This is a genomic window from Streptococcus rifensis, assembly GCF_053203525.1.
Genome location: NZ_JBRUCW010000018.1, coordinates 1 through 45,832, shown reverse-complemented (window position 1 = coordinate 45,832; position 45,832 = coordinate 1). Strand labels below are relative to the sequence as shown.

The window sequence follows — 45,832 nt, the reverse complement described above, 5'->3', positions numbered from 1 at the left end:
CAGCCTTAATGGTCTGGTATTTTCTTGTTTCTGTCATGGTTAAGTCTATCCTTTGCATGATACTAGAATAACAGATGGGACATTTTTACCTTCGATCTAACTAGGACATTATCACTTTCGAATGATAGAAAAATCAATATTTTCTGAAAATTACTTGACAAGCCTAATTATTGTGATAAAATAAACAAAAAAAGATTACCGATTGACGTTTTTCAGAAAGAATACACGGAGCTGTTCTGACTGTTAAATCGACGGAACTCTGGAGAGACCATCATGAGGATGGCGCCGAAGGGGCAAGGGACACTACCGAAACTCTCAGGCAAAAGGACAGAGCAAAAGCAATTGCTTTTTCCTACGATTTTCAGCCAGCCATCTCGGCTGGCTGTTTAGTTGTCATCGGAAAGGAGCCTTTATGTTAAAACTTTTAGAGACTGTCGATGCTTGGATATGGGGACCACCTCTTTTGTTCCTTTTAATGGGGACTGGGCTCTATCTGACCATCCGTCTTGGTTTTTTACAATTACGAAAATTGCCCAAAGCGATTCGCCTGATTTTTAAAGCCGATAATGTCGGACATGGGGATGTGTCGAGTTTTGCGGCTCTTTGTACGGCTTTGGCAGCTACTGTTGGTACAGGGAACATCGTCGGGGTAGCAACAGCGGTTAAAGCTGGTGGACCAGGGGCTCTTTTTTGGATGTGGGTGGCCGGTCTCTTAGGGATGGCAACTAAGTATGCAGAAGGGGTCTTGGCCATAAAATACCGTCAGGTCAATTCCGACGGCAGTATTTCAGGTGGACCCATGTATTACATCACCAGAGGGCTGGGTGAGAAGTGGCGTCCTCTAGCCATTTTCTTCTCCTTAGCTGGCTTATCCGTAGCGTTTTTTGGCATGGGAACCTTTACTCAGGTGAATGCCATCACCGGTGCCCTTCAGGGGAGTTTTAATTGGTCGCCAACGATTATGGCCCCTTTGTTGGCTATCTTAGTTGCTATCATAACCTTTGGTGGGATTCAGTCGATCTCTAAGGTATCGACTAAAGTGATTCCTTTTATGGCAGTATTTTACCTTCTAGCTAGCCTCTGGATTGTTGTCCTCAATTGGCAAAAAGTGCCAGAAGTGTTAACGATGATTTTTGAAGGAGCCTTTACCCCAATGGCTGCTTTAGGTGGCTTTGCAGGATCAACGCTCCGGACAGCTATGCAAAATGGGGTGGCCCGAGGCGTTTTTTCAAATGAATCGGGTATGGGATCTGCTCCTATCGCAGCAGCAGCAGCTAAAACCAAGTGGCCAGCTGAACAAGGCCTTATTTCAATGACAGGGACTTTTATTGACACGATTGTTATTTGTAGCTTGACAGGTATTGTTCTATTGATAACAGGCGTCTGGTCAGGAGACGCTGCAGGAGCAGCTATGACTCAGGCAGCCTTTAATACCACTATGCCAGGTATCGGTCCCTTGATTTTGACCTTGAGTTTGACGCTGTTTGCTTTTACGACAATTTTAGGTTGGAGTTACTACGGAGAACGGTGTTTTGAGTTTATTTTTGGTCGAAAAAATATCGTGGTTTTCCGTATCCTATTCGTTATGATGGTCGGTTTAGGAGGCTTTTTAGAATTAGATTTGGTCTGGGTGTTAGCGGATATCTGTAATGCTTTAATGGTCTTTCCGAATTTAATCGCTATTTTAGGATTATCACCCGTTATTATTGTGGAAACCAAACACTACTTAGACCATTTGGAGTAGGAGCTTGTGAGAGTTTTTGATATAATGGTAACCATCAGGAAGGGAGCATTATGTCAACAGTGATTCAAAATTACTTTACCCAATTTGATGGGGAAACCTTGATAACAGCAGTTATCAGTAAAATCATTTCTTTGGTTTTGCTAATCATAGGATTTTTTATTCTTAAAATACTGATCCAATTTATCGTTCAAAGGGTTATCTCGCCATCTTTAAAATTAACTCACGACAATAACCGGCAACATACTTTGACGCGCTTAATTGAAAACACCCTTAACTATGTCCTTTACTTTTTTTTGATTTATGCCATTTTAAGTATTTTGGGTTTGCCTGTGTCTTCTCTTTTAGCGGGTGCTGGTATAGCAGGCGTGGCCATAGGATTAGGAGCTCAAGGGTTTCTTTCGGACTTGGTCAATGGTTTCTTTATCCTTTTGGAACGCCAATTTGATGTCGGAGACTCCGTTATTTTAACAAATGGAGCCATCAAATTATCCGGTCATGTCTACAGTGTCGGCATTCGGACAACACAAATTAGGGATTTCGATGGGACCCTTCATTTTATCCCCAATCGCAATATCCTTGTCGTTAGCAATCTGTCGAGAGGGGATATGCGGGTTCAGGTGGACCTGCCTTTAGCAGTCACGGTTAACCTTGAAAAAGTATACCAGATCATCGAAGAGGTCAATAAGGAGTTGGTGGCTGAGATGCCAGTGATTAAACAAGCTCCAACAATCTTTGGACCCCAGGTTGCAGTAAATGGACAGACAGTCCTAAGAATTCATCTTTTTGTTGAAAATGGGAAACAATCTGCCACACACCAAGCGGTATACCGGCGCTACCAAGAAGCCCTCAGGGATGAAGGGATTGAATTTATCCAACAACCTTATACCTGGAAATAAAGGATGTTGAAAGAGATGGGGCTGCAATTTCTCCCGAACACCTCTGCAAATCCTATAAAGAGGCTACTGATTCGATATCTCTGCATTTAATGCTTTAAGGCGACTTGGGGTAAAAGATTAGGTCGAGTAAGAGGGTGTGCCCAATGTCAAGGCTTCGTGAATGAAAGGAAATTTATCATAGGTATTTTCTAATAAATCATAAAAAAGTTTGGGACAGGACATCTGTCTCAAACTTTTTTAGTATTAACTTTAGGGTATTGCTGCTGTTTTCATGGCTCGAGGTAATGGATAAGTCCATCTTTTTAAGAGTTAAATCAACACGCAATGAATTACCACGGGTAGATATAAGTGACACGTCCTTGGGCGGTGGTAGGATCAAACCAGCCACGGTAGTTGGCAATTTGTTTTTGCCCCATATAATTGGATTCTAGAACTTGAATACTAGTGTCGGATGCGACAGAAGTGACATAGGCAACATGGCCGAAATCTCCACCATCCCAAACAGCAATAGCGCCGACTGCAGGCGTCACACCAACGGAATAGCCATTAAGGGCAATCGCATTTTCATCCCAATCTTTGGCATTCCCCCACCAATTATTAACCCAAGGCGCTAATTCTTTAACAGCCCAAGTGCATTGACCAATAGGAAAGGAATTCCCATGATCGGTTGGAGTATTGAGGACTACACCTTCAACATCCTGTGTACCATAGGGATCTGAGGTACTAGAGGTAGTATAAGATTGCGTTTGAGGCAGAGCAACTGAGCTTGCTTGAACCTGCAAGACATCGCCCGGATTGATGATATCGTAAATTGATTTTCCGTTGTTGGCAGCTAGTTGGAAAGGATCCATACCATACAAGCCAGCAATACTGTAAAAAGATTCACCAAATTGAACAGTATGGGGACTTGATGCAGGCGTCACTGGAGCTGGGTCATTGACCTGTAGAACATCACCTGGATTGATAACATCGTAGATTGATTTTCCATTATTGCTTGCCAATTGAGTGGTATCCATACCATAAGCGGTTGCAATGCTGTAGAAAGATTCTCCAGCTTGAACAGTATGGCTGGCTGCTTCAGCAGAAGCCGTTCCGAGGGTGTTGACAGCAGTGGCAGCAACAATGGCTAATCCTGCTTGGCTAAGGTGTTTTTTGGTTCTTTGAGTCATGATTATCTAACCATCTCCTTTGTTATTTGTATGAACTGTTTAATAGCTTCATAATACCGTAACACCTATTATAAAAGAAAAAAAGAGCAAAAATATTTCGTTTTGCTCTTTTTTTAATGAAAAATATAACACTTCTTAACAATTAGGTATAAAAAAAGTCTCCCGTATTATCAGAAGACTTTCACTTGTAACAAAAATTAAACAATTCCTTGTGCGATCATGGCATCGGCTACTTTTTCAAAGGCCGCGATGTTAGCTCCAGCTAAATAATCAATTCCTAAATCGTACGTTTCAGCCGTATCTTTTGCCGTAGCAAAAATGTTGGTCATGATATCTTTAAGGCGAGCATCGACTTCTTCAGTCGTCCAAGACAAGCGTTGGCTGTTTTGGCTCATTTCGAGCGCAGAGACAGCAACACCACCAGCATTAGCTGCTTTGGCAGGACCATAGAGGACACCATTCTCACGGTAGGCAGTAATAGCAGCAAGGTCAGAAGGCATGTTAGCTCCTTCAGCGACGGCGTATACCCCATTAGCGACTAAGCGTTTGGCTTTATCCCCATCAATCTCATTTTGAGTGGCACATGGGAGAGCGATATCGGCAGGACCCTCATAGTTCCAAACAGAACCTTCAAAGTATTTAGCGCTGGCTTTTTCAGCGGCATATTCGGTCAAGCGAGCACGACGTTTTTCTTTAATGTCGACTAAAAGATCGAAATCGATACCTGTTTCATCGATAATGTAACCATCAGAATCTGATACAGAGATCACTTTTGCCCCGAGCTCAGTTGCTTTTTGAACGGCGAACTGGGCAACATTGCCAGAACCAGAAATCAAGACAGTTTGATCCTTAAAGGATTTGCCATTGGCTTTTAGCATCTCATCAGTGAAGTATACCAAACCATAACCTGTTGCTTCTGGACGAATCAAGGAGCCGCCAAAAGCAAGTGGTTTTCCAGTTAGGACACCTGCATCAAATTGGTTGAGACGTTTGTATTGACCAAACATATAACCAATTTCACGGCCACCAACGCCGATATCACCAGCTGGTACATCAAGCGAAGGACCGATGTGTTTTTGCAATTCCGTCATAAAGCTTTGGACAAAGCTCATCACTTCACGGTCTGTTTTGCCTTTGGGATCAAAGTCTGATCCCCCTTTACCACCACCGATAGGTAGGCCAGTCAAGACGTTCTTGTAAATTTGCTCAAACCCGAGGAATTTTAAAATAGACTGGTTAACCGTCGGGTGGAAGCGAAGGCCGCCTTTATAGGGACCAACAGCTGAATTGAACTGTACACGGTAGCCACGGTTGACCTGCACCTTACCGTCTTTGTCAGTCCAAGGAACACGGAAAGAAATCACGCGTTCAGGTTCAACAATGCGTTCCAAAATATTTTCTTCGATATATTCTGGATGTTTTTCAAAAACAGGCTCTAGAGTATCAAAAAGTTCTTGCACAGCTTGGAGAAATTCAGTTTCGTGGGGGTTACGCGCTTTAACAGTCTCAAAGGCTTGGTCAATGTATGTTTTTGCTGCTGTCATTTGTAGTCTCCTTAATTCATTTGATGGTAAATTATATCACATCAAAACTTTATCTGTCAATCAGAAAGTTGGAATTTTCAGAAAATTACCTAATATTTTTTCAGATGAAAGTTCTAAAATGAAGTTGCCGATTGAGAAGTAAAGCTATACCTGGTTCCTATCAACTAAAGTTGAAATCTTATGGTATACTAAAAAGAAAAACAACTCTTGGAGGGACTATGGTTTCAACAGCATCTCGTATCGGGAATTTTCAGTTTAAAAATGTTCTCATGAACGCAGCAGGTGTCTATTGCATGACACGAGAAGAACTTGAAGCAGTCCGTCACTCTGCAGCAGGGACCTTTGTCACTAAGACAGCAACATTGGAATCTAGAGCAGGTAATCCAGAGCCTCGTTACCATGAGGTTCCTCTAGGATCAATCAATTCCATGGGCTTGCCCAACCAAGGTTTGGACTACTATCTGGACTACCTTTTAGAGTTGCAAGCCTCATCTCCAGAAGAAACGTTTTTCTTATCTTTAGTAGGACTATCACCAGATGAGACGCATACTATTCTAAAAAAAGTAGAGGCATCTGCTTATCGAGGCCTTGTTGAGCTTAATCTTTCTTGTCCTAACGTTCCAGGCAAGCCACAAATTGCCTATGATTTTGAAACAACAGAAAACCTACTTACAGAAGTATTCACTTATTTTACAAAACCTCTGGGTGTGAAGCTTCCCCCTTATTTTGATATTGTGCATTTTGACCAGGCAGCAGCAGTCTTCAATAAATTCCCCTTGACCTTTGTCAACTGCGTTAACTCCATTGGAAATGGGCTCTATATTGAAGATGAGACAGTAGCCATCAAACCCAAGCAAGGATTTGGTGGTTTAGGTGGTCAGTATATTAAACCAACTGCCCTTGCCAATGTCCATGCTTTCTATCAAAGACTAAAACCAGAGATCCAGATTATCGGAACAGGGGGTGTTCTGACAGGTCGTGATGCCTTTGAACACATCCTTTGCGGTGCCAGCATGGTCCAGATTGGAACCCAGTTGCAAAAAGAAGGTGTGGGAATCTTTGAGCGCGTGACAGCAGAACTCAAGGCAATCATGGCTGAAAAAGGTTACGACTCAATTGAAGACTTCCGCGGGAAATTGCATTATATGGACTAAGAAAAGCCGTTTTGACGACTTTTTTAGCTTTTGTTGAATAAAATTTAAAAAGTAAAGAGCAAAACCTTGACTTTTGTAAGCGTTTGCGATATAATTAAACCATAAAGAAGATAACCTTATTCAAGTACACGATAAGATTATCTGGCCTAGGCAATTTTATATCACTTATGGAGAGACTTGGTGAGGAGAGGATGACGATTCTCGAATGACAGAGGCTCTTCACATCGCACAAAATATTTATTGGAGGTATGTATATGCTTAAGATGAATATGAGTCGGTACAAGAACGGTGACAACTGAGATTTACATTTAGTGATAGGGTGTTTACCTTATGCTTAATGGAAAGTAACTCTATTGTTTATCGCTACGTTTTAAAGCATAATCTAGATTTATAAGTTAAATGCGCAGGCATTTTACCAAAAGGAACAGACGACAGAGTCTGTCACGGAGGTAACAATATTAATCAAGATAAGAATTATAGCCAATAGCGAGTAGCATCTACACATAGCGTGAGATTCTGATAAGAATAGCGAAAGACAATTGTGAGATTTGTAGATAAGCTACCATGAAAGAATGTTTAATCTAGAAAAACCTTAGATGTTTGATATCAACAAGGTTAAAGTATAGTTTAGTCTATCGTTCATCGATTCGGCTTAAATACAACTGAATATGCAGTAGAGGTCAAGGCAGATGCCTTGGCCTCTTGGGTTATTCCGATGGTAATGTCTATAGGGAAATGAGCTGAGCTAGCCCTCTAGCAACTCCAGCTTCAGTGTTAGCCACTGTTTGATAGCGAGCAAGGGCCTTAATTTCTGGTTCGGCATTTGCCATGGCAAAACTATGGCCGACCGTTTCAAGCATGCTGACGTCATTAAAATTGTCTCCAAATGCGATGCTGTTGTTTAAATTAATGCCAACTCTTGAAGCATAACGCGCTAAGGCCAGGCCTTTTTGAGCTTCTTTATGAGTAATTTCTATGTTAGAACGACCTGAAGAAGAGACGGTAAGAGATTGCAAGTGTTCATTAATATAAGTGATGATTGGGGCAAAAACTTCAGGGCCAGCAGAATCCATGAGGCTAATTTTAAGAGCATGCTGATTAGGATCATTAAGAATATCGTCAAATGAGCTAACCTCTATCGCCATTAATTTGGCATCGATATCTAAAATTTCTTTTTCAAGTTCAGCACTTGAAAGGTGAGGTTTTTCGTTTAAAAGATCTGTCTTAAAAACTTTTAGGCGCGCTTGACGCTCACTAATGTAGACTGCTTCTTCAGTGATTAGTTCAGCACACAATCCAAGCTCAGTCGCTTTTTGGAGCAGGATCAGAGCATTGTCTTTGGAAATCTCAGATCGTTCTAAAATTTGGTCATTAACATCATAAACAATGGCACCGTTTAATAATATCTTAGGACAAATGATATTGTAGGGCTCAAGTGCAACTTGGGCCATTTGTAAATTTCGGCCTGTACAGACCAGGAAGGGGATATCCTGTTTGGCTAATGCTTTAATAGCTGCAATGTTGTCAGGGGGGATGGAAACATGGTCGGATAAAAGCGTACCATCCATATCAGATGCAACAAGTTCAATCATTTAAATAGTCCTTTTTAGCAGGTTAGGTTTTCAATGAAGAAAACGGAGTTTTATGTCGGGTGGGTCTACTTGAGCCACCATTGTTGAAGTTTCATTTATTTAAGGAGAAGACAGCTGACCTCCAATGGCTTCGACCTGGGCAAGACCTCCCAAATCATAGACTGCGGTGTAACCGGCATCTCGAAGGATCTTAGTAGCTGCTGCAGACCGAATGCCAAGCTGACAATGCACATAGATTTTCTGATCTTTAGGGAGGTCAGGCAAGTTGCCAGCCTCTAACTCAGTAATGGGAAAATTGGTAGTCAGGCCAAAATTTTGCTTGGTAAATTCTTCATTTGAGCGAACGTCATAAAAAACCGCACCATTTTCAACATCTTGAATGACCTGGTTAAAGGTGATATGATTTTCTCTGGCATCTGGACCTGCTTTGGACCAATCAATAGTGTCAGTGGTCATAGCAGTTTCAGTCTCCCTAGCCGTTTTGGTTTCTTTCTGACAGGCACTCATTAGAAAGACTGACATCATTAAACAGATGATAGAAGTGATTTTTTTCATGGATGATTTACTCCTTTGACAAAGATCATTTTTGAATTTATCTAACTAACTAATAGTCTAACAAATTATCGGGAAAAAGGCACCGTTTGCCATTTTAAAAAATTTTTTTAAAAACGCTTGCATTATTTTTGAAATGTGTTAGAATAAGTTCATGGATTGTTACTGGTCATGCAGGCAAAACCTAAGTAAATGTGAAATAATACCCACTTTTTGAGCATTCTCAGAAGGTCTATTGTTTGATATTTATTTAGGTTTTTCTTTTGTTTCTCGGACAGGTACCAGAAGAGAACAATGATCAGCCATTAAAAAAATTTAAGGGGAGTATCTCATGGCTAAATATACTGAATTAGCACAAGATATTATTGCTCACGTTGGGGGCAAAGAAAACATTTCTGACTTGAAACACTGTGTGACACGTTTACGTTTCACCTTGAAGGACGAAGGCAAAGCTGACACAGACTACCTAAAGCAACGCGACGGTGTGGTGACCGTTGTTAAAGCGGGTGGTCAATACCAAGTGGTTATTGGTAACCATGTACCAGATGTTTATGCTGAAGTGGTTAAAGAAGCAGGACTTGCGGGTGGCGGTAGCCTTGACATCGATGAAGGTGATGCACCACAAGGTAACCTTTTTGACCGCTTTGTAGCCTTGGTTTCTGGTATCTTCCAACCTTTCCTCGGGCCATTGGCAGCTGCCGGTATTGTTAAGGGTATCGTTGCAATTCTTGGGGCGACACTTGGTTGGAACTCCGCAAATAGTGCTATCTATGCTATTTTAAATGCTGCTGGAGATGGCTTCTTCCAGTTCCTGCCATTGATGATTGCTTTGACATCTGCCCGTAAATTCAAGATGAATGAATTTACAGCGTTGGCGATCGCAGCTGCTCTAGTATACCCTGGTTTGCCAGAAATTGTAACAGCCTTAAAAGAAGGTGGTTTGGCCAATGTATTTGGTATTCCATTTGCACTTCCTGCATCAGGTAGCTACCTTCAAACTGTAATGCCTGTAATTCTTGCTATTTGGATTGGATCTCTTATTGAAAAGAATATCCGTAAGGTCACCCCGGATGTTGTAAAACTTTTTGTAGTACCTTTTGTAACAATCTTAGTGACAGTTCCATTGACATTCTTGGTTGTTGGACCGATAGCAAACTTTATTTCAGATATGTTGTCACTCGCATTTACAGCGGTCATGAACTTTAGTCCACTTCTTTATGGATTGCTTCTTGGTGGTTTGTGGCAAGTTATGGTTATGTTCGGTCTTCACTGGGCACTTGTTCCACTGGCTATTCTTCAATTCTCTCAAAACGGATGGTCAAACATCTTAGTAGCAGCTGCATTGCCAAACTTTACACAAACGGGTGTCCTTGCTGCAATCATGCTTAAGACTAAAGAACAAAAGGTTAAAACGATTTCTGCGCCAGCCTTGATTTCATCAATCTTCGGTGTAACAGAGCCAGCTATCTATGGTGTAACGCTTCCCATGAAAACCCCATTCTATATCTCATGTGTGGTTTCTGCTTTAATTGGTGCAGGGTTGTCATTCTTTGATATTAAGAACCATGCAATGGGGGCACTTGGTGTCTTTATGTACCCTGGTTATGTAAGTCCAGAAAAAGGATTAACTCCGATGTGGATTATGATTGGATTTACGGTAGTAGCTATCGTGGCATCGTTTGCTATCCAAATGCTTGTTCCAGTTCCAACTCTTTATGGAGAAGCTCCAGCGGAGGCTCCTGTAAAAAAGCCTAGTGCTGAAGCAGTTGCTCCAGTAGCAGCTGTGGAAGCTTCTACAACAACTGAAGTATCACCGATCTTGGCAAGCCCATTGACTGGTGATGTGGTAGCTCTTGCTGATGTGAAAGACCCTGTCTTCTCATCGGGTGCTATGGGTCAAGGTGTTGCGGTTGAGCCAAGTGTCGGCGAAGTGCTTGCACCAGCTAATGCAACAGTCAGTCTTCTTTTCCCAACCAACCATGCGATTGGTCTTCAATTAGATAACGGTGCGGAACTTTTGATCCACATCGGTATGGATACTGTTGAATTGGATGGAAAAGGCTTCACAGCCCATGTGAAACAAGGTGATCGTGTCACACTTGGTCAGCCACTTGTATCATTTGATATCGAAGCGATCAAGGCGGCAGGTTTCCCTGTAACCACACCAATTATTGTAACTAACACAGCAGACTTTGCTAGCGTGACTGCGACAACGGCAGGGGCAGTTCAAGCTGGACATGACTTGCTAGAAATAGTGAAATAACAACTTTATAAAGGTATGCCGGAAACGGCTTACCTTTTTTCTTGCTATAAAATGTAAGCGATTACTAATAACTGGAGGTTTGTATGAAAAAGACGTTGAAATACCTATTAGCTGCGACAGCCATTTTAGGGCTAGTGGCTTGTAGTCAGGCCAGTAAAAAAGAGACCAGTAAAGCGACCATAAAAGATGCTAAAATCGAAGTATCAGGCTACGAATGGGGCCCCTCTGTTTCCGCTCTGGTAGTCGAGCTTGATCAAGAGGTATCCGATATGACTGCAGATGACATTTCGGTTAAAACCTTGGGAGTAGACCGCAAGGTAACATCAGCGTATCTGTCAGATGAAAAGGGGCAAAAGGTTGATGGCTCTAGTAAATACGTTGCTTTGGACTTAGAGGTGACCTATGCATTTGCGTCTCCAGATAATGCGTCGCCCTTCAACTTTAATTTAGGCACTATGATGAACGAATGGGTTACAGAATACCCTGTCGAGATATCAGGACTCACGGTTGCTGGAAAGGTCCTTGATTACAGTACCGACGCTATTAACAAGCGGATCATGAACGACACTGATGCCTTTAATGTGCGTGGGCAACACCAAGGGCATTACAATAATCCGCTGACAGGAAACTCAGAAGAAGTGACTCTCCAGTATGCTGCCTATGAGCCAGAGCATTTGAAAGAAACGGCAGCTAAGAGCCCATTGGTCATTTGGCTCCATGGCCAGGGAGAAGGCGGTACAGACATTGACATCACCCTCTTAGGCAATGAAGTGACTGCTCTAACCAGAGATGATATCCAGAGCTACTACAGTGCGACAGGTGATGAGGCGGAAAAAGGTGCCTATGTGCTGGCCGTTCAAACACCGACCTACTGGATGGATGAGGGAGATGGTACTAATGGCGCTGGGGCTGGAAAATCCCGTTACACAGAAGCCCTGATGGCAGCGATTGAGGCCTATGTGGCTAGCAATCCAGATGTGGACACTAATCGTATCTATCTGGGCGGTTGCTCAAACGGTGGTTACATGACCATGAACATGGCGATTGAGTACCCAGACTATTTTGCAGCGGCTTACCCATTAGCAGAAGCCTACTCCTTTTATGATTACCAGCGAAACCCAGACGGAACCTACGCTAAGGAAGAAGCGAGTGACGGGACAACAGCTAGCTTTATTCCAAATGGGCAAATCTTTGTCACAGAAGAGAAATTAGCGACGTTGAAAAACTTGCCAATTTGGTTTGTCATGTCAGCAGACGATGAAGTCGTCCTACCAGATCGCTATGTCTTACCAACTTATCAGGCGCTTTTGAAAGCTGGCGCAGACAACGCTTGGTTATCTTACTATGAAACCGTTCAAGGCAAAGATATCCCTGAAAACCAATACATGGGCCACTGGTCTTGGATTTACTTCTTCAATGACCAAGTGACTGGTGTTCAGGACCCGGAAGCTGTAAAAGCTGTTTCAGATATGGCTTCAGCATACCAACCAAGCAATGCGAGATACGGTGGCAACAGTCAAGCGTCCCATAGCAACATCTTCGAATGGATGAATGCGCAAAGCAAATAGGAGATTAAGATGAAAAAATTTTTAAGCAAATGGACAGCCGTTCTAGGGATAGCTACTTTAGCTCTAGCAGGTTGTGCGACGACAGATCAGACGACAGATCATGGCAATGCCTTTAACCAAGAGGTGGAACAGACGGTTAAGAGTGGGCCTGTGAAAGGGCAAAAAGATGAAGAAAACAAAGTCATCGAGTGGCTTGGTGTTCCCTATGCTCAGGTGACGGACCGCTGGACGGCTCCAGAGCCTGTTGAGGCTTGGAAGGAGACTTTTGATGCTACAAAAGCGGGTGAGCCAGCTCTTCAACTCTCAAATGGGGAACAAATCGGGGTCGAAGATGCACTTAACTTAGATATCGTTCGCCCAGATACTGATGCCAAAGACCTGCCAGTTATTGTCTTTGTTCACGGAGGCAACAACCAAACAGGAACAGCCCAGGAAATCAAAGGGAATACCTTTGTCAATGATGTCAATGCGGTCTATGTATCCCTCAACTATCGCTTGGGTGCGCTTGGGTTTAACCCACTGCCAGCCCTTAAGACAGGTACGGATGAGAAAAACTCAGGTAACTATACCTTACTTGACTTGGCAGCTGGTCTGGATTGGGTTAAGGAAAACATTGAAACCTTCGGTGGTGATGCTGACAATGTAACCCTGGCTGGTTTCTCAGCAGGTGGTCGTGATGTGATGGCAACCTTAATTTCGCCTCTGTTTAAGGATAAATATGACAAGGCGATTTCCTTCAGTGGTGGGATTACTCTAGCAGATGAAGCGGAGAGCCAAGAAATCTTCGCTAAAGCGTTTGCGCCATTAGTGGTTGAAGATAAGGTCAAGGATACTGAGGAAGACGCAGTGGCTTGGTTGCTTACAGATGCTAAAGAAGTGGCTGACTATCTCCATGGCTTAGAGGCTGGCCGATTGGCTCCATTGATGGGCAATGCTAGCATCCGCATGTCTGTCTTCCCGCACCTCTATAAAGATGGGCATGTCTTGCCAAAAGATGGTTTTGACGGGGCAACCTTTAACGATGTGCCATTGATGTTAGTGACAGGCACCAGTGAATTCTCTCTTTTTGCTGCCTTTGACAAGTACTTCATGGAAGACTTTACTAGCGGTAACCTTGCCAAAGATGAGGACAAGATGGCTGAGTTTCTCTATGCTCGCAACTATGGTGGTGACTTCTATCGTCTCTCTAACGGTGTTGAAAGTGCCCGTATCTTAGACGGTAACTACCAATCAGAAATCTATGTTGGTGAGATTGCTTATGGAGCAAATGCTGAAGTGACACCAAGTCTTGCTAATGGGTTATCAGCCTACCATGGTGTCTTTGAACCTTTCCTCCAAACACCGTCTAACTACACAAGCTTAATCGGTGAGGAGTTTTATAACGATGGGCAAGCTGCTCTAGCAACTGCCTTTAAAGGGCATCTCAAAGACTTTATTGCTACCGGAAAACCCGGCAAAGACTGGGCTGTCTGGACAGCAGCTAATCAAGAAGTTCTCCTATTAGATGCGGATAAGTCTGTGGCTAAGCTTGAAATGACGACTGATAGCGAGACTGCTGAAGACGTTATTGCGAAAATGGAAGCTGATGGTAGTCTTTCTGCTGAGCAGAAGAAAATCTTAAACGAACAAGTGTTGAATGGCCGCTGGTTCAGTGGACCGCTTGATCAGTCTGATTTCCAATACTAAGGAACGCGTCAACTTTTTAAAGCAATAAAAGAAAAAATAAAGGAATGGGAAAACTCTATTTGTCCCATTCCTTTTGTTTTCGTTGAGGAAGTTTATTTAAGGAAGACTGGTAAGGTAAAACTTTAGGCCCTATTAGTGAAAAAGGGAAAAGAACTACCAGAAGCACTTGATCAGTTAGCTGAGTATGATTAATTTGGCAAATTTTGTAAGCCTTTTATTCCAAAGTGACCTTTTTTGTAAAATTTGTTACAATAAGGTTACTAAACTAAGGAGACAGCCTATGTCACGTCAGAAAAAATCTCAAAAGTCTTTAGTTAATTCTAAAACCTTCTCGATGTTAGTAGCCCTTCTGGCCTTTTTATTAGTGGGATTCACTTTTTTATTTCACCAATGGCAACAAGACGAGGTCGTTTTTAGAGGGGCTTTGACTGTCTCAAGCGATACAACAGAAGAGGATGAGATGCGTGAGAAAACGACAGCCCGGGTCATGGCTCATGGGGATTTGCTGTACCATGATATCATCTATATGTCTGCCCTTCAGGATGACGGAACTTACGATTTCAATCTGAATTTTGAATATGTAAAACCTTGGTTTGATCAAGCGGATCTGGTTATTGGAGATTTTGAAGGAACGATTGCCCCAGAGCTCCCTTTAGCTGGATATCCCCTTTTTAATGCGCCTAAAGAGGTCGTTGACGCAATTAAGAATGCGGGTTATGATGTCATGGATTTGGCGCACAATCATATTTTAGACTCTTATCTTTCTGGCTTGCTGTCAACAGCCAAGGCTTTTGAAGATGCTGGAATCGACACGGTGGGTGTCTATCCAGAAGGCAATCGTTCAACTGCTCCGCCATTAATCAAAGAAGTCAATGGCATCAAAATTGCGATTCTGGCCTATGCCTATGGATTTAATGGCATGGAGGCTAATCTATCCGTTGAAGAACAGGCAAATTATTTGTCCAACTTGGATGAGGTTCAGATGCAAAAAGAAATAGAAGCTGCCGAACAAGCAGCAGATGTGACGATTATTATGCCTCAGATGGGTATTGAGTATAGCCTAGAACCGACCCAAGAGCAGATTACTCTTTACCACAAAATGATTGATTGGGGTGCTGATGTGGTCTTTGGCGGGCATCCACACGTAGCAGAACCTTCTGAAACAGTTGAGAAAGACGGCCAACAAAAACTCATTATTTATTCAATGGGAAATTTTATCTCCAATCAACGTATGGAAACCATGGAAGGTGTTGCCAACTACCAGTGGACAGAACGTGGGGTATTGATGGACGTGGTCTTTGAAAAAACCGGAGATACTACAGTCATTAAAACGGCTAAGGCGCATCCAACATGGGTGCAACGCACGCCTAATGGGCGTTACTCCCCAGAAGGGTATACTTTATATAACTACCAGACGCTGATATTGGAAGATTTTATTGCAGGCGGAAAACACCGTGACTTGCTAGATAGTGAAACACAAGCACGCATTGATACAGCCTACACTGAAATGAATGATTTCATGGGGCTTTATTGGGAATAGCGACTGAAAGTGGTCAAATGAGCCATATACCAAGAATGGAGTCTCTTGTTCTCTCCTGATGGCGCATAAGATAATCCATATAAAAATCAAGAACTGTACTAAAATAGGCTGGACGCTAAGTCCAGCCTATTTCGTTCTCTTTAGTATCAGCATGATTAATGGTGAAAGATTTCTTTTAAAAACCAAATTCATCAATATGAATGCGTTCAGGATCCACTTTTTCTTTAGCTAGCATTTCTTGAGCAGCTGCTAACATAGGAGGTGGCCCACAAACAAAGAATTCTGCTGTTTGGAAGAGATCGGCTCCGATTTTAGCGAGATAGTCACTAGTGATAAAGCCTTGATCGTAACCTTCAACAGTTTCATTAGAAAAAATAAGGTGATAGGAGAAATTTGGGTTTTTAGCTTTGATTTCTTCTAACTCCTGTAAGAGGAAGATATCTTTCTCAATAGCAAGTCCCCAGACAAAGTGGATTTCTCTTTGTGTATTATGAGCGAGCTCATGTCGGGCAATACTTAAGTTTGGTGTTACACCGATGCCACCAGATAAGAGAACAAATGGTTTAGAGTCCACTGGTTCTGAGTCTAGCTGCTCAGGAAAGTAATTGCCATGCGGTCCTTCTAAAGTAACGGCATTACCGACGGTTACTTTATCAAGCTGTCCTGTCCAGTCACCATCTTCTTTAATCATGAATTCCATGTTTTGATCCGTATTGGCACTGGTCGTTGAAAATGGATGACCTTCCCGAGTTAATGCGTTATCAAGCATTCGGACAAAGAGATAATCACCAGGACGATAGTGTTTTGTCTTTCCATTTTTAGGAGTTAAAACGAGACGCCACACATCATGACGAAGGCGTTCTATCACCGAAACGGTATACTTATCACTGCTCGCAATTGACCATTTCCAGTAGGCGTAGTATCCCAAAAAAAGGACAGTGTATGCGGTTATCAGCCACTGGAAAATTCCACCAAAGCCCAATAGGAAGATATGCAGGTAAATCGCAATGATTGCCACAATAGCGAGGCGGTGAATCCAGAGACTGACTTCTCGGTTTTGCTTGTTTTTAAAAGCGCGGAGTTTAGCATTGTGATTGACAAACACGCCTGACAGTGAGAAGATTCCCGTAAACATAACCAAAATGAGTGAAAAAACAGCGATAAAACCAGTGGTTGAAAGATTAGATTGGTCAATGATGTTAAACATATTGGCAAATCCATTCCATTGTAGGATAACGTGAAGTAAGCCAGTGACACAAAGGACAACAGCCATTAGTGCGTGAATTTCATACATTTTTGGCAATCCAATATGTTTTTCGATAAATCGAGGACGCGATGCCATAAACGTAACTGTAAGCATCATGGAATAAGCTAAAAGGCCGGATGAAAATGAGATCAACGGTTTAGCAGGCAGGCCACTTCGAACGGTTAACATACTGGCGAACAGTGTAGCAAATATAACGAGTGACATGAGGGGAAAGAACGCATTTTTCCAAAATGATTTTTTTACCATAAGGTACCTCCCTTTTGTGAACTTATGATTAAAAAACTAATAACGTTAAATATTTAAACTAATTATATCATAATAACGCTTTAAAATCTATGGAAAAATTCTAAGAATTCAAAAAAACTGAGTAAAGAACTCAGTTTTAAAAATAGTGTTATGGCAGTTGATGCTCTGTTTCCTATTGAGAATAGGCTTCCTTATGGTAATGAGGTACTAATAGAAATAGGTTCAGCTACATCACTCGGTAAAATGAGTTGAGCTTCACGGGCTTTTTTAAAATAATCAACCTGATTGAGATTAATCACTACGGTATCACACAACATGTCCATAAGGTGTTGGCGATGCCGTGTAAAGACTAGCGTGACTGCTACGATTGGCAGAAAGTGGAGAATAGTCCGTCCTGCCAATTCGCGAACCAATAGGGTTTGCAAATCTGACTGGCCTGTTTTAAAATTGACAACTTTTAAGTTGAGCAGGTATTTACCAACAGTCTGGCCCTTGAAATAAAGCATGGTTCCTGAAAAATAAGCTAAAACAATGATGAGTTTAATCAGTGAGTACCACCATTGTCCTCTGGCATCGGCCGGTGCGACAACATAGTGTACAGACAAATTGAGTAAGATTTTAGTAATGGCGTTAACCAACAGGCTGTCAATGAGAAAGGCAGCTAGCCGAATCCAAAAACCGCCGAAAATTTGTTTCGGCCACTTTTTAAGAGGAAGTTGTTCCATATTAGAACCCTCCTTGCATGCGGTATTCTAGTGTCATGTCATCAAGTGAGTCGATTTTTTCGATGACTTTATCTAATTGGTCAGCAGGTGTTTCTTGGGAGGTGAGGCCTAATTGTCCTAGGAAACTTGGAAAGAGATTGCCGAAACCTAAATCTGGTGTGGTATAGGTAAAGGCTTGAGCATTGTCTAAATTGAAGTCATCACGAAGGGCTTGTAAAGCCTCCTTTTCATAACCGAATTCATCAATTAAGCCAACTTCTTTAGCTTGGGCTCCACTGTAAATGCGGCCATCAGCCAATTTTCGAACCTGCTCTTCAGACATATCTCGACCATCAACCACAACATCTACGAAGCGTTGGAAGGACTCATCCACATAAGTTTGAAGGACTTGACGCTCTTCTGCGGTCATTTCACGAGAGTCAGACATGATGTCTTTCATTTCCCCTGACTTAATAATCTGTGATTTGATTCCTAACTTAGCAAGTAATTCTGAAATTTCATACCCTCCCATTCGTACACCGATGGAGCCTGTTACGGTCTCAGCAGAGGCAAATACTTTTTCGCCTAACATGGCAAGATAGTAGCCGCCACTGGCTGCCGTATGGCCCATGGAAGCATAAACTGGAATATCCACTTCAGCCTGAACTTCCTTCATTCTATCATAAACTTCTCGAGTGGCGTAAACGTCCCCACCTGGAGAGTCAATGCTAAAAAGAACCGCTTTGATAGAAGTATCTTCCTTGATTTTATCAATAGACGCTAATATATGCTCGTGTACATATTGTCCATTGTCAACACCAATCGTTCCTTTAACAGGAATGACTAAGATACGGTTGAGAGCATCACCTTCTTCGACAATTTCTTCTGTTAATGTGTTGGCAAATCCAAATAGTTGGTTGAGGCTAGTATTAGAGTTGCTTTCATCCACTTCAGCCTTTTTAGGGGAAGAGCTAAAGAGGGAGGTCAATAAAACAACTGCTGCAAGTCCAATAACAATACCTTTTTTCTTATCCATTCGTATCTCCTTTTTGAAAATGAAGTTGGCCTTATTATACCGTTTTCAGTGAAAAAATCAAGCTGTTTCAGAAAATTACCTTAGAAATAGGTTCATGCAATATTTAGATTTTCTGTTAAAAAGAGCCCCTCGTTCTTGAAGTTTAAGGAAATCAACTAATTTTACAAACAAAGGACACAGGGACTAAGTGATACTCAAATAAAATCAAAATCTGATGATGCATGCTAATTTTCCAAGTGTTTGAGTTGTAACCAATTCTCCAAACCATTAACAAAGAGATGATAACAGTTTAGCTTATCATCGCTGACAACAAACAAGCAAACCTATCTTTCAGCATTCATATTTTGATGTTAAATGAGTATGAAATCTTAATTTTCTCAGAAAAAACGAACTTGGAACAAACGATATCAAGTTCGCTTTTTAAAATTTTAGAATAAACGATTACTGTCTTCAATACTCTTAATATTTTTTGATTTGTTTTGATTTTCGATATTGGCTTGGGGTCTGGTGATAGTATTTGCGAAATTGACGGTTAAAGTTGGAAAGGTTATTAAAGCCAACCTCCTCTGCGATGCGTAAAACAGGTTTTACCGAATGTTTTAGTTCCTGTGTAGCGGCATGTAAGCGGAGCTGGATGATGAAATCCATGGCAGAAGTTCCTGTTTGGCTTTTAAAAAAGGTCATAAAATGGGTTTCGCTGTAGTTAGTCTCCTGAGCCAACTCAGCAATGGTCAAGGGACGTTGGTAATTATGATGGATAAATTCCAGAATAGCCCTAATTTTTTCGTTTTTGCGATAGGCATCATCCGTCATTTTTTGACGAACGTAATCATATTGATAGACCGCAAAGATAAAATGAGTTAACAGAGACTTGAGTTCCAATTCGTAAAAGGCTGGTTTTTGCCTTTCTGTTTCTATGATTCGTTCCAAAGTGTCTCGTAGATCCTGATAACCAAGGTCACTTGGTTGGATGCGCATGATGAATTTAGATTGTGCATTTTGCAGGGGTTGCAGCATCTGAATGCTAGCCTGATCCATCTGCGCTGCTCCTAAAAAGTCTAGATGGACAATGACATTTTCTGTGACATGGTCTTGACCAGGGATGGGGTGGATGGAGTGCAGACCATTTGGCCTGATGAGGATAATATCATCTTTTTCGCTGACAAATCGGTCGTAGTCGATATGAAAATTAGCCGAACCCTCACGTACGAGGATCAATTCCATTTCAGGGTGCCAATGAAAGAGAATATCGGGAATGCCATTTTGAACGGTGATGTGTTTGACCGTAACGGGTAATAAACGGTTTTTATGTTGGACCGACTGACGATAGTCCTGAATCATTTCTTGAACAGCCATGAAGTCTCCTATATAATCATAAAAGGGAATAGTTTGACATTGTTAAAGATTGAAAAGAGTTGATTGGTTAGACACTTGAGCTCTTTGTCAGCCTTCCTGTTTTTGCTTGGCTCGCTGACGCCCTTTGTATCCTGTGATAGTTGAACTCGCCCTAAAAAGCTAGATAAAATTCAAAAAGTTCCTAGAGTCTCAAGACTCGTCGTCTCTTTCCTATTTTTATACGGATTTTTTAACGCCCTTTGTATCCTGTGTAGTCGAACACGGGCTAAAAGGCTAAAGGTCTTTAACGAGACTTTAACGAGATAGTATTTTCTAATGATCATGAGGTCGTAGACGTCTGAACTTTCTTGATTAAACATCTACGAAAGTCCTAGTCGTCCTGACCGGGGTGCGTCGACGAAATCGAAGATTTCTGACTTACCGCCATTTTCCTACGCTTTTCTTAACGGGCTTTGTATCCTGTGATACTATTATAGTATCAGTTTTTAAGAGAATAAGCTAAGAAAAAGTCATGGAAAAGGGATATACTATAAATGGAATGATTTGATAAAGGAGGTTGTTTCATGAAGCTGGAGCATTTTGCTCTTTATGTTGACGATCTTGAGGGGGCTAGGTTATTTTTTGAAACCTATTTTGATGCGATAAGCAATCAGCTCTATCATAATCACAAGACCACTTTTAAGTCTTATTTTCTGACCTTTTCCGATGGGGCGAGGCTTGAAATCATGACACGTGACGATACAGTTGATTTGCCCAAAACATCAACACGGCTAGGCTTTGCTCACTTGGCTTTTAGTTTGGGCTCTAAGGAAGCCGTTGATGGTTTAACGAAGCGACTCTTAGAAGATGGTTTTAAACATGTCAGCGGCCCAAGAACGACAGGTGATGGCTACTATGAATCTTGTATTCTTGATGCTGAGGGCAACCAGATTGAACTAACAATCTGATTTAAGAGATTGAGCAATAGAATAATTTAACTAAAGGAGTTTACTATGACTTACACATTTCCGAAGGATTTTCTCTGGGGTGGGGCGACTGCCGCGAACCAGTTCGAAGGGGCTTATAATTTAGATGGCAAGGGGCTTTCTGTTCAGGATGTTACCCCTCAAGGTGGGGTTCCTGCTAAGCCTGGTGACCACAATCCCTTGATCACAGAGGGGCCGACTGATGATAACCTCAAGTTGGTTGGGATTGATTTTTATAACCGCTACAAGGAAGACATTGCACTCTTTGCGGAGATGGGCTTTAAGACCTTCCGGTTGTCGATCGGTTGGTCACGGATTTTCCCAAATGGTGACGAGTTAGAGCCCAATGAAGCTGGCCTTGCCTTCTATGATAAGGTCTTTGACGAATTAGCCAAATACGGTATTGAGCCTTTGGTGACCCTCTCTCACTACGAAACGCCTCTTCATCTGGCGCGTGCCTACAATGGTTGGGCAAATCGTGACTTGATTGGTTTTTACGAGCGCTATGTGCGTACGGTCTTTACGCGTTACAAGGACAAGGTGAAATACTGGTTGACCTTTAACGAAGTTAACTCAGTGCTTCATGCACCCTTCATGTCCGGTGGAATTGCGACACCTTATGAGAAGCTTTCTAAGCAAGACCTTTACCAAGCGGTTCACCACGAGTTGGTAGCGTCAGCCTTGGCAACTAAAATTGCCCATGACATCAACCCCGACTTTAAAATCGGGTGTATGGTTCTGGCCATGCCTGCTTATGGGATGACCTCAAATCCTTTGGATCAGTTGGCAGCTCATGAATTTGAAAACCAAAACTACCTTTTCTCAGATATTCATGCGCGTGGGAAATATCCAAATTACATCAAGCGTTTCTTCAAGGAAAATGGCATTGCCATCCAGTTCGCAGACGGTGATGAGGAACTGTTAACCCACACGGTTGATTTTATTTCCTTCTCTTATTACATGAGTGTGGCTCAGGCCCACAACCCAGAAGACTACAACAGTGGTCGCGGGAACATTATGGGTGGCATTACCAATCCTTACCTTGAGGAGTCTGAGTGGGGCTGGCAGATTGACCCTGTTGGCTTGCGTTTAGTCCTCAATAAATTCTATGACCGTTACCAGTTGCCACTCTTTATCGTGGAAAATGGTCTGGGGGCTAAGGATGTCTTAGTGGATGGTCCTAATGGACCAACTGTTGAAGATGACTACCGCATTGATTACCTGCAAAAGCACTTGGTGCAAGTTGGGGAAGCCCTTCAAGATGGCGTTGAGCTGATGGGCTACACCACCTGGGGTCCAATTGACTTGGTATCAGCTTCAACCGCTCAAATGAGCAAGCGTTACGGCTTTATCTATGTGGATCGTAATGACGATGGCACAGGTAGCTTGGCGCGCTACAAGAAAAAGTCCTTTGACTGGTACAAAGAAGTGATTGCGACAAACGGTGAAAGTTTGTATAAGTAAGAGAAAAGGTGACTAATATGACAAAAACATTTCCTGAAAACTTCCTCTGGGGTGGCGCGATTGCGGCCAACCAAGCAGAGGGTGCCTATAACGTTGACGGCCGTGGCCTGGTGCAGACAGACGTGACGACTGGTGGGACAGTGAACTCTCCGCGTTACACCACCTATATTGACAAGGATGGCAAGCCTGGTAAGGCAGGCGGTATGGGTCACCATGCCCGTATCCCTGAAGGGGCCAAGTATGCTATTTTAGACACGGAATACTACCCAAACCACAAGGCAGTTGATTTCTACCACCGTTACAAGGAAGACATTGCTCTCTTTGCTGAAATGGGTTACTCTGTTTTCCGTCTCTCGATTTCGTGGGCACGGATTTTCCCAAATGGTGATGACAAGGAGCCTAACCAAGCTGGTCTTGATTTCTACCGCAGTGTTTTTGAAGAGTGCCGCAAGCACAATATCGAGCCTTTGGTGTCTATCTGGCATTTTGACACACCACTTGCCCTAGAGGAAAACTACAATGGCTGGAACAACCGTAAATTGGTTGATTTCTACGTGCGCTACTGTGAAGTGATTTTCAATGAGTACAAGGACCTCGTTAAATACTGGTTGACCTTCAACGAAATCAACAACACAACCATGTTCCTTGACATGTTTGGTGGCAAAGCGACGGATGCTGATTACCAAGCCGGCTACCAACAGCTCCATTACCAATTTGTTGCGTCAGCCAAGGCGGTTCAAGTCGGTAAGAAGATCAATCCTAACTTTATGTTTGGAAACATGATCTGCGGGATTACCTTCTACCCAGCAACTCCGGATCCAGCGGATATTCTTGCTAACCAACACAAGTGGGAAAGTGGGATTTACTACTGTGGTGATGTGCAAGTCAAAGGGAAGTACGGAACTTATGCTAAACGCCTTTGGGACGAGCATAATGTGGTGCTTGACATTACAGAAGAAGACCTGGAAGACCTCCGCAAAGGAACTGTGGACATGTACACCTTCTCTTATTACATGTCAAACAACGTGACCACGCACGATTCTGACGACAAGGTTTCTGGTAACTTCTCAACCGGTGTCCGTAACCCTTACTTGACCTACTCTGATTGGGGTTGGGCCCATGATCCGACCGGTCTGCAGTACTACTTGGAAAAAATCTACGATCGCTATGAAGTACCACTCATGGTCGTGGAAAATGGCCTAGGTGCCTTTGACACGGTCGAAGAAGATGGCTCTATCCATGATGATTATCGTATCGACTACCACCGTGCCCATGTTAAGGCCATGGCAGACGCCATTGCAAACGGCGTGGACTTGATTGCTTACACCACCTGGGGCTGTATTGATATCGTCTCAGCAGGTACCGGTGAGATGCGGAAACGCTACGGCTTCATCTATGTTGATATGGATGATGAAGGTAACGGTACAATGGACCGTACACCAAAAGATTCCTTCTACTGGTACAAGAAAGTTATCGCCTCAAACGGTACAGACTTGGATTAAGACAGGTAAAAACAGCCTCGAAGGGGCTGTTTTTCTCTGCCAATCAGCAAAATCATACCATAATATCAGTTTTTCATAGGATTTTGTCAGAAATCCCCTTTAAAAAAGATTATAATAATAAGAGATAATGGAGGTATGACATGATTAAAGTGATTGCAAGTGATTTAGATGGGACCTTGTTGGACGCATCAGGAAATATTGATAGAGAGAGATTTGGCAAGGTGATAGATGCGTTAGACCGCAGAGGGATCCGATTTGTCGCAGCAACAGGCAACAGCATGCACCGGATTGAGATGATTTTTGACGGCTTTACGGACCGCATGTCCTATGTCGCCGAAAACGGTGCCTACGTACTCGACCAGAATGAACCCATTGCCCATAAAGTCATTGCTCACAGTGATGCCCTTGCTTTTCTAGATTATTTTAAGGACAAGTGGGAGGACTACCGGATCACTGTCACTTACGAGGATGCCATCTACATGGTCAGTGACCAGTTTGGGATTGATGCCTTTAGCAAGATTGCACCAGAGCAGATGGCCCTTTTTCAGTCCCGCATTCGCAAGATCGATGATTTTGGCCAGCTTCCAGAGGGCACTATTATGAAGCTTGGCATGATTCTGCCAGAGGCAGAGTGTGACGCCATCATGACAGATTTTAACCATCATTTTTCCGGCAGTTTGATCGCAACCACGAGCGGATATGGGGCAGTTGACATTATGCCCCAAGGGGTCCATAAGGCTTGGGGCTTGGAGCAGTTGTTGACGCGCTGGGGCATCGCCACCAGCGAGGTCATGGCCTTTGGGGATGGCGGAAACGACTATGAAATGTTACAATTAGCTCAATACAGTTATGCCATGGACAACGCGCCGGACTTCGTCAAGGCGGCAGCTAAGCATGTGGCACCAAACCATGACGAGCATGGTGTGTTAACGATTATTGAGCAATTCTTAAAAGGAGAGATTCATGATGACGGAGGGGAAGTTATTTAGCCAGAAAGAAGAGCTGGCCTTTCGCCAATTAAGCCTAGAAGAGCAGCAAGAGGTCCTCTTAGCCAAATACCAAGAGCGCAACCCGCAGGCCCAGACCGATGGTCTCGTCCTAGCTGGAGATTCCTTGACAGAGTTTCTCCCGCACCAAAAGCTTTCAGTAAATGGCCCTGTCTATAATAGAGGGATTCGTGGGATAGGCATTGCTTTTTTAAAAGCCCATGTTAAGGATCTTATCCTAGACCTCAAGCCCAATCGCTTGGTCTTGCTGATCGGGACCAATGACCTCATGTTTGGCATGGCCCCAGAAAGCCTGGCTGAGGAGATCAGAGAGCTACTGGATATTATTCAGGCAGAACTTCCAACATGCGACATTTACCTCCAAAGCCTTTACCCGAGACAAGATTCTATCCAGTGGGGGCCGGCCTTGACCGATGAGGTAGAGGTGGCCAATCTTTACCTTCGTAACCTGACAGGAATCACCTATATCGACATGCACAGCCAACTGACCATGCCAGACCAAACCCTCAATCCCGACTACACTAGAGATGGCGTCCACCTTACCATGGCTGGTTATCAAGTAGTCTTGGAGAGGTTGGGGGAAGTACTATAAGCAAAATCCGATTATGCCCATTTGATTGGCATAATCGGATTTTTATGTGTCATAAAGTCACAATTTCTTATCATTCTTCTGTCTGTATGATATTTTGAATATAGTCTTGACCAAAGATTTCAATGCTGTCAAGGACTGCCTGAAATTTTTCCCCTTGTTCACTAAGGCTATACTCAACCTTGGGTGGAATTTGTGGGTAGACAGTGCGAATGATCAGCTTATCTTTTTCCAGTTGTCGGAGCTGTCGGGTCAAGGCGGGTTGGGTGATTTCTGGCAAGAGGCGTTGCAGTTCGTTGAATCGCTTGGTCCCTGTGCTGAGTTGGTATAGGACCACGATGGCCCATTTTCCGGTTAGGATGCGCTGTGTGGTGGCGAAGGGGCATTTGGCATAGACAGATGGTTTCATTTTTTCTCCTTAGTTTTGGTTAATGCAACTATTTTTGTTCCTAAGAAACAGAAAATTTTGTACTTGTTTTTCTGTTTTTACTTGATAAAATAGTAGCATAAGTCAAGGTCTTTGACAAGACAATTTGACAAAGATAAAGGAGAACAGTATGTCACAAAAAACGCTTGCAGTCTTTCACGCTTACAATGAGGCCCTAATGAAAGGAGATTTTCCAGCGGTTTTTGCAACCATGGCAGATGATATCATTTGGCATCAACCTGGGAATCACAGCACTTCAGGCACAATAGTTGGTAAAGAAAAACTTGGTCAACATCTCGCTCAATTTTCAGCAGTGACCAATGGGACTTTTAAGGTTTTGGTCAACTGGGTGTCAGACAATGCCAATCTGGTCGCTGCTAATGTCACCTTCTTAGGGGAACGCGATGACCAGCAATTAGATATGAATGGAATTGATCTTTTTAGAATTGAGAACGGGTTGATCCGTGAAGTTTGGCTCTTTTCAAGCCAGCAAGATGTCGAAGATGCTTTCTGGGGGTAACCAATAACAGGTCAGGTAGAAAGAGCTGCCTGACCGTTTTAGTTTAGAATTCGTAAGCCTCACCGTCTGCTGGAATATGAAGACGATTAGAGAAGCCCTCATTTTCAGCAAAAGCCCGCAAGTCTTTGCGGGAGAGAACCCAATGGTTGACAGCTTCCATATGGACGGCTACCAGCTCAGCGTCTGTATGCTGAGCCACTGCTAGTACATCTTGCGTATCCATCACAATCTTACCAGTTGGTAGGAGGGCGTTGGCACCAGCGTTTAGCACAACCACATCTGGCTGGTAGGTATCAATAGCTGTTTGGACTTTTTCGTTCCAAACGGTATCGCCAGCGATGTAGAGGGTCTTTTCGCCGTCTGCTTGAAAGACCACGCCTGAGACGGATCCGATGAGGTCTCGTAAAGGATCTGGTAAGAGGTGGAGGTTTTCCCCGTGTTCCCCATCTGTCTTATGAAGATGAATGTTTTCAAATAGCGTGTTTGTTTTGAGGACACGGACATCGGTAAAACCAGCTTCTCTAACAATAGAAGCATCTGCCTCGTTTTGAACAAAGAGAGGCAGGTCTTTGGCTAGTGTCTCAGCTGCAACAGTATCCCAATGGTCGGCATGCAGATGGGTCACAATAACGGCATCGATACCTGCTATGACTGCATCTAGAGACAGGGGCAAGTCGATTAAGGGGTTGTTTTCTGTATTGCCTGTAACAGCACCCTCAAAGGCAGGATAGCTCCCTTTTGGTGCAAGGAAAGGGTCAATCAAGAAAGTTTTCCCTGCATAAGTCAGACGAGCAGTAGATTGGCGAATGTGTTGGAATTTCATAAGTGTTTCCTTTCAAAAAATACTAGGTCTATGATACACTAGTGTTGGAAAAAGGAACAGGGCTTTTTGAAAGTCATTGGGCCTCAAAACTTTCATTTAGAAAGAGATAGGATGTTAGATCAGACAGATAAGCAGATTATAAAATTATTAAAAGAGAATAGTCGGCTCAGGGTCAGCGAATTAGCTCAGCAAGTTCATTTAACGGCGCCTGCTGTTTCGGCTCGTCTTCAAAAGTTAGAGGACAGGGGCATCATAAAAAGTTATACGGTTGAGATAGACCGGAGTCAATTTGGCTGCCCTGTCCATGTGGTGGTTACAGTTACGCTTAAAGAGCCTAATCATGCAGCTTATCAAGCCTATATCGGACAATATCAGTCGCAAGTTGGCTTTCATTATCGCACAGCTGGAGCGGGTTGCTATTTGTTAGAAGTATTCTTTGAGGACAATCAAGCATTATCGGATTTTCTGGATGGCTTAGAAACTTATGCCGGTTATCAAATTTCAAGCGTTGTCAATGTTGTTGAATTATGAAAGTTCCTTCACGGGAACTTTTTTCCTAGAATAATACCAGTTTTCCATAGAATAACACAGGAAAGCCTTCGCAAGCCATGCTATACTATGGTTATGAAAAAAATAATGAGTGAGGTATTATCATGACAAAACAATTTCCAGACGGTTTCTTGTGGGGTGGGGCGACTGCCGCCAACCAATACGAAGGTGGCTTTGGTGAGGGTGGCAGAGGTTTCGCGACTTCTGATACATCGCGTGCTGTATCCCCAGAAGAACGCAAGTCCATGAGTGGTGAATTTACAACACCCATGACCCTTGAAAAACTCAAGTTTGCCATGGAAGATACAGAAGGACTCTATCCAAAACGCTGGGGGTCTGATTTCTACCACCGTTATAAGGAAGATATCGCCCTCTTTGCAGAAATGGGCTTTAAGACCTTCCGTCTCTCTATTGCTTGGCCACGGATTTTTCCTAAAGGGGATGAGTTAGAGCCTAATGAAGAAGGACTTGCCTTCTACGACAAGGTGTTTGATGAGCTCAACAAATACGGTATCGAGCCTTTGGTAACCTTGTCCCACTATGAGTTTCCAATCCATTTGGTGACTGAGTACGGTGGTTGGAAAAACCGAAAAGTGATCGACTTCTTTGTGCGTTATGCTGAGACTGTTTTCAACCGCTACAAGGGCAAGGTTAAATATTGGTTGACCTTTAATGAGATCAACATTCTTGGTTTGACAGGTTACTTATCAGGTGGTCTTCTTTTTGAAGATGGCAAGTTGCATTTGGATGAAATGTACCAAGCGGTTCACCATCAGTTTATCGCGTCAGCTCTGGCGACTAAGGTTGCCCATGAGATTGATCCTGAAAACCAGGTTGGGATGATGCTCGCCCGCATGGAAAGCTATCCTGCGACCTGTAACCCAGATGACATCATGGAAGCCATCAAGAAGGACCAGTCTAACCTCTTCTACTCAGATGTGCAGGTTCGTGGGGAATACCCTCGCTACATGAAACGTTTCTTCAAAGAAAACAATATCGAACTCCAGTTTGAGCCAGGTGATGAAGCGATTCTCAAGCAATACCCAGTAGACTTCATGAGCTTCTCTTACTACATGACCAGCATTGCGCGTGCTAATCCTTCTGGTGAGAAAACATCAGGAAACTTGATGTTAGGGGAATCGAACCCTTACCTAGAAGCTTCTGATTGGGGCTGGCAGATTGACCCAGTTGGTCTGCGTGTGACCCTTAACAAGCTTTACGACCGTTACCAAGTGCCGCTCTTCATCGTGGAAAATGGGCTTGGCGCTTTGGATAAGGTCGAGGAAGACGGTTCAATCCATGACAGCTACCGGATCGATTACTTGGAAAAACACATCGAGCAGATGTATGAAGCCATCGAGGATGGTGTGGAGCTGATGGGCTACACGCCATGGGGTTGTATCGACTTGGTGTCAGCGTCAACCAGTGAGATGTCTAAGCGTTATGGCTTTATCTATGTGGATGCGGATGACCAAGGCAATGGTAGCTTTGACCGTTCACGCAAGGACTCCTTCTTCTGGTATAAAGATGTCATTGCAACTAATGGTGCCAACATCTTGAATGATTAAAGACGGATAAGACAAGGAGGCTGGGCGTCATGCCCAACCTCTATTGGTTTTTGTATAGAAAGGAACGTTATGACAACAAAACTCTATCTCATGCGGCACGGACAGACGCGTTTTAATGCCCAAGGTAGGATTCAAGGAGCATCGGATTCGCCCTTGACGGACCTGGGGATTGAGCAGGCCCTTGCTGCCAAGGCTTATTTTGATCAGCAAAACATCTCTTTTGATGCTATTTACACATCAACCCAGGAGCGGGCTTGTGACACCGCAGAGTTGGTAACAGGTCGGACAGATTACACCCGCCTAAAAGGGCTCAAGGAGATTGATTTTGGCGCTTTTGAAGGTCAGCAGGAGTTTCTCAATCCGCCCTTGCAAAAAGACATCGGTTATGGGGATTACTTTGTGACCTATGGTGGAGAAGGGTCTCTGGCTGTGCGCCAGCGGATGGGAGATACCATTCGACAGATTGTGGGAGACAATGATGGGAAAACAGTTTTGGTCGTGAGTCACGGTGGGGCCATTGCCCAGTTTTACCGAGGGGTATTAGCTGATCCACCGCAAGTTAGAATGCGCAACTGCGCTATTTTAGACTTTGAAGTGACTGCAGATCAGTTTGAGTTATTCTCAATCTACGACCCTGTGGCCGGTGAGTTCTTGTACGATCAAGAACACGGGGTTCCTAAGGACCTGGAATTAACTTATGGAGATATTAAATGACAAAAACACTGTATTTGATGCGCCATGGCCAGACGAGACTCAATGTCGAAGGCAGGGTTCAGGGGGCTTACGATTCGCCCTTGACAGAGCTAGGAATCGCTCAAGCAGGCATGGCTAGGGCTTACTTTGAAAATGCTGGAGTCACTTTTGATCAGGTTTATTCATCGACTCAAGAGAGAGCCAGTGATACGGCAGAAATCGTGTCAGGCCAGGAACCTAAGCGCCTTAAAGCCATCAAGGAGATGGATTTTGGTGCCTTTGAAGCCAAGGAGAACGCCTCTTGCCTGTTCATCGTCCGGGGACCAAGTCTTTTGAAGACCAGTTGGTTCCTTATGGTGGTGAGGATATTCGCTTGGTTGGTAAGCGCGTCTATGAGGGATTGGTTGAGGTCTTGGAGCAGGCAAACGATGGTGACACCTTGCTAGCGGTTAGCCATGGGGCTGCTATGTGGGGCTTCATCCTTCATATTGATGCGGTTTTACCTGAGGGGGCTCGCTTTGGCAATTGTGCCATATGCCAACTAACTTATGTGGAAGGCGCATTGACGCTGGAAGCGGTCATTGACCCAACAGCACAGTAATATCAGGAGGACAAGCAGATGGAAAAACGACGCTTAGGACAAAGTGAGCTCATGGTCTCTCGGATTTGTCTGGGCTGCATGGGCTTTGGCGACGCTACCGATGGTCCCCATTCTTGGACCTTAAACGAAGAGGATAGCCGTGCTATCATCAAGCAAGCCCTAGAAGCAGGCATTACCTTTTTTGACACGGCCTTAGGCTATCAAAATGGTTCTAGCGAACGCTATGTAGGCCGGGCGCTGCGCGACTTTGCCAAACGAGAAGAGGTAGTGCTTGCGACAAAATTCCTACCCCGTACACAAGAAGACATCGAAAGAGGCGTCTCTGGTCGTGCTCACATTGAGCGTTCACTCCAGCAGAGTCTGGAGAATCTAGGCATGGACTACATTGACCTTTACATCTACCATATCTGGGACTACAATACGCCGATTGAGGAGGTTATGGATACCCTCAATGATGCTATTGTGGCTGGTAAGGTCCGTGAAATTGGTATTGCCAACTGTTTTGCTTGGCAATTAGCCAAGGCCAATGCCTACGCGGATAAGATGGGCTACAAGCGCTTTGTTTCGGTACAAAGTCACTACAACCTCATCATGCGCGAAGACGAGCGCGAACTCATGACCTATTGCCAAGAAGAGGGCATTGCAACAACGCCATATTCTGCCCTAGCAGGTGGTCGCTTGTCACGATTGCCAGGTGTGACAACCAAGCGCTTAGAAGAGGATAAGTTTGCCCAGTCCAAATATGATCAAACTGCTGAGGAAGATAACAAAATCATCGCGCGTGTGGCAGAGTTGGCGGACAAATACCAGACCAGCATGACGGCCGTTTCCCTAGCATGGCTCTTAACCCGAGTGGATGCGCCAGTTGTTGGTGCTACGAAACCGCACCATTTAGACGGGCCACTGGCAGCCTTTGACCTCCAACTGAGTCCAGAAGACCTGGCCTATCTGGAAGAACTCTATCTTCCGCATGCCCTGTCAGGCGTCATGGCGCAGAATACCTATAAACCAGAAGGACGATATAGAAAGCCTTAGAATAGTATCAGTTTTCCGTAGAAAAAGACAAGAAAAGGGTTACAGAAAACAGTAAAATAGAATTAACTTATTAAAAGTGAGGTAAACAAAATGACAAAACTGACTTTTCCAGAAGGTTTCCTTTGGGGTGGCGCGACAGCTGCCAACCAATGCGAAGGGGCTTACGATGCCGATGGCCGTGGTTTAGCTAATGTTGACGTGGCACCAATTGGTCCAGACCGTGTGGATGTTATCCTTGGAAAACGTAAAATGTTTGATTTTGAAGAAGGTTACCACTACCCAGCTAAGGTCGGGATTGACATGTACCATCGTTTCAAAGAAGACATTGCCCTCTTTGGCGAAATGGGCTTCAAGACCTATCGGTTGTCTATTGCGTGGAGCCGTATTTTCCCTAAAGGAGACGAACTTGAGCCAAATGAAAAAGGCCTTCAATTCTACGAAGACCTCTTCAAAGAGTGCCACAAGTACGGCATTGAGCCACTGGTAACCATCACTCACTTTGACTGTCCGATGCATTTGATCGAAGAATACGGTGGTTGGCGCAACCGCAAGATGCTGGAATTCTATGAGCGTCTTTGCCGTACCCTCTTTACCCGCTATAAAGGATTGGTTAAATATTGGTTGACCTTCAACGAGATCAATATGATTCTTCACGCTCCATTCATGGGCGCAGGCCTTTACTTTGAAGAAGGTGAAAATGTTGAGCAGGTAAAATACCAAGCAGCCCACCATGAGCTTGTGGCGTCAGCTATTGCGACTAAGATCGCCCACGAAATTGATCCTGAAAATAAGGTCGGCTGTATGCTGGCTGCGGGTCAATACTATCCAAACACACCGCATCCACGTGATGTCTGGGAGTCTATCAACCTTGACCGCGAAGGCTACTTCTTTGTAGACGTTCAGGCGCGTGGCGAATACCCTAACTATGCTAAGAAAGAATGGGAACGCAAAGGCATTAAAATCGCCATGGAAGACGGTGACCTTGAAGTCTTGAAGGAGCATACGGTTGACTTCATATCCTTCTCTTACTATTCAAGCCGTGTGGCATCTGGTGATCCAGAAGTTAAGGATAAGACAGCTGGTAATATCTTTGCTTCTATTAAGAACCCATACTTGGATGCTTCTGAGTGGGGCTGGCAGATTGACCCACTTGGCCTGCGTATCACGCTTAACGTGATCTGGGACCGTTATCAAAAACCACTCTTTATCGTGGAAAATGGTCTAGGTGCCATCGACACACCAGATGAGAATGGTTATGTGGAAGATGACTACCGCATTAACTACCTAGCAGAACACGTAAAAACCATGCGCGATGCCATCAATGAAGACGGTGTGGAACTTTGGGGTTACACGACTTGGGGCTGTATCGACCTTGTTTCCGCTGGAACAGGTGAAATGAAAAAACGTTACGGCTTCATCTACGTAGACCTTGATAACGAAGGCAAGGGAACGCTGAAGCGCTCTAAGAAGAAGTCCTTTGATTGGTACAAAGAAGTCATTGCGACAAACGGTGCTTCTGTTAAGTAATTTGGCTCCAACTCACTCGGTACTCCTTAGCCGAGTGAGTTTTTTTGAGTTAAGTATTCATTATTGAGACTAAAAGGAATTAATGCTAAAATGGGGGAGATAAATAAAGAAGAAGGATATTATGATTAAACCGAAAATTAATATAAAGACTTTATTGGTCTATCTCCTTGGAACTGTTGTTCTCGCTTTTGGTATCTGTTTAAATGCAAAGAGTAATCTCGGTGTGTCGCCAGTTACCAGTGTTATTTTTGCATTGGCGGCGGTTACAGGGCAGACCTTTGCCATGACTAACTTTGTCTATCTTTGTCTCTTGATTTTAGTTCAATTTGCCCTTTTGCGAAAGAACTTTCGCCTGTCTCAATGGACCCAGATTTTGGCCAGTTTTTTAGGAAGTGTCTTCATCGATATTTTCGACAAACATCTGCCAATTCCAGAGGCGCTGTCTCTTCGGATTAGTTTTTTACTTTGTGGTATTGTTTTGGTTGGTATAGGGGCCTCGATTACAGTAGGAATGAATGTTGTACCTAACCCAGCTGATGCTTTGGCACATGTCATAGGCCACGTGACGGGGAAAGGCTTCGGAACAGGTAAAAATATTCTTGACATCATTTCCATCAGTGCAGCCAGTTTGATTGGACTCATATTTGCAGGTCGGTTAGTTGGTGTCGGTGTTGGAACCTTTTTGGGTATGGTGTTTACAGGACGCATTATTGCTTGGAGCCATCCTTGGACAGAAAATCTTTATCGTTGTCTTGTCAAGGAGTTATAGTGAATAGATAAGGTAGTGATTTTTGGTTGAGTTGAGACTTAAGATAAGCTAAAAGTATAAAGTAAGAATGCTATTTCTTAGAAGCAAGATCGCTAAAAAAATCTGTTTAGTAAAAAAAGTGGAAAAAAACAAGCTAGGTATCCTAAGCTTGTTTTTTGATTATTGTTTTGATTTGTCATCGCCATCTAAGATGTCTTTAACAGCATTTACGGCACCTTTAGCAGTATCTTGGACATCGACAACAGCTTCCTTAGCTTTAGCGATTGTCTTTTCAACAACACCTTCAGCTTGGACTTCCTTATCGCCTGTGGCTTTACCAATAACTTCTTTGGCTGAACCTTTTAATTGGTCCAACTTTGCATTAAATTTTTCAGACATAAGAATGCCTCCTTTTTTAAAAAATGCTGACTTTATTTTTTCTCCAAGAAGAAAGAAACAACAGCAATGACAATAATCGCCCCACAGATAGATGGTATAAGTGCCATCCCAGCAAGACTAGGGCCCCAATGGCCGAGCAATGCTTGACCGACAGAAGATCCGATAAGACCTGCGATAATATTAGCGATGCAGCCCATCTTTTCACCGCGGTTGGTAATAGCACCAGCTACGGCACCAATCAAGGCTCCAATAATAAGAGACCAAATCATAGTACGCCTCCTGAAAATAAAACTCAAGGCTTCAAACTGAGCCTCTGTACTGATAGTATAGCACAATTATTTGAAAATGTCTATGAAAGCGCTGAAAATCTGGTGTATAGAAGTCAAAGGTTTTCGGCGCTAAATTCGCCAAATTCCGCAAAAAACAGATAGAAATCCTTTGCCTTTTCATAAAAATCTGTTATAATAGTTATTTGTGAGACAACCTCACTTACTCACAGGGAGGCCTGTGGGTCATTAGTCCAAAAGGAGGAACATATCAATGGCTAAATACGAAATTCTTTATATTATTCGTCCAAACATTGAAGAAGAAGCGAAAAACGCTTTGGTCGCACGTTTCGACTCTATCTTAACTGACAATGGTGCTACTGTTGTTGAGTCTAAGGCATGGGAAAAACGTCGCCTCGCATACGAAATCAATGATTTCCGCGAAGGTTTGTACCACATCGTTAACGTTGAAGCTACAGATGCAGTCGCTCTTAACGAGTTTGACCGTTTGTCTAAAATCAACGGCGACATTCTTCGTCACATGATCGTCAAACTTGACGCGTAAGCAGGTGTTTTATGATTAATAATGTAGTGCTTGTTGGTCGCATGACCAAAGATGCAGAACTTCGCTATACCCCGTCTAATCAAGCTGTTGCGACTTTTACATTAGCGGTTAACCGCAATTTTAAAAATCAAAACGGTGAGCGTGAAGCGGATTTCATCAACGTTGTGATTTGGCGCCAGCAGGCTGAGAACTTGGCTAACTGGGCTAAAAAGGGTGCTTTGATTGGGATTACTGGCCGTATTCAGACCCGTAATTATGAAAACCAACAAGGGCAACGCGTTTATGTGACAGAAGTTGTTGCGGAAAACTTCCAACTCTTGGAAAGTCGCACTGCGCGTGAAGGCCAATCTGGAGGCTATCAAGCTAACAATAGTTTTGGTGGAAATGCTTCTGGAGGAGACAACAGCTTTGGCGGTGGTTTCCCATCAGGTGGTTCACAATCAAACGCAACACCGAACTTCGGTCGAGACGAAAGCCCATTTGGAGCAACTAATCCGATGGATATTTCAGACGACGACTTACCTTTCTAAGATTAGAAAATCTGGAACGAATCGAACTCTTCTGAGTTCAACCATTATCATATAAAGGAGAAACTCACATGGCTCAACAACGTCGTGGCGGATTCAAACGCCGTAAAAAAGTTGATTACATCGCAGCTAATAAAATTGAATACGTTGATTACAAAGATACTGAATTGCTTAGCCGTTTTGTATCTGAGCGTGGTAAAATCTTGCCACGTCGCGTAACTGGTACTTCAGCTAAGAACCAACGCAAGGTAACAACAGCAATCAAACGTGCTCGCGTTATGGCCCTTATGCCATTCGTAAACGAAGATTAATCAGATATCCCTTTTCCAAGTCTTGGAAAGGGATTTTTAGTTGAAAAAACCTTCTTTTTTAGTCATAATAATAATCAATAACTAAAAATTAAATTAGGTGATGCCGATTGAGGTGAAATTCACCAAATCACCTTAGCAAGGCTAAGGGGGTTGTTCATTTAGAGAAGAGTAAAAGTTTATGTTAGGAAAAACCATGACCGTCCAAGTCTTAAAAATAATCATCGCTACTGGACTAGCGATAGGACTAGCGCAATTGATGGGCCTCGAAAATGGGACTTCTGCCGGAATCATTGCCATGCTAAGTGTCCTTGATACGAGAAAGTCATCCCTCCAGATAGGCTGGCAACGGTTAGTGTCAACGGTTGTAGCCCTGACCTTGGGAGCAGTCAGTTTTGCCCTTTTAGGGTTTCAGCTACCAGCCTTTCTCCTCTATTTATCAGTCTTTGTTTTCTTTGCCTACCGCTTTGAAATGAAGGCGGCGATTGCTCCCTGCTCCGTTTTGGTCACCCACCTGTGGTTGGCTCAAGACCTGAGCCTTTCCTTTCTTTGGAACGAGTTATTACTGATGGTAATAGGAGCTGGTTTGGCCATTGTATTGCATGTCTACATGCCCTCACAACAAAGAGCTATTATAGCAGCTCGCGAAAGTATTGAGGCGCAACTACGGATTATTCTTACAGGGCTTGCTAATGCTATTTATGATTTGGAAGACCATCAACAGGTTGAAACTATCGAAAGCTTAAGGCAGGAAATCAAGGTGGCGAAGCGTTTAGTCTATCGTGAAAGGGAGAACCGCCTCTTTAGTCAGATTGATTATGACTTGCACTATTTAGACATGCGGCATAATCAGGTCAAACTGTTAGCAGTCATGGCCTGGAATCTACAGAGCTGTCGCTTGGAACTGACAGAAGCCAAGTTATTGGCCAGCTTGTTTGAATTAACTGCGGATCAACTCAGTGAGCACAACCCAGCAACCTATTTGCTGGCAGATATCGAGGCTATGCTAGAGCAATTCAGAGCCCGTGACCTCCCCCAAACCCGCCAGGAATTTGAAACCAGAGCCATCCTCTTTCAAGTCTTAACAGACTTGACACGATTTATCCAACTCAAAATTGATTTCTACGCCACTTACTCAGAAAATGAACGAGACATTTTAGAAGAAGCATAAAAAGGCCTCCGCATGGAAGCCTTTTTTTAGTAGTCTGTAAATATCAATTGAAGATGCTATTATAATAAAATTTTCAAAGAAAAATTGGTGGCCAATCAGTTATCTGTCCAAAACAGAACAATAAGATAGTTAATAGAACTAATATTTTGAGGGTGTGATGTTTCATTTTTATAATTCATTCCTTTCGTTTCACTCAAGGCACAACACCGAATGAAAAGGTGTTGTGCTCTTTATTTTAGTTTACAATAGAGTTGAGGAGTTCTATCACTACTACAAATCACGGGGAGGTGAATAAGTGAGTGGTCTAGCCACTACCTCGCATTTTTATAGGTGTAGCTCTTCCTATCAAGCACAACTAACTGTGACTATGAGCACGTAAACTTATATTTGGATAAGCGACTGGTTTGTGAAAGGGGAGAGCAGTCAAGGGATAGGCGCTTCTCAAATATGGTGAAGGGAGACCCCTCATGTTAAAAATTGTTTACCCTAATTGTTGTGGCATTGATGTGCATAAAACCTTTATCGTAGCGGTTATTGCCATCACCGACAATCACGGAATCACTAACTACCACCGTAAGCGTTTCTCAACCTTTACAAATGGTCTTATTCAGCTAAGAGACTGGTTGGAATACTATTCCTGCTTTGATGTCTGTATGGAATCTACCGGTAAATACTGGATTCCTGTTTTCAATATCCTAGAAAGCACCTGTAACATCTGCTTGGCTCATCCCAAATATGTTAAGGCTATTCGAGGAAAGAAGACCAACAAGAAAGATGCACAATGGATAGCTGACCTCTTCAAGCATGATTTAGTCGCTTCTAGCTTTAGTCCACCTCTCAAAATTAGACAACTCCGTGACCTTTTCAGATATCGCATGAAGTTAACTCAACTCCAAGTTAGCGAGAAAAATCGGTATCAGAACTATCTCACTTGGTCTAACCTTCAAATTGCAAGTGTCGTTTCCGATGTTTTTGGAAAAAGTGCTCAAGCTATTATTAAGAGCATCCTTGACAATCCAGAAGATCAACCAAATATTGAGCAACTGGTTCACAAGAGAATGAAGAATAAAGTCCAAGACTTAGAAATCGCTATGGAAGGCGCTTTAACACCCGAACAAGCAGAGAAAATCAGAGTAATCAAAGCTCACTACGATGCCTTGGCTATTTGTAAAGAAGATTTGGAACAAATGATCCGAGAGCTGGGACAAGACTATCAACATCACGTAAAACTGATTCAAACCGTACCTGGTTTTAAAGATGATCTATCTGCTCTCAGAATCATCTCAGAAATTGGTAGCGATATGACAGCCTTTGATTCAGCTGCCGAACTTTGTTCCTGGGCTGGACTGGTCCCTGCTAACAATGAAAGTGCTGGGAAAAAGTTTTCTACGCGCATGTCTAAAGGTGGAAATACCTGAAGCCTTTCCTTGTTCAAGTCGCAAACGCTGTTGTCAAGTCTGACAAACACGCAGAATTGAGAAACAAGTATCTTAAACTCAAGAAACGCCGAGGACATCGAAAAGCCATTATCGCTATCTGTCGCAGACTATTGGTAGCTATCTACCACGTTCTCCTAAAACAAGAAACTTATAATCCTGCTTTACAAGGACTGACCGAAATACGAAATCCTGATAAAACGATGTCTGTTCAAGACGCTGTTCGTTTTGCACAACAACACGGATTCAATGTTGCCTAATGTCAAAAATCAGGTGTCAAGACCTCTTTTTAGTGTGCCTAAAATTAGGATAAACAATAAGTCAATTAGATTTTATCTTTTTTTCAAACTTTCTCCTTTAACTCATCTAAAAATCTGGTAGCACTGTATTTTAATTCGATGTTGTTATCTATGTCATAACAAAGAATTGCTTTTTGGCAAAATTCTTTAGCTTGTAAGATGTCACCTTTTTGATTAAATATATTCGCCTTAAGGTAATATATATCTGCTAGTAAAAAAAGTGATTTGTTTTTAATCAATAAACCGATTGAGAGATCCGCAAGTTCCATCGATTTGCTATAATTACCGCTGACTCCTAAAACCCTCGCATAACTGTATAAATAGACGACTTGGTCTTCAAAATTAGTTATCTCTGGGTAGAGGTGGTTGACGTGTTCAAACTCGGTTATGGATCGGCCGTGTTCCCCAATATCATTGTAAATCGTTCCAATAGAACAAATCGATTTAAAATAGATAACGAGATCATCAGGACAATCCTCTGACAATTTTCTAAGTAGTTCGATAGCCTTATGGGGCTCTTTTTTATTTGTGTAGACTAAAACTGCTGAAAGCCAATCATAATAAAGTTTTTCTTCATAGGCTAATTTACTTTCATCAATACTATTTAAGAGGTATGACAAGGTATCATAATCTCGACTGTATTGAAGTTGTTTGCATTTTGAAATAAACTGACCTTCAGAAAACTTAGGATTTATGGAGAAAATCTTGCCTACCTCATTAAGATCGATATGCAGTTTTTTAACTAAGGCAAAAAATATTTCAATGGAAGGACTAACCTGACCCTTCTCAATATTACTAATGACTGTCTGTGTACAGATACCTTCCGCAAGCTCAGTCTGAGTGAGCTGCTGTTTTAGGCGTTCTGATTTTACCAGTTGGCCAATCTGACGTTTATACATTATTATTGTTTTCCATTCTTATCTGATTTATATCTATTATACTATTTTTTGGTATTTTTGGTATTTATAGGTAAAATTAGAAAATGCATGTGAATTAAATTGAAGTGCGAACTATCATATCATCCCAAATTTCCCAGCCCCACCACTTACTTTTATCTTTAGATATAATGTTTTCCATAATTTTCATTATCTCTTTTGAAACATCTAAAATATTTTGTTCAGAATCGATGGATTCAGATAAAATTATGTAGGGGAGTAATTGATTATCTGGGTAATTTATCTGTATTGGAATAATATTAGTTTTCAACTTTTTAGCAATGGTAGCTATTCCAGTCGGAAGAAAGATATCTTCATTAAGAAATTTTGTAGTAAATTTAGATTTTTTTCCAAGTGAAAATTCAGGATACATAACTAAATTGTATCCGTTTTTTAAGTCATTAAGCACTTTTAGAATTGAGTTTTTTTCTTGTATACCATGTAGTCTGATGTTTTTACCGAAATTGAATTTGCTTAAAATAAACTCCCAGTAACGTGTTGAACTTTCGTCCATGAGTATTGTAAGTTTCATGTTGTTTGTTGCTAAGATAGGTAATATAGACATATAAGCATCATAATGAGGGAAAAATAAAATATTACCAATATCTTTCTTTAAATGTTCAATCCCTTTGACTTGATTCATATATGGGTTTTTTCAGCATATAATGCAGAAAGAAATACAATTGAGGGCATTTCTATTCTATAATCAACCCATTTTTCTTTATCTGAAATAGAAATTTGCTCCTCTGAAACTTTTTGTATCATTTTCATGTAGCCTTCTTTACGTAATTTAAGGTCACCATCTATTTTGTTATTCATACATTTTTCAATAATATCAGTAAAATCCTCAATTGGTAATTTTGATAATAATTTGAATATATTTAGATTATTATAGAAATTTTGATAATCAAAAACTAGATTTCCTTCGTTCATTGTAGACTTCCTAGTCATTTGAAAATTATAACACAAAAATAATTAAAACAATAAAGAAATAAAAAAACTATTGACAAAAAAATAATTACTTTATATAATATAATTATAAAAATGAAATGAGAGAAGGCAAATGAAGAAAGTATCAGAATTTTATGCTACTGAAGAAAGTTCAGGTTCTAAAAATGGTAGCTGTTAGTTAAATAGCTCTATTTAAATATATAGTTAAAGTAGAAGAATAGTTTTACTATTTTTCTACTTTAATTATTTTAAGGAGTATAATTAGAATGAAGATTGCAATTAAACCAGGGGTTAGTTTACTTTATAATATAAAAGACAAAAGATTTCAATTTTCAATATCAACAAGTAATATCCAAAAAATATATGAAATGGAACCTGAGTATGTGTATTTTTTTAAGTTATTGTCAAAATATGACGATGATAGTATAATATTTTCAGAAATTCAAGCAAGATTTCCAAATTTTAAAAGAAAAGAATTCATTTCAACTATTGAAATACTTAGAAGAGAAGGAATTATAAGTATTAAACAACCTATACCTGCTACTATAAGTCATGAGGAAAGTATTAGATATAATAGACAGGTGAATTTTTTTAGTAATTTGAATCCGGAAAAATTAAATCCATGGGATTTTCAAAATAAGTTAAAGACTTCTAAGGTGCTTATTTTAGGAATTGGTGGAATAGGAAGTTGGATTGCTCAATATTTAACTATGTCAGGTCTTGGAGAAATATATATATGTGATTTTGATATTGTTGAATTACATAATTTAACTCGTCAAACTCTATATTCAGTTAACGATTTAGGGAAAAAGAAAACGGATGCTCTAGAAAAAAAAAGCTTAATTCCATCAATGGAGACGTTAACATCAAAAAAATAGAGTTAGAAATGAATAAATTTACCATCCATCAAATTGAGGAGGTTATACTTCATGTTGATGTGGTAATTAATTGTGCAGATTATCCTGATATTAATACTACAGCTCAATGGGTTTCAGAAATTTGTCTCAAATTTAATAAACCACACATTATAGGTGGTGGTTTTACTGGTCATATAGGTTTGATTGGCCCGATGATAATTCCTAAAAAAACATTATGTTGGCAGTGTATTAACAAGGTTTATGAGGATTACCAGGAAAATAATTCAAAAGAGGTTATTATTAATACTAGAAAATCAGCTGGGGCAATAGGTATTTTATCTAGCTTAGTAGCGTCACTACAATCATGGGAGTGTATTAAATTGTTGACTGGATTAAGTGATTTGTTGACCGTAAACAGAAGAGGCTTTTTTAATATTTCAACATTTGAAATAGAGTGGCTAGAAAGTCATGCTGACGAATCGTGTTTATACTGTAAGGATTTGATATGAAATATTTATTAAAAAATAGAAACTTTATGACCACCTTGGTTTCTGATTTACTATCTAACTTTGGTGATGTCATGTATAGTATAGCCTTAATGAATTACGTGCTTCAGCTTCCAGACACTAAATCGGCTATAGCCATTGTGAGTTTTTCGGAAGTGCTGCCCATTTTTGCCTATCTGTTGACGGGTTACTTTTCAGATAGGACAAATCGAAAGATTAATGCCATTATATACTCTCAGTTGTTTCGCATGATTATTTATCTAGTCATAGGATTTGTGATGCAATTCTCTCCACAGTTATGGATTGTAATCTTTGCTTCTGTCTTGAATGTTTTTTCAGATTGTGCAGGCCAATATGAATCAGGTTTATTTATCCCAGTCAGTTTAAAAATCGTCGAAAAAAATGAGCGGCAAGGAGCTATTGCTTTTAGACAGGGCGTATCTTATAGTTTCAATGTAATCTATCAGCCAATTGCAGCTATTTTAATTGGTATTTTCTCTTACAGTATGTTATCGTACCTCAACGCAATGACATTTTTGCTGTCTTCCCTAATTTTATTAACCATTTTCCCGGCATTAAAGAAAATTGATTTTGGGAGTAGCTATTCTCAATCGACAGGCTCGAAAAACATGTTGTCAGAAATTTGGGGAAACTTTAAGCAAGCTATTAGTGAATTCAAACAGATTCCTGAGTTGAAACTTTCTCTCCAAATTGTTCCTGTTATCAATGGACTTTTTGCTGCCTTACCTATTTTAGTTGTTCTAACGATTGATTTATATCCCGATTTTATCATTTATAAATCCGCAAGCACAATAGCGATTATCAATATGTTTTATGTACTTGGTAACATAGTGGGTAGTTTTTTGGCAGTTAATCTCTTATCTCAGATTCAAATGAAGACTCTTTTAAAATACGGGACATTAACCCTAGCGCTTGTCCTCTTAGGTTTTCATATTCATCAGCCATATTTAGTTATTTTTTCACTATTTATCGGAGGGATTTTAATTGGAGCGGGTAACCCCAAGTTTAATCTTTTATTGTATGAGGTAGTACCGATGGAGAAAATCGCTACTTTGAATGGGGGAATTATGACTTATCTATACTTGGGTATGTTTGTCATTCGTATGGTTATCAGTACAATGGTCGTTATCATTCCTACGCAGTTAATAACAGCGACATTGCTGATTATTGCACTTGGTCTCCTAGGTTATACCTCTTTTTACAAAGGAGAATAGGAGACGGATGGGGATAACGTCTCATCGTTACCCTAGGAAAAGCACTTGTTTTACTAATCTAAACATCTAAAAAGGCCTCCGCATGGAAGCCTTTTTAAGGTTTAATCTTTACTGGTGATGGCGCTCTTGATATTGTAACGCTTTTTAAGTAAGTAACGAACGCCAAATCCTGCTAGACCAATGAAGACGTTGAACCAGGTTGGCATGATAGGGTTGAGAGCAGTTGGTAATAGGGTGCTGAGGCTAAAGACAAAGAAAAGTCCAAACATCACGAGAGCCAGTGTTCCCCATGTCTTAAGACCACCTGGGCGTTGGTCTTTTGGTTTACGGAGGTGACGGTAAACATAGTAGTACATGGCGTACATCATGCCACCTGTCGCAATACTGAGAAGGATCAAGCTGGTTAAGCCATAAGCTTGATTATCAGATTGTGTTAGGCTGAGTAAGCCCATCATGATCCCCATAATCCCAAGGATAAAGAGGCTGGCATCCAACCACATGAGCCAAGGATTGTCATTTTCTGCAGGATTGGCAGCCTCGTATTCAGCTTGCGCTGTGAGGCCATCAGCCCATACAGTTGGAGCACCATAGAGTTGACGAGCCGTGAGGCCTTTTTTTTGATTTTCAACAATTGTTGGGAGAATCGATTCCAAAGCTTCTTTTACTTCGGCGTCAGTTTTGCCATTTTTCAACAATTGGTTGGTGGCAATGTGAATATATTCTTGGTTTTTCTTAGTCAGTTGAGCGGTTAATGAGGTCGTGTCCATGATCAGTAAATCTCCATAAGTTTGTATTGTAGTATTAGTCGTCAGAAAGAGTTTTAGGAACTTCTGTCAAATGACGATTTGTGTCCGATAACTCTATCGATTAGAACCATTTTTTGCGGATAAAGTAGATAATCAAGAGGCCGCTAACAGAAAAAGCGCCTAAGATAACCCACCAAAAAGCGTGAGGGATATCGTTAAATGGAAGGGCATCCATCTGGACAAAGTTCATACCATAGGCCGAAAAAATCATGGTTGGAACCGAGAGGACCATGGTAGCTAAAGCCAAGGTTTTCATGATCGTGTTCTGGTTGTTTGAGATGATCGATCCAAAGGTATCAGTCATTCCTTTTAAGATGTGACCATAGATATCCGCCATCTCGATGGCCTGTTGGGTCTCGACAAGCGTGTCTTCTAGCAAATCCTCATCCTCCTCATATTTTTTGAGCAAGTAGGAAGAGGCTGTCAGTTTTTTAACGATACGTTCGTTTGTTTTAAGCGAAGCCTTGAAGTAGATAATCGTTTTTTCCAGTTCCATCAGTTCAATTAATTCTTCATTACGCGTGGACTCATGCATCTGGCTCTCGATTTCTTCACTTTTTCGGTCAATTTGGCGAAGGGCAGAGAGGTAGATAGCAGCATTGCGGTAAAGAATTTGGAAAACGAAACGGGATTTCATAAAGGTATAGAAGTTCCTGACCCGACGATTGATAAAGAAATCAAACAGCGGCAACTCGACCAAGCAAGTCGTGATAATCGCTTCTTCCGTAATGATAATCCCTAGGGGAATGGTGACATAGTAAATTTTGCCATTGCGCTCTTCCGAAATAGGAACATCGACAATAATCAATTTGTAGTCGTCTTCAACTGAGATACGCGACATCTCCTCGGCATCGAGGGGTGCCCGTAAGTCAGTGATATCGATGTTAAAGCGTTCTGCAATTTCCATCGTTTCACTCTGGGAGGGGTTGATTAAATTGATCCAAGCGCCAGGAGCAAAGGTATCAATCTCTTCTAATTCAGTTGCCGAAGACAAAAAAATCTGTTTCATCCTATAGATCCCTCCTTGTTTTAGCATTCGTGATGCACGCCTTCTATTATACACTAAAAAGCGGAATTAAAAAAGTTCAAAAGATGGCAGAATTTCGTAAATATCATTCGAAAGTGATAATGTCCTAGTTAGGTCGAAGGTAAAAATGTCCCATCTGTTATTCTAGTATCATGCAAAGGATAGACTTAACCATGACAGAAACAAGAAAATACCAGACCATTAAGGCT

At 42.0% G+C, this 45,832-nt stretch carries 43 protein-coding genes, 2 pseudogenes and 1 riboswitch; of the genes and pseudogenes, 28 read left to right on the top strand and 17 right to left on the bottom strand.

Features of this window, described 5'->3' with window-relative positions:
* The first annotated feature begins 249 nt into the window (after positions 1–249).
* Positions 250–341: riboswitch (glycine riboswitch) on the top strand.
* A gap of 71 nt (positions 342–412) precedes the next feature.
* Both ACVRYP_RS09955 and ACVRYP_RS09950 read left to right on the top strand, forming a co-directional pair.
* Positions 413–1,744: an alanine/glycine:cation symporter family protein gene (locus tag ACVRYP_RS09955; protein WP_447468561.1), complete on the top strand. Its 1,332-nt coding sequence runs from the start codon at positions 413–415 to the stop codon at positions 1,742–1,744.
* Positions 1,745–1,794: 50 nt separating this feature from the next.
* A complete protein-coding gene (locus tag ACVRYP_RS09950; RefSeq protein ID WP_447468560.1) occupies positions 1,795–2,640 on the top strand; it encodes a mechanosensitive ion channel family protein in 846 nt (281 codons plus the stop codon).
* A gap of 329 nt (positions 2,641–2,969) precedes the next feature.
* On the opposite strand, the gene ACVRYP_RS09945 is transcribed toward ACVRYP_RS09950, so the two are convergent.
* Both ACVRYP_RS09945 and gdhA read right to left on the bottom strand, forming a co-directional pair.
* On the bottom strand, positions 2,970–3,809 hold the full coding sequence (locus tag ACVRYP_RS09945) for a COG3942 and LysM peptidoglycan-binding domain-containing protein (protein ID WP_447468559.1): 840 nt from the start codon (positions 3,807–3,809) through the stop codon (positions 2,970–2,972).
* A gap of 197 nt (positions 3,810–4,006) precedes the next feature.
* Entirely contained in the window at positions 4,007–5,353 is a 1,347-nt protein-coding gene (gene gdhA / locus ACVRYP_RS09940; protein WP_447468558.1) for an NADP-specific glutamate dehydrogenase, read from the bottom strand.
* A gap of 218 nt (positions 5,354–5,571) precedes the next feature.
* On the opposite strand from gdhA, the gene ACVRYP_RS09935 reads away from it, so the two are divergent.
* Positions 5,572–6,507: a dihydroorotate oxidase gene (locus ACVRYP_RS09935; protein WP_447468557.1), complete on the top strand. Its 936-nt coding sequence runs from the start codon at positions 5,572–5,574 to the stop codon at positions 6,505–6,507.
* A gap of 725 nt (positions 6,508–7,232) precedes the next feature.
* Here ACVRYP_RS09935 and ACVRYP_RS09930 read toward each other — a convergent pair.
* Together ACVRYP_RS09930 and ACVRYP_RS09925 are read right to left on the bottom strand one after the other, a co-directional pair.
* Positions 7,233–8,099: a Cof-type HAD-IIB family hydrolase gene (locus ACVRYP_RS09930; protein WP_447468556.1), complete on the bottom strand. Its 867-nt coding sequence runs from the start codon at positions 8,097–8,099 to the stop codon at positions 7,233–7,235.
* 99 nt (positions 8,100–8,198) lie between these two features.
* Positions 8,199–8,654 (bottom strand): rhodanese-like domain-containing protein, encoded by a 456-nt coding sequence (locus ACVRYP_RS09925; RefSeq protein ID WP_447468555.1) that lies wholly within the window; start codon positions 8,652–8,654, stop codon positions 8,199–8,201.
* A 328-nt stretch (positions 8,655–8,982) separates the two neighbouring features.
* On the opposite strand from ACVRYP_RS09925, the gene ACVRYP_RS09920 reads away from it, so the two are divergent.
* The 4 genes from ACVRYP_RS09920 (at position 8,983) to ACVRYP_RS09905 (ending at position 15,708) form a co-directional block, all read left to right on the top strand.
* Positions 8,983–10,914, top strand: coding sequence for a beta-glucoside-specific PTS transporter subunit IIABC (locus ACVRYP_RS09920; protein ID WP_447468554.1), 1,932 nt, complete (start codon positions 8,983–8,985; stop codon positions 10,912–10,914).
* 83 nt (positions 10,915–10,997) lie between these two features.
* Complete coding sequence (locus ACVRYP_RS09915; protein ID WP_447468553.1) at positions 10,998–12,482, top strand: prolyl oligopeptidase family serine peptidase; 1,485 nt, start codon at positions 10,998–11,000, stop codon at positions 12,480–12,482.
* 9 nt (positions 12,483–12,491) lie between these two features.
* The gene (locus ACVRYP_RS09910) at positions 12,492–14,168 is read left to right on the top strand and encodes a carboxylesterase family protein (protein ID WP_447468552.1); all 1,677 of its coding nucleotides are present in this window, start codon (positions 12,492–12,494) and stop codon (positions 14,166–14,168) included.
* A 280-nt stretch (positions 14,169–14,448) separates the two neighbouring features.
* Entirely contained in the window at positions 14,449–15,708 is a 1,260-nt protein-coding gene (locus ACVRYP_RS09905; protein ID WP_447468551.1) for a CapA family protein, read from the top strand.
* 175 nt (positions 15,709–15,883) lie between these two features.
* Here ACVRYP_RS09905 and ACVRYP_RS09900 read toward each other — a convergent pair whose 3' ends face one another.
* The 4 genes from ACVRYP_RS09900 to ACVRYP_RS09885 all read right to left on the bottom strand — a co-directional run bounded on the left by ACVRYP_RS09900 (position 15,884) and on the right by ACVRYP_RS09885 (position 20,317).
* The gene (locus ACVRYP_RS09900; RefSeq protein ID WP_447468550.1) at positions 15,884–17,221 is read right to left on the bottom strand and encodes a ferredoxin reductase family protein; all 1,338 of its coding nucleotides are present in this window, start codon (positions 17,219–17,221) and stop codon (positions 15,884–15,886) included.
* A 191-nt stretch (positions 17,222–17,412) separates the two neighbouring features.
* The gene (locus tag ACVRYP_RS09895; protein ID WP_447468549.1) at positions 17,413–17,946 is read right to left on the bottom strand and encodes an RDD family protein; all 534 of its coding nucleotides are present in this window, start codon (positions 17,944–17,946) and stop codon (positions 17,413–17,415) included.
* A 1-nt stretch (position 17,947) separates the two neighbouring features.
* A complete protein-coding gene (gene sppA, locus ACVRYP_RS09890) occupies positions 17,948–18,961 on the bottom strand; it encodes a signal peptide peptidase SppA (RefSeq protein WP_447468548.1) in 1,014 nt (337 codons plus the stop codon).
* 459 nt (positions 18,962–19,420) lie between these two features.
* Positions 19,421–20,317: a helix-turn-helix domain-containing protein gene (locus ACVRYP_RS09885; protein ID WP_447468547.1), complete on the bottom strand. Its 897-nt coding sequence runs from the start codon at positions 20,315–20,317 to the stop codon at positions 19,421–19,423.
* 563 nt (positions 20,318–20,880) lie between these two features.
* Here ACVRYP_RS09885 and ACVRYP_RS09880 point away from each other — a divergent pair.
* The 5 genes from ACVRYP_RS09880 to ACVRYP_RS09860 all read left to right on the top strand — a co-directional run bounded on the left by ACVRYP_RS09880 (position 20,881) and on the right by ACVRYP_RS09860 (position 25,847).
* A complete protein-coding gene (locus ACVRYP_RS09880; protein WP_447468546.1) occupies positions 20,881–21,264 on the top strand; it encodes a VOC family protein in 384 nt (127 codons plus the stop codon).
* Between the two features lie 45 nt (positions 21,265–21,309).
* Positions 21,310–22,746, top strand: coding sequence for a glycoside hydrolase family 1 protein (locus ACVRYP_RS09875; RefSeq protein WP_447468545.1), 1,437 nt, complete (start codon positions 21,310–21,312; stop codon positions 22,744–22,746).
* Between the two features lie 17 nt (positions 22,747–22,763).
* Positions 22,764–24,248 (top strand): glycoside hydrolase family 1 protein, encoded by a 1,485-nt coding sequence (locus tag ACVRYP_RS09870; protein ID WP_447468544.1) that lies wholly within the window; start codon positions 22,764–22,766, stop codon positions 24,246–24,248.
* 140 nt (positions 24,249–24,388) lie between these two features.
* Positions 24,389–25,237, top strand: a complete 849-nt coding sequence (locus ACVRYP_RS09865; RefSeq protein ID WP_447468543.1) for a Cof-type HAD-IIB family hydrolase — start codon at positions 24,389–24,391, stop codon at positions 25,235–25,237.
* Positions 25,212–25,847 carry a GDSL-type esterase/lipase family protein gene (locus ACVRYP_RS09860; RefSeq protein ID WP_447468542.1) on the top strand — a complete coding sequence of 212 codons (636 nt, stop codon included), beginning with the start codon at positions 25,212–25,214 and terminating at the stop codon, positions 25,845–25,847. Before ACVRYP_RS09865 ends, ACVRYP_RS09860 begins: the two co-directional genes overlap by 26 nt.
* 70 nt (positions 25,848–25,917) lie before the next feature.
* On the opposite strand, the gene ACVRYP_RS09855 is transcribed toward ACVRYP_RS09860, so the two are convergent.
* The gene (locus tag ACVRYP_RS09855) at positions 25,918–26,253 is read right to left on the bottom strand and encodes a winged helix-turn-helix transcriptional regulator (RefSeq protein WP_447468541.1); all 336 of its coding nucleotides are present in this window, start codon (positions 26,251–26,253) and stop codon (positions 25,918–25,920) included.
* 148 nt (positions 26,254–26,401) lie between these two features.
* Between ACVRYP_RS09855 and ACVRYP_RS09850 the strand changes: the two genes are divergently transcribed.
* Positions 26,402–26,791, top strand: a complete 390-nt coding sequence (locus ACVRYP_RS09850; RefSeq protein ID WP_447468540.1) for a nuclear transport factor 2 family protein — start codon at positions 26,402–26,404, stop codon at positions 26,789–26,791.
* A gap of 43 nt (positions 26,792–26,834) precedes the next feature.
* Here ACVRYP_RS09850 and ACVRYP_RS09845 read toward each other — a convergent pair whose 3' ends face one another.
* The gene (locus ACVRYP_RS09845; protein ID WP_447468539.1) at positions 26,835–27,614 is read right to left on the bottom strand and encodes an MBL fold metallo-hydrolase; all 780 of its coding nucleotides are present in this window, start codon (positions 27,612–27,614) and stop codon (positions 26,835–26,837) included.
* 111 nt (positions 27,615–27,725) lie between these two features.
* Here ACVRYP_RS09845 and ACVRYP_RS09840 point away from each other — a divergent pair, with 111 nt between their 5' ends.
* The 7 genes and pseudogenes from ACVRYP_RS09840 (at position 27,726) to ACVRYP_RS09810 (ending at position 34,356) form a co-directional block, all read left to right on the top strand.
* Positions 27,726–28,145, top strand: coding sequence for an Lrp/AsnC family transcriptional regulator (locus tag ACVRYP_RS09840; RefSeq protein WP_447468538.1), 420 nt, complete (start codon positions 27,726–27,728; stop codon positions 28,143–28,145).
* Between the two features lie 122 nt (positions 28,146–28,267).
* Complete coding sequence (locus tag ACVRYP_RS09835; protein ID WP_447468537.1) at positions 28,268–29,731, top strand: 6-phospho-beta-glucosidase; 1,464 nt, start codon at positions 28,268–28,270, stop codon at positions 29,729–29,731.
* A 69-nt stretch (positions 29,732–29,800) separates the two neighbouring features.
* A complete protein-coding gene (locus ACVRYP_RS09830) occupies positions 29,801–30,445 on the top strand; it encodes a histidine phosphatase family protein (protein ID WP_447468536.1) in 645 nt (214 codons plus the stop codon).
* Positions 30,442–31,025, top strand: a pseudogene (locus ACVRYP_RS09825) (histidine phosphatase family protein). The gene ACVRYP_RS09830 and the pseudogene ACVRYP_RS09825 overlap by 4 nt, the downstream one beginning before the upstream one ends.
* Positions 31,026–31,043: 18 nt before the next feature.
* Positions 31,044–32,060, top strand: a complete 1,017-nt coding sequence (locus tag ACVRYP_RS09820) for an aldo/keto reductase (RefSeq protein ID WP_447468535.1) — start codon at positions 31,044–31,046, stop codon at positions 32,058–32,060.
* A gap of 90 nt (positions 32,061–32,150) precedes the next feature.
* Complete coding sequence (locus tag ACVRYP_RS09815; RefSeq protein ID WP_447468534.1) at positions 32,151–33,587, top strand: 6-phospho-beta-glucosidase; 1,437 nt, start codon at positions 32,151–32,153, stop codon at positions 33,585–33,587.
* Positions 33,588–33,708: 121 nt separating this feature from the next.
* Entirely contained in the window at positions 33,709–34,356 is a 648-nt protein-coding gene (locus ACVRYP_RS09810; protein ID WP_447468533.1) for a YczE/YyaS/YitT family protein, read from the top strand.
* 159 nt (positions 34,357–34,515) lie between these two features.
* On the opposite strand, the gene ACVRYP_RS09805 is transcribed toward ACVRYP_RS09810, so the two are convergent.
* Complete coding sequence (locus tag ACVRYP_RS09805) at positions 34,516–34,734, bottom strand: CsbD family protein (RefSeq protein ID WP_447468532.1); 219 nt, start codon at positions 34,732–34,734, stop codon at positions 34,516–34,518.
* A gap of 32 nt (positions 34,735–34,766) precedes the next feature.
* Entirely contained in the window at positions 34,767–35,003 is a 237-nt protein-coding gene (locus ACVRYP_RS09800; RefSeq protein ID WP_307121938.1) for a GlsB/YeaQ/YmgE family stress response membrane protein, read from the bottom strand.
* A gap of 271 nt (positions 35,004–35,274) precedes the next feature.
* Here ACVRYP_RS09800 and rpsF point away from each other — a divergent pair, with 271 nt between their 5' ends.
* The 5 genes and pseudogenes from rpsF (at position 35,275) to ACVRYP_RS09775 (ending at position 39,267) form a co-directional block, all read left to right on the top strand.
* The gene (rpsF, locus tag ACVRYP_RS09795; protein ID WP_447468531.1) at positions 35,275–35,565 is read left to right on the top strand and encodes a 30S ribosomal protein S6; all 291 of its coding nucleotides are present in this window, start codon (positions 35,275–35,277) and stop codon (positions 35,563–35,565) included.
* 11 nt (positions 35,566–35,576) lie between these two features.
* Positions 35,577–36,095 carry a single-stranded DNA-binding protein gene (locus tag ACVRYP_RS09790; protein ID WP_447468530.1) on the top strand — a complete coding sequence of 173 codons (519 nt, stop codon included), beginning with the start codon at positions 35,577–35,579 and terminating at the stop codon, positions 36,093–36,095.
* A gap of 68 nt (positions 36,096–36,163) precedes the next feature.
* On the top strand, positions 36,164–36,403 hold the full coding sequence (gene rpsR / locus ACVRYP_RS09785) for a 30S ribosomal protein S18 (protein WP_000068664.1): 240 nt from the start codon (positions 36,164–36,166) through the stop codon (positions 36,401–36,403).
* Positions 36,404–36,581: 178 nt separating this feature from the next.
* Positions 36,582–37,571 carry an aromatic acid exporter family protein gene (locus ACVRYP_RS09780; RefSeq protein WP_447468529.1) on the top strand — a complete coding sequence of 330 codons (990 nt, stop codon included), beginning with the start codon at positions 36,582–36,584 and terminating at the stop codon, positions 37,569–37,571.
* Positions 37,572–38,038: 467 nt separating this feature from the next.
* A pseudogene (locus ACVRYP_RS09775) lies at positions 38,039–39,267 on the top strand (IS110 family RNA-guided transposase).
* A gap of 83 nt (positions 39,268–39,350) precedes the next feature.
* Here the strand turns inward: ACVRYP_RS09775 and ACVRYP_RS09770 are convergent.
* The 3 genes from ACVRYP_RS09770 to ACVRYP_RS09760 all read right to left on the bottom strand — a co-directional run bounded on the left by ACVRYP_RS09770 (position 39,351) and on the right by ACVRYP_RS09760 (position 41,174).
* Positions 39,351–40,205, bottom strand: a complete 855-nt coding sequence (locus ACVRYP_RS09770) for a helix-turn-helix domain-containing protein (RefSeq protein WP_447468528.1) — start codon at positions 40,203–40,205, stop codon at positions 39,351–39,353.
* A gap of 94 nt (positions 40,206–40,299) precedes the next feature.
* Positions 40,300–40,884 carry an LpxL/LpxP family acyltransferase gene (locus ACVRYP_RS09765; RefSeq protein ID WP_447468527.1) on the bottom strand — a complete coding sequence of 195 codons (585 nt, stop codon included), beginning with the start codon at positions 40,882–40,884 and terminating at the stop codon, positions 40,300–40,302.
* Positions 40,881–41,174, bottom strand: coding sequence for a hypothetical protein (locus ACVRYP_RS09760; RefSeq protein WP_447468526.1), 294 nt, complete (start codon positions 41,172–41,174; stop codon positions 40,881–40,883). Before ACVRYP_RS09760 ends, ACVRYP_RS09765 begins: the two co-directional genes overlap by 4 nt.
* A 284-nt stretch (positions 41,175–41,458) precedes the next feature.
* On the opposite strand from ACVRYP_RS09760, the gene ACVRYP_RS09755 reads away from it, so the two are divergent.
* From ACVRYP_RS09755 to ACVRYP_RS09745, 3 genes are read left to right on the top strand one after another with little or no spacing between them, the layout of a single operon-like run.
* A complete protein-coding gene (locus ACVRYP_RS09755) occupies positions 41,459–42,070 on the top strand; it encodes a HesA/MoeB/ThiF family protein (RefSeq protein ID WP_447468525.1) in 612 nt (203 codons plus the stop codon).
* An 8-nt stretch (positions 42,071–42,078) separates the two neighbouring features.
* On the top strand, positions 42,079–42,558 hold the full coding sequence (locus ACVRYP_RS09750; RefSeq protein ID WP_447468524.1) for a HesA/MoeB/ThiF family protein: 480 nt from the start codon (positions 42,079–42,081) through the stop codon (positions 42,556–42,558).
* Positions 42,555–43,790 carry an MFS transporter gene (locus tag ACVRYP_RS09745; RefSeq protein ID WP_447468523.1) on the top strand — a complete coding sequence of 412 codons (1,236 nt, stop codon included), beginning with the start codon at positions 42,555–42,557 and terminating at the stop codon, positions 43,788–43,790. Before ACVRYP_RS09750 ends, ACVRYP_RS09745 begins: the two co-directional genes overlap by 4 nt.
* A gap of 101 nt (positions 43,791–43,891) precedes the next feature.
* Here ACVRYP_RS09745 and ACVRYP_RS09740 read toward each other — a convergent pair whose 3' ends face one another.
* Positions 43,892–44,557, bottom strand: a complete 666-nt coding sequence (locus tag ACVRYP_RS09740) for a DUF1129 domain-containing protein (RefSeq protein WP_447468522.1) — start codon at positions 44,555–44,557, stop codon at positions 43,892–43,894.
* Between the two features lie 100 nt (positions 44,558–44,657).
* On the bottom strand, positions 44,658–45,605 hold the full coding sequence (locus ACVRYP_RS09735) for a magnesium transporter CorA family protein (RefSeq protein WP_447468521.1): 948 nt from the start codon (positions 45,603–45,605) through the stop codon (positions 44,658–44,660).
* Positions 45,606–45,832 lie beyond the last annotated feature (227 nt).

Coding starts and splice junctions, on each gene's coding strand:
- ACVRYP_RS09840 (WP_447468538.1), top strand. CDS start 27,726: ATGTTAGATCAGACAGATAAGCAGATTATAAAATTATTAAAAGAGAAT.
- ACVRYP_RS09765 (WP_447468527.1), bottom strand. CDS start 40,884: ATGAATCAAGTCAAAGGGATTGAACATTTAAAGAAAGATATTGGTAAT.
- ACVRYP_RS09880 (WP_447468546.1), top strand. CDS start 20,881: ATGAAGCTGGAGCATTTTGCTCTTTATGTTGACGATCTTGAGGGGGCT.
- ACVRYP_RS09755 (WP_447468525.1), top strand. CDS start 41,459: ATGAAGATTGCAATTAAACCAGGGGTTAGTTTACTTTATAATATAAAA.
- ACVRYP_RS09905 (WP_447468551.1), top strand. CDS start 14,449: ATGTCACGTCAGAAAAAATCTCAAAAGTCTTTAGTTAATTCTAAAACC.
- ACVRYP_RS09900 (WP_447468550.1), bottom strand. CDS start 17,221: ATGGTAAAAAAATCATTTTGGAAAAATGCGTTCTTTCCCCTCATGTCA.
- ACVRYP_RS09915 (WP_447468553.1), top strand. CDS start 10,998: ATGAAAAAGACGTTGAAATACCTATTAGCTGCGACAGCCATTTTAGGG.
- ACVRYP_RS09895 (WP_447468549.1), bottom strand. CDS start 17,946: ATGGAACAACTTCCTCTTAAAAAGTGGCCGAAACAAATTTTCGGCGGT.
- ACVRYP_RS09805 (WP_447468532.1), bottom strand. CDS start 34,734: ATGTCTGAAAAATTTAATGCAAAGTTGGACCAATTAAAAGGTTCAGCC.
- ACVRYP_RS09850 (WP_447468540.1), top strand. CDS start 26,402: ATGTCACAAAAAACGCTTGCAGTCTTTCACGCTTACAATGAGGCCCTA.
- ACVRYP_RS09870 (WP_447468544.1), top strand. CDS start 22,764: ATGACAAAAACATTTCCTGAAAACTTCCTCTGGGGTGGCGCGATTGCG.
- ACVRYP_RS09955 (WP_447468561.1), top strand. CDS start 413: ATGTTAAAACTTTTAGAGACTGTCGATGCTTGGATATGGGGACCACCT.
- ACVRYP_RS09740 (WP_447468522.1), bottom strand. CDS start 44,557: ATGGACACGACCTCATTAACCGCTCAACTGACTAAGAAAAACCAAGAA.
- ACVRYP_RS09760 (WP_447468526.1), bottom strand. CDS start 41,174: ATGAACGAAGGAAATCTAGTTTTTGATTATCAAAATTTCTATAATAAT.
- sppA (WP_447468548.1), bottom strand. CDS start 18,961: ATGGATAAGAAAAAAGGTATTGTTATTGGACTTGCAGCAGTTGTTTTA.
- ACVRYP_RS09950 (WP_447468560.1), top strand. CDS start 1,795: ATGTCAACAGTGATTCAAAATTACTTTACCCAATTTGATGGGGAAACC.
- ACVRYP_RS09745 (WP_447468523.1), top strand. CDS start 42,555: ATGAAATATTTATTAAAAAATAGAAACTTTATGACCACCTTGGTTTCT.
- ACVRYP_RS09735 (WP_447468521.1), bottom strand. CDS start 45,605: ATGAAACAGATTTTTTTGTCTTCGGCAACTGAATTAGAAGAGATTGAT.
- ACVRYP_RS09820 (WP_447468535.1), top strand. CDS start 31,044: ATGGAAAAACGACGCTTAGGACAAAGTGAGCTCATGGTCTCTCGGATT.
- ACVRYP_RS09860 (WP_447468542.1), top strand. CDS start 25,212: ATGATGACGGAGGGGAAGTTATTTAGCCAGAAAGAAGAGCTGGCCTTT.
- ACVRYP_RS09865 (WP_447468543.1), top strand. CDS start 24,389: ATGATTAAAGTGATTGCAAGTGATTTAGATGGGACCTTGTTGGACGCA.
- rpsR (WP_000068664.1), top strand. CDS start 36,164: ATGGCTCAACAACGTCGTGGCGGATTCAAACGCCGTAAAAAAGTTGAT.
- ACVRYP_RS09830 (WP_447468536.1), top strand. CDS start 29,801: ATGACAACAAAACTCTATCTCATGCGGCACGGACAGACGCGTTTTAAT.
- ACVRYP_RS09910 (WP_447468552.1), top strand. CDS start 12,492: ATGAAAAAATTTTTAAGCAAATGGACAGCCGTTCTAGGGATAGCTACT.
- ACVRYP_RS09835 (WP_447468537.1), top strand. CDS start 28,268: ATGACAAAACAATTTCCAGACGGTTTCTTGTGGGGTGGGGCGACTGCC.
- ACVRYP_RS09855 (WP_447468541.1), bottom strand. CDS start 26,253: ATGAAACCATCTGTCTATGCCAAATGCCCCTTCGCCACCACACAGCGC.
- ACVRYP_RS09815 (WP_447468534.1), top strand. CDS start 32,151: ATGACAAAACTGACTTTTCCAGAAGGTTTCCTTTGGGGTGGCGCGACA.
- ACVRYP_RS09925 (WP_447468555.1), bottom strand. CDS start 8,654: ATGAAAAAAATCACTTCTATCATCTGTTTAATGATGTCAGTCTTTCTA.
- ACVRYP_RS09780 (WP_447468529.1), top strand. CDS start 36,582: ATGTTAGGAAAAACCATGACCGTCCAAGTCTTAAAAATAATCATCGCT.
- gdhA (WP_447468558.1), bottom strand. CDS start 5,353: ATGACAGCAGCAAAAACATACATTGACCAAGCCTTTGAGACTGTTAAA.
- ACVRYP_RS09930 (WP_447468556.1), bottom strand. CDS start 8,099: ATGATTGAACTTGTTGCATCTGATATGGATGGTACGCTTTTATCCGAC.
- ACVRYP_RS09885 (WP_447468547.1), bottom strand. CDS start 20,317: ATGGCTGTTCAAGAAATGATTCAGGACTATCGTCAGTCGGTCCAACAT.
- ACVRYP_RS09810 (WP_447468533.1), top strand. CDS start 33,709: ATGATTAAACCGAAAATTAATATAAAGACTTTATTGGTCTATCTCCTT.
- ACVRYP_RS09920 (WP_447468554.1), top strand. CDS start 8,983: ATGGCTAAATATACTGAATTAGCACAAGATATTATTGCTCACGTTGGG.
- ACVRYP_RS09935 (WP_447468557.1), top strand. CDS start 5,572: ATGGTTTCAACAGCATCTCGTATCGGGAATTTTCAGTTTAAAAATGTT.
- ACVRYP_RS09790 (WP_447468530.1), top strand. CDS start 35,577: ATGATTAATAATGTAGTGCTTGTTGGTCGCATGACCAAAGATGCAGAA.
- ACVRYP_RS09945 (WP_447468559.1), bottom strand. CDS start 3,809: ATGACTCAAAGAACCAAAAAACACCTTAGCCAAGCAGGATTAGCCATT.
- ACVRYP_RS09845 (WP_447468539.1), bottom strand. CDS start 27,614: ATGAAATTCCAACACATTCGCCAATCTACTGCTCGTCTGACTTATGCA.
- ACVRYP_RS09750 (WP_447468524.1), top strand. CDS start 42,079: ATGAATAAATTTACCATCCATCAAATTGAGGAGGTTATACTTCATGTT.
- ACVRYP_RS09875 (WP_447468545.1), top strand. CDS start 21,310: ATGACTTACACATTTCCGAAGGATTTTCTCTGGGGTGGGGCGACTGCC.
- ACVRYP_RS09770 (WP_447468528.1), bottom strand. CDS start 40,205: ATGTATAAACGTCAGATTGGCCAACTGGTAAAATCAGAACGCCTAAAA.
- rpsF (WP_447468531.1), top strand. CDS start 35,275: ATGGCTAAATACGAAATTCTTTATATTATTCGTCCAAACATTGAAGAA.
- ACVRYP_RS09800 (WP_307121938.1), bottom strand. CDS start 35,003: ATGATTTGGTCTCTTATTATTGGAGCCTTGATTGGTGCCGTAGCTGGT.